55 protein-coding genes (2 of these 55 only partly in view) are annotated in these 57671 nt (G+C 49.2%); 15 read left to right on the plus strand and 40 right to left on the minus strand.

Features of this window, described 5'->3' with window-relative positions; translation table 11 throughout:
• The 17 genes from gndA to galU form a co-directional block, all read right to left on the minus strand.
• Positions 1–528, minus strand: the beginning of a protein-coding gene (gene gndA, locus J1779_RS12685) for an NADP-dependent phosphogluconate dehydrogenase (RefSeq protein WP_217203918.1). The gene continues 882 nt to the left of window position 1, outside the view; 528 of the gene's 1410 nt are visible here — the first part of the coding sequence; the start codon lies at positions 526–528; its stop codon lies beyond the left edge, outside the window.
• 146 nt (positions 529–674) lie between these two features.
• Positions 675–2045: a phosphomannomutase CpsG gene (gene cpsG, locus J1779_RS12690; RefSeq protein ID WP_217203919.1), complete on the minus strand. Its 1371-nt coding sequence runs from the start codon at positions 2043–2045 to the stop codon at positions 675–677.
• 4 nt (positions 2046–2049) lie between these two features.
• Positions 2050–2793 carry a glycosyltransferase family 2 protein gene (locus J1779_RS12695; RefSeq protein ID WP_217203920.1) on the minus strand — a complete coding sequence of 248 codons (744 nt, stop codon included), beginning with the start codon at positions 2791–2793 and terminating at the stop codon, positions 2050–2052.
• A 2-nt stretch (positions 2794–2795) separates the two neighbouring features.
• Entirely contained in the window at positions 2796–4211 is a 1416-nt protein-coding gene (locus J1779_RS12700) for a mannose-1-phosphate guanylyltransferase/mannose-6-phosphate isomerase (protein ID WP_217203921.1), read from the minus strand.
• A 7-nt stretch (positions 4212–4218) separates the two neighbouring features.
• Positions 4219–4677 carry a GDP-mannose mannosyl hydrolase gene (locus J1779_RS12705; RefSeq protein WP_217203922.1) on the minus strand — a complete coding sequence of 153 codons (459 nt, stop codon included), beginning with the start codon at positions 4675–4677 and terminating at the stop codon, positions 4219–4221.
• Positions 4678–4681: 4 nt separating this feature from the next.
• On the minus strand, positions 4682–5644 hold the full coding sequence (fcl, locus tag J1779_RS12710; protein WP_217203923.1) for a GDP-L-fucose synthase: 963 nt from the start codon (positions 5642–5644) through the stop codon (positions 4682–4684).
• 2 nt (positions 5645–5646) lie between these two features.
• Positions 5647–6753 carry a GDP-mannose 4,6-dehydratase gene (gene gmd, locus J1779_RS12715; RefSeq protein ID WP_122094942.1) on the minus strand — a complete coding sequence of 369 codons (1107 nt, stop codon included), beginning with the start codon at positions 6751–6753 and terminating at the stop codon, positions 5647–5649.
• Positions 6750–7796, minus strand: a complete 1047-nt coding sequence (locus J1779_RS12720; RefSeq protein ID WP_217203924.1) for a glycosyltransferase family 4 protein — start codon at positions 7794–7796, stop codon at positions 6750–6752. The genes gmd and J1779_RS12720 overlap by 4 nt, the downstream gene beginning before the upstream one ends.
• 30 nt (positions 7797–7826) lie before the next feature.
• Positions 7827–9008: an EpsG family protein gene (locus J1779_RS12725; protein WP_217203925.1), complete on the minus strand. Its 1182-nt coding sequence runs from the start codon at positions 9006–9008 to the stop codon at positions 7827–7829.
• On the minus strand, positions 9005–9916 hold the full coding sequence (locus J1779_RS12730; RefSeq protein WP_217203926.1) for a glycosyltransferase family 2 protein: 912 nt from the start codon (positions 9914–9916) through the stop codon (positions 9005–9007). Before J1779_RS12730 ends, J1779_RS12725 begins: the two co-directional genes overlap by 4 nt.
• Positions 9903–11153, minus strand: a complete 1251-nt coding sequence (locus tag J1779_RS12735; protein ID WP_217203927.1) for a flippase — start codon at positions 11151–11153, stop codon at positions 9903–9905. Before J1779_RS12735 ends, J1779_RS12730 begins: the two co-directional genes overlap by 14 nt.
• Positions 11154–11160: 7 nt before the next feature.
• Positions 11161–11721 (minus strand): dTDP-4-dehydrorhamnose 3,5-epimerase, encoded by a 561-nt coding sequence (gene rfbC / locus J1779_RS12740; RefSeq protein WP_122094933.1) that lies wholly within the window; start codon positions 11719–11721, stop codon positions 11161–11163.
• Positions 11722–11724: 3 nt separating this feature from the next.
• Positions 11725–12603, minus strand: coding sequence for a glucose-1-phosphate thymidylyltransferase RfbA (gene rfbA / locus J1779_RS12745; RefSeq protein WP_217203928.1), 879 nt, complete (start codon positions 12601–12603; stop codon positions 11725–11727).
• A gap of 48 nt (positions 12604–12651) precedes the next feature.
• Positions 12652–13551 (minus strand): dTDP-4-dehydrorhamnose reductase, encoded by a 900-nt coding sequence (gene rfbD / locus J1779_RS12750; protein WP_217203929.1) that lies wholly within the window; start codon positions 13549–13551, stop codon positions 12652–12654.
• Entirely contained in the window at positions 13551–14636 is a 1086-nt protein-coding gene (gene rfbB / locus J1779_RS12755) for a dTDP-glucose 4,6-dehydratase (RefSeq protein ID WP_217203930.1), read from the minus strand. Before rfbB ends, rfbD begins: the two co-directional genes overlap by 1 nt.
• A 54-nt stretch (positions 14637–14690) precedes the next feature.
• The gene (gene wecA / locus J1779_RS12760) at positions 14691–15731 is read right to left on the minus strand and encodes a UDP-N-acetylglucosamine--undecaprenyl-phosphate N-acetylglucosaminephosphotransferase (RefSeq protein ID WP_217203931.1); all 1041 of its coding nucleotides are present in this window, start codon (positions 15729–15731) and stop codon (positions 14691–14693) included.
• Between the two features lie 891 nt (positions 15732–16622).
• On the minus strand, positions 16623–17510 hold the full coding sequence (galU, locus tag J1779_RS12765; RefSeq protein WP_056769545.1) for a UTP--glucose-1-phosphate uridylyltransferase GalU: 888 nt from the start codon (positions 17508–17510) through the stop codon (positions 16623–16625).
• A 462-nt stretch (positions 17511–17972) separates the two neighbouring features.
• On the opposite strand from galU, the gene J1779_RS12770 reads away from it, so the two are divergent.
• On the plus strand, positions 17973–19562 hold the full coding sequence (locus J1779_RS12770; RefSeq protein ID WP_217203962.1) for a TerC family protein: 1590 nt from the start codon (positions 17973–17975) through the stop codon (positions 19560–19562).
• Between the two features lie 59 nt (positions 19563–19621).
• Here the strand turns inward: J1779_RS12770 and asmA are convergent, their stop codons facing one another.
• The 4 genes from asmA to apbC form a co-directional block, all read right to left on the minus strand.
• A complete protein-coding gene (gene asmA, locus J1779_RS12775; RefSeq protein WP_217203932.1) occupies positions 19622–21472 on the minus strand; it encodes an outer membrane assembly protein AsmA in 1851 nt (616 codons plus the stop codon).
• 43 nt (positions 21473–21515) lie between these two features.
• Positions 21516–22097 carry a dCTP deaminase gene (gene dcd / locus J1779_RS12780; protein WP_056769537.1) on the minus strand — a complete coding sequence of 194 codons (582 nt, stop codon included), beginning with the start codon at positions 22095–22097 and terminating at the stop codon, positions 21516–21518.
• Positions 22098–22135: 38 nt separating this feature from the next.
• Positions 22136–22777 carry a uridine kinase gene (udk, locus tag J1779_RS12785; protein WP_056769536.1) on the minus strand — a complete coding sequence of 214 codons (642 nt, stop codon included), beginning with the start codon at positions 22775–22777 and terminating at the stop codon, positions 22136–22138.
• 146 nt (positions 22778–22923) lie between these two features.
• On the minus strand, positions 22924–24036 hold the full coding sequence (apbC, locus tag J1779_RS12790; protein ID WP_056769534.1) for an iron-sulfur cluster carrier protein ApbC: 1113 nt from the start codon (positions 24034–24036) through the stop codon (positions 22924–22926).
• A gap of 161 nt (positions 24037–24197) precedes the next feature.
• Between apbC and metG the strand changes: the two genes are divergently transcribed.
• On the plus strand, positions 24198–26228 hold the full coding sequence (gene metG, locus J1779_RS12795; RefSeq protein WP_217203933.1) for a methionine--tRNA ligase: 2031 nt from the start codon (positions 24198–24200) through the stop codon (positions 26226–26228).
• Positions 26229–26271: 43 nt separating this feature from the next.
• Here metG and J1779_RS12800 read toward each other — a convergent pair whose 3' ends face one another.
• A complete protein-coding gene (locus J1779_RS12800) occupies positions 26272–26544 on the minus strand; it encodes a DUF1127 domain-containing protein (RefSeq protein ID WP_217203934.1) in 273 nt (90 codons plus the stop codon).
• Between the two features lie 168 nt (positions 26545–26712).
• Between J1779_RS12800 and J1779_RS12805 the strand changes: the two genes are divergently transcribed.
• The 3 genes from J1779_RS12805 to J1779_RS12815 all read left to right on the plus strand — a co-directional run bounded on the left by J1779_RS12805 (position 26713) and on the right by J1779_RS12815 (position 30213).
• Entirely contained in the window at positions 26713–28131 is a 1419-nt protein-coding gene (locus J1779_RS12805) for an aminotransferase-like domain-containing protein (RefSeq protein ID WP_056769528.1), read from the plus strand.
• A 245-nt stretch (positions 28132–28376) separates the two neighbouring features.
• Entirely contained in the window at positions 28377–29321 is a 945-nt protein-coding gene (locus tag J1779_RS12810) for a hypothetical protein (RefSeq protein ID WP_217203935.1), read from the plus strand.
• A 202-nt stretch (positions 29322–29523) separates the two neighbouring features.
• Entirely contained in the window at positions 29524–30213 is a 690-nt protein-coding gene (locus tag J1779_RS12815; RefSeq protein ID WP_056769523.1) for a fumarylacetoacetate hydrolase family protein, read from the plus strand.
• A 20-nt stretch (positions 30214–30233) separates the two neighbouring features.
• Here the strand turns inward: J1779_RS12815 and J1779_RS12820 are convergent, their stop codons facing one another.
• The 6 genes from J1779_RS12820 to bglF all read right to left on the minus strand — a co-directional run bounded on the left by J1779_RS12820 (position 30234) and on the right by bglF (position 37366).
• The gene (locus J1779_RS12820) at positions 30234–31040 is read right to left on the minus strand and encodes a hypothetical protein (RefSeq protein ID WP_122094910.1); all 807 of its coding nucleotides are present in this window, start codon (positions 31038–31040) and stop codon (positions 30234–30236) included.
• Positions 31040–31237, minus strand: a complete 198-nt coding sequence (locus J1779_RS12825) for a hypothetical protein (protein WP_056769520.1) — start codon at positions 31235–31237, stop codon at positions 31040–31042. Before J1779_RS12825 ends, J1779_RS12820 begins: the two co-directional genes overlap by 1 nt.
• Before the next feature lie 173 nt (positions 31238–31410).
• Positions 31411–32892, minus strand: a complete 1482-nt coding sequence (gene ansP / locus J1779_RS12830) for an L-asparagine permease (RefSeq protein WP_217203936.1) — start codon at positions 32890–32892, stop codon at positions 31411–31413.
• Positions 32893–33122: 230 nt separating this feature from the next.
• Positions 33123–33971, minus strand: a complete 849-nt coding sequence (gene licT / locus J1779_RS12835) for a BglG family transcription antiterminator LicT (RefSeq protein WP_122094908.1) — start codon at positions 33969–33971, stop codon at positions 33123–33125.
• 85 nt (positions 33972–34056) lie between these two features.
• Positions 34057–35454, minus strand: coding sequence for a glycoside hydrolase family 1 protein (locus J1779_RS12840; RefSeq protein ID WP_183847469.1), 1398 nt, complete (start codon positions 35452–35454; stop codon positions 34057–34059).
• A 37-nt stretch (positions 35455–35491) separates the two neighbouring features.
• A complete protein-coding gene (gene bglF, locus J1779_RS12845; RefSeq protein ID WP_217203937.1) occupies positions 35492–37366 on the minus strand; it encodes a PTS beta-glucoside transporter subunit IIABC in 1875 nt (624 codons plus the stop codon).
• A 732-nt stretch (positions 37367–38098) separates the two neighbouring features.
• On the opposite strand from bglF, the gene J1779_RS12855 reads away from it, so the two are divergent.
• Positions 38099–38365, plus strand: coding sequence for a helix-turn-helix domain-containing protein (locus tag J1779_RS12855; protein WP_056769510.1), 267 nt, complete (start codon positions 38099–38101; stop codon positions 38363–38365).
• A 131-nt stretch (positions 38366–38496) separates the two neighbouring features.
• Here the strand turns inward: J1779_RS12855 and ruvB are convergent, their stop codons facing one another.
• The 6 genes from ruvB to aspS all read right to left on the minus strand — a co-directional run bounded on the left by ruvB (position 38497) and on the right by aspS (position 43857).
• Positions 38497–39504, minus strand: a complete 1008-nt coding sequence (ruvB, locus tag J1779_RS12860; protein WP_056769508.1) for a Holliday junction branch migration DNA helicase RuvB — start codon at positions 39502–39504, stop codon at positions 38497–38499.
• A gap of 8 nt (positions 39505–39512) precedes the next feature.
• Positions 39513–40127, minus strand: coding sequence for a Holliday junction branch migration protein RuvA (gene ruvA / locus J1779_RS12865; protein WP_013575037.1), 615 nt, complete (start codon positions 40125–40127; stop codon positions 39513–39515).
• A gap of 87 nt (positions 40128–40214) precedes the next feature.
• Positions 40215–40736: a crossover junction endodeoxyribonuclease RuvC gene (ruvC, locus tag J1779_RS12870; RefSeq protein WP_056769506.1), complete on the minus strand. Its 522-nt coding sequence runs from the start codon at positions 40734–40736 to the stop codon at positions 40215–40217.
• 109 nt (positions 40737–40845) lie between these two features.
• Complete coding sequence (locus J1779_RS12875; protein WP_056769504.1) at positions 40846–41589, minus strand: YebC/PmpR family DNA-binding transcriptional regulator; 744 nt, start codon at positions 41587–41589, stop codon at positions 40846–40848.
• 25 nt (positions 41590–41614) lie between these two features.
• Complete coding sequence (gene nudB / locus J1779_RS12880) at positions 41615–42061, minus strand: dihydroneopterin triphosphate diphosphatase (RefSeq protein WP_056769502.1); 447 nt, start codon at positions 42059–42061, stop codon at positions 41615–41617.
• Positions 42061–43857, minus strand: coding sequence for an aspartate--tRNA ligase (gene aspS / locus J1779_RS12885; RefSeq protein WP_217203938.1), 1797 nt, complete (start codon positions 43855–43857; stop codon positions 42061–42063). Before aspS ends, nudB begins: the two co-directional genes overlap by 1 nt.
• 335 nt (positions 43858–44192) lie before the next feature.
• Here aspS and J1779_RS12890 point away from each other — a divergent pair, with 335 nt between their 5' ends.
• The 6 genes from J1779_RS12890 (at position 44193) to J1779_RS12915 (ending at position 48387) form a co-directional block, all read left to right on the plus strand.
• Positions 44193–44768, plus strand: coding sequence for a hydrolase (locus tag J1779_RS12890; protein WP_217203939.1), 576 nt, complete (start codon positions 44193–44195; stop codon positions 44766–44768).
• Positions 44769–44857: 89 nt separating this feature from the next.
• On the plus strand, positions 44858–45676 hold the full coding sequence (locus J1779_RS12895) for a DUF72 domain-containing protein (RefSeq protein WP_217203963.1): 819 nt from the start codon (positions 44858–44860) through the stop codon (positions 45674–45676).
• 110 nt (positions 45677–45786) lie between these two features.
• Entirely contained in the window at positions 45787–46182 is a 396-nt protein-coding gene (locus J1779_RS12900) for an MAPEG family protein (RefSeq protein ID WP_122094898.1), read from the plus strand.
• A gap of 124 nt (positions 46183–46306) precedes the next feature.
• Positions 46307–47050, plus strand: coding sequence for a carboxy-S-adenosyl-L-methionine synthase CmoA (gene cmoA, locus J1779_RS12905; RefSeq protein WP_056769494.1), 744 nt, complete (start codon positions 46307–46309; stop codon positions 47048–47050).
• Positions 47047–48018: a tRNA 5-methoxyuridine(34)/uridine 5-oxyacetic acid(34) synthase CmoB gene (cmoB, locus tag J1779_RS12910; protein WP_056769492.1), complete on the plus strand. Its 972-nt coding sequence runs from the start codon at positions 47047–47049 to the stop codon at positions 48016–48018. Before cmoA ends, cmoB begins: the two co-directional genes overlap by 4 nt.
• A 225-nt stretch (positions 48019–48243) precedes the next feature.
• Positions 48244–48387, plus strand: a complete 144-nt coding sequence (locus J1779_RS12915; RefSeq protein ID WP_390972432.1) for a hypothetical protein — start codon at positions 48244–48246, stop codon at positions 48385–48387.
• Between the two features lie 463 nt (positions 48388–48850).
• On the opposite strand, the gene cutC is transcribed toward J1779_RS12915, so the two are convergent.
• Positions 48851–49609 (minus strand): copper homeostasis protein CutC, encoded by a 759-nt coding sequence (gene cutC, locus J1779_RS12920; RefSeq protein WP_217203941.1) that lies wholly within the window; start codon positions 49607–49609, stop codon positions 48851–48853.
• 121 nt (positions 49610–49730) lie between these two features.
• Between cutC and J1779_RS12925 the strand changes: the two genes are divergently transcribed.
• Positions 49731–50879: a MalY/PatB family protein gene (locus J1779_RS12925; protein WP_217203942.1), complete on the plus strand. Its 1149-nt coding sequence runs from the start codon at positions 49731–49733 to the stop codon at positions 50877–50879.
• Here J1779_RS12925 and J1779_RS12930 read toward each other — a convergent pair.
• Positions 50876–51436 (minus strand): VOC family protein, encoded by a 561-nt coding sequence (locus tag J1779_RS12930; RefSeq protein WP_217203943.1) that lies wholly within the window; start codon positions 51434–51436, stop codon positions 50876–50878. The two genes, J1779_RS12925 and J1779_RS12930, sit on opposite strands and share 4 nt — an antisense overlap.
• Positions 51437–51654: 218 nt before the next feature.
• Here J1779_RS12930 and argS point away from each other — a divergent pair, with 218 nt between their 5' ends.
• Positions 51655–53388, plus strand: a complete 1734-nt coding sequence (gene argS / locus J1779_RS12935) for an arginine--tRNA ligase (protein ID WP_056769482.1) — start codon at positions 51655–51657, stop codon at positions 53386–53388.
• A gap of 66 nt (positions 53389–53454) precedes the next feature.
• Here the strand turns inward: argS and murJ are convergent, their stop codons facing one another.
• From murJ to rimJ, 4 genes are all read right to left on the minus strand, one after another.
• Positions 53455–54990: a murein biosynthesis integral membrane protein MurJ gene (murJ, locus tag J1779_RS12940; protein WP_056769481.1), complete on the minus strand. Its 1536-nt coding sequence runs from the start codon at positions 54988–54990 to the stop codon at positions 53455–53457.
• Positions 54991–55157: 167 nt separating this feature from the next.
• Positions 55158–56069, minus strand: coding sequence for a Gfo/Idh/MocA family protein (locus J1779_RS12945; RefSeq protein ID WP_217203944.1), 912 nt, complete (start codon positions 56067–56069; stop codon positions 55158–55160).
• A gap of 12 nt (positions 56070–56081) precedes the next feature.
• Entirely contained in the window at positions 56082–56735 is a 654-nt protein-coding gene (locus tag J1779_RS12950; RefSeq protein ID WP_217203945.1) for a YceH family protein, read from the minus strand.
• Positions 56736–56744: 9 nt separating this feature from the next.
• Positions 56745–57332, minus strand: coding sequence for a ribosomal protein S5-alanine N-acetyltransferase (gene rimJ, locus J1779_RS12955; RefSeq protein WP_056769474.1), 588 nt, complete (start codon positions 57330–57332; stop codon positions 56745–56747).
• 212 nt (positions 57333–57544) lie between these two features.
• Here rimJ and mdtH point away from each other — a divergent pair, with 212 nt between their 5' ends.
• Positions 57545–57671, plus strand: partial view of a multidrug efflux MFS transporter MdtH gene (gene mdtH / locus J1779_RS12960; RefSeq protein WP_217203946.1) — the start only. The gene runs 1079 nt beyond the window's last position; 127 of the gene's 1206 nt are visible here — the first part of the coding sequence; its start codon is at positions 57545–57547; its stop codon lies beyond the right edge, outside the window.

Consider the following 57671-nt stretch of genomic DNA (forward strand, 5'->3'; position numbering starts at 1 on the left):
ATCTGCGCCAATGTAAGCGACACAAGCATCACCATCATCAGCACGTGCAGCGATTTTCTCGAGGATGGGAGCAACCAGTGCATACGCTTCTTTCTGACCACCAGGCATGATAGATGGGCCTTTCAGTGCGCCCTCTTCTCCGCCGGAAACGCCAGTACCGATAAAGTTGAAGCCCTGCTCGGACAGTTCACGGTTACGACGAATGGTGTCTTTATAGTAAGTGTTGCCGCCATCGATGAGGATGTCGCCTTTATCCAAATGCGGAGTCAGGGATGCGATGGTTTTGTCAGTTGCTTCACCGGCTTTCACCATCAGCAAGATACGACGTGGTTTTTCCAGCGAGTCAACAAACTCTTCGACGGTGTAGTGCGGGACCAGATTTTTACCCGGGTTTTCAGCGATGACTTCATCAGTCTTGTCGCCGGAACGGTTAAAAATGGAAACGGAATAACCACGGCTTTCGATGTTAAGCGCGAGGTTACGGCCCATGACCGCCATACCGACAACGCCGATCTGTTGTTTGGACATTACAAACTCCTGTCTTTAGGATGGGTGCTACGACTACGATGCCGTACTGAATGCATTTCTGATGTTAACTCAGGAGATGTGAAGTGGATAGAGTTAGATGCCGCATTGCATTCAGTTGGTGGACTATCATTCAGAAAGGTGAAACCTTATGAAGAAAGAAGTTTCATAATTTCTGCAGTCTTTTGCTTCATCAGCAACTCATCACCGCGGGATTCAACATTTAACCGCACAACAGGCTCAGTATTAGAACTTCTAAGATTAAATCGCCAATTCTCAAAGCTCATACTTATTCCATCAGTATGATCAATCTCCTGAGCCAAAGGAGCAAAATGTTGATAAACATGGTCTATAGAAACTTTAGGATTAGCTAATTTACTGTTTATTTCCCCACTCGCTGGCCATGCAGCCACTCTATCTTCAACCAGTTGACTAAGTGTCTGACCCTTTAAACATAAAAGCTCAGCCACTAACAGCCAAGGGATCATTCCACTATCACAATATGCAAAATCGCGGAAGTAATGGTGAGCACTCATTTCACCACCATAAATAGCATCTTCTTCGCGCATACGTTCTTTGATGAAAGCATGCCCCGTCTTCGACATAATCGGCGTACCACCGCCTTTAGTCACAATATCGATAGTATTCCATGATAGTCGAGGATCGTGAATGATCTTCGAACCTGGATTTTTTTCTAGAAATGCGGCTGCGAGTAATCCGACAATATAATACCCTTCGATAAACTCTCCTTTTTCATCGAACAAGAAACACCTATCAAAATCTCCATCAAAAGCAATACCCATATCGGCACCATGCTTGACTACAGCATTACTGGTATCAGAACGGCACTCGGGCAATAATGGATTTGGGATACCATTAGGGAAAGTTCCATCAGGTTTATGATGAACTTTGACTAATGTCAGTGGAATATTTAGCTTTTTGAAACGCTTCTCGATTGCATCAATAATTGGCCCTGCAGCACCGTTGCCAGAGTTAATAACAAACTTTTTCGGAGTAATATTATCAACATTTACATAAGAAAACAGGTGATCGATATATTGGTCGACTACAGATATTTTTTCGTAACGTCCCCTATTGGAATCATCTACTGGAGAGAAATTGTTTTCCTCTGCTAAACGTTGAATATCTCGAAGTCCTGAGTCACCGCTGATTGGTCGTGAATCGCGGCGAACCAATTTCATGCCGTTATAATCCATTGGGTTATGACTGGCGGTAACTTCTATGCCGCCATCAACGTTGAGATGAGAAGTAGCAAAGTAAATCTCTTCTGTTCCGGATAAACCAATGTCCAGAACATCTACTCCTGCATCCTGTAAACCTCGCGCTAGTGCCAACTTCAAAGATTCACTGCTAAGGCGCACATCACCACCCAAAACAATTGTTTTAGGTTTTAAATATTCACCAAAAGCACGGCCAATTCTCCATGCTATATCTTCATTGAGCTCTTCACCCAAACGGCCACGGATATCGTAGGCCTTAAAACATGTTAGAGGGGGCATAATATCACTTTATAAATTGAGGTAATTTAGATAAGTTTTTAAACAAAAGTGCAATTGGCCAAAAAAGGCCATTCATTTTGATTACGTTTACGTCTTCTCTAGACTTTTGAATTATGTTTTTCAATGAACGATTGCTTATACCGCCAACGCGCATTTTAGTGAGCACCCTTGGCAAATATACAGCTTTTGCTTTGTGAACCCATAGATATCTAAGCAGGGAATCGTAATCAGCAGAAATTTTATAGTTTAAATTAAAAACACCCCATTCAATATAACGAGAGCGCTTCATATAGAAACTGGGGTGAGGTGGCATCCACCCATATTTCAGTTTACTGACGTTATAATCCCCACTTTTCCATTTTCTGACCACAAGATTTGTATTGTCCTGCGAAACATATTCTAAATCCGCATAGACAGCATCGAAGTTACCTTCTGAAAATTTTGAAACAATATCAGTTATAGCATCAGGATAAGCTAGAATATCATCAGAATGTAAGAATCCTATTACATCACCAGTAGCAGCAGATATTCCCTTATTCAGAGCATCATAAATACCTTTATCGGGTTCACATATAACAGTTGACACACGAGTTGAGTACTCATTTATGATCTCAAGTGTATTATCTTTCGAATTCCCATCAACAATAATATACTCGATGTTATTATAAGTCTGACTTTCAAGTGATAAAATTGTATCTTGTATTGTTTTCGAACTGTTAAAGGTCGCCGTAATAATAGTAACTTTCATGGTCAATATCCCACACCTCGATCATCGACACGAACAACATCATCTTCAGATAAGTAGATCCCTGTCCTGACTTCAATAATTTCAAGGGGAATCTTACCTGGATTTTCAATTGAATGGGCGATTCCGATCGGTATATATGTAGACTCGTTTTCAGTCACTAAATATGTTTCATTACCTCTTCGAACTTTGGCTGTTCCGCTAACAACTATCCAATGTTCGGCACGGTGGTGATGTATTTGTGTGGCGGTGCGTTGTTCTGGATTAACAGTAACTTTTTTTACGTGAAATCTGGCACCCTCGGAAACTGCATCATGCGATCCCCATGGTCGGTAAACCTCACGATGCTGGAGATACTCTGTGCGATTGAGTGCTTTTAATTTATTAACAATTTCCTTTACATCTTGTACGTGGCTTTTATTCGCAACCAGAAGAGCATCTTTAGTTTCTACTATGACTAAATTATCTACGCCGACAGTCGCCACTAATTTATTTTGCGAGTAAATATAGCTGTCATGCGTGTTAAACGTAATCACATCGCCACGTACTGCATTATTTGAATCATCTTTGGCATTCACGTCCCAAAGGGCAGACCAAGAACCCACATCGCTCCACTCTGCATCCATCGGCACTAGTACAGCGTCTTCTGTCTGCTCCATTACCGCGTAATCGACAGACTCCTCAGGACAGAGAAGGAATTCATCATCGTCTAGTCTGATAAAATCTAAATCAGTATGTTGCCCCGATAATGCCTTTAAGCAAGCGTTGTAAATTTCAGGGCGAAACTTTTTGATTTCAGATAAGTATTTTGATGTTTTAAAAAGGAACATGCCACTGTTCCAATAATATTTTCCTGTGGATAAATATTCACACGCTTTATCCATATCTGGTTTTTCAACAAAAGCATCAACCTCATAGGCAGAATTACCCACTGGTTCGCCTTGCTTAATATAACCGTATCCCGTTTCAGGATATGATGGCACAATCCCAAAAGTAACTAGCTTTCCATTTTCAGCATGTGGCAAAGCAACTTCAACTGCCCTTAAAAAAGCATCCTCATCTTTAATGACATGGTCTGCTGCTAAGATAAGCAGAAGAGGATCATTTTGATTCTGTTGTGCCTGTAGTGCGGCAAGTGTAATTGCGGGAGCGGTATTACGACCAACAGGCTCTAAAAATATGCCACCGTATGATATATTTTTTGAACGAAGCTGTTCAGCAACTATAAAGCGGTGCTCTTCATTACAGATGAAATAGGCGGGTAGATGTGACACATTTTCCAATCTCGAAATAGTATTTTGCAACATAGTGCTTTCCGAGGTTAAAGCAAGAAATTGTTTGGGATAAAGTGCACGTGACAAAGGCCACAAACGACTACCAGCACCACCAGCCATAATTATTGGCAGCAATTTAGATGACATATCATTATTACCTATTCTGAAAATAGTTTTTTGTATACAAATGAACATCATCAGATTTCATGAGTTCATTTATGTCAAACCATTTATAACTATTATGTTGTTCTAAAGGCAAGCGTTCTAAATTAACATCTTCATTTACATCATATGCGAGCACAACATAATGAGTGGAGATGTTGTCACTAGCATAGCTATCTTCATAATGATGCTGATATACACCTCGGAGAGCAGCACCATTAAATTCAAGAGGTGTTTTTAACTCATCGAATGTCAACCGAAGAAATGCATCTTCAATTTTTTCATTTTTACGGATACGACCACCAGGGACAAACCAAAAATTCTTTGCTGGTTTATTAAGCCGTTTCCCCAAAAGAAACTCGCCGGAGCTATTTTGTATAATGAAGTCAATGGAAACGAGAGGTGTATTTTGAATAACTCTCAGAAAATCATCATCACTTAACAGATTCATAATACTATTTTCTTATCAGTTGCTGATTTTCCAAAAACCAGGCGTAGGTTTTTTCCAACCCTGTTTTCAAAGCGGTTGTGTAGGTCCAACCCATGTCGGCCAAGCGCTCAACATTCATCAATTTACGTGGTGTACCATCAGGTTTGGAGCTATCAAAGGATACTTTTCCTTTGAAATTAACAACATCTGCAATGGTCAAGGCCAGCTCTTTAATAGAGCAATCTTTTCCGGTTCCTACGTTAATATGAGATAACATTTCATGAGTATTTTCATTATAGGTAGACTGGGACAAATTCATTACAAAAATGCTGGCGTCAGCCATATCATCTACATACAAAAATTCTCTCATTGGCTGTCCGCTCCCCCAGACAACAACTTCTTCATCATCGTTAAGCATTGCCTCATGAAAGCGACGTAACAAAGCAGGAACGACGTGCGAGTTTTCAGAGTGAAAATTATCATTCTCCCCATACAAATTTGTAGGCATTACACTGCGGTAGTCTCTGCCATATTGCCTGCTGTATGACTCACACATTTTTATTCCGGCTATCTTTGCTATTGCATAGGGCTCGTTCGTCGGTTCAAGGACACCAGTAAGTAAAGCGTTCTCTGCCATTGGTTGATCAGCATTTTTAGGATAAATGCAACTTGACCCCAAAAATAATAATTTCTGAACTCCTGACAAGTGAGCAGCATTTATAACGTTGCATTCGATCATCATATTTTCATATATGAATTCAGCGGGAAAAGCATTGTTAGCATGTATCCCACCCACTTTGGCGGCTGCCAAATAGACCTCATCTATATTCTCAGTTGAAAAGAATTCACTTACATCTTTTTGTGAAAGAAGATCAAGTTCCTGATGAGTACGGGTAATTAATTCGACATTTGAGATGGATGACAACTTTTTATAGATAGCCGACCCTACCATGCCACGATGACCTGCAATAAATATTCTTTTTTTCATCTTTAACTTTCCACAGAAATTGAAACGTCATAACCATTTGCTTTCAGTAACGCATGCTGTTTTGCCTTGCTGAGATCATGTCTTATCATTTCTGTACACATCTCCTCAACAGTAATAAGAGGTTCCCATCCTAAGACATTCTTAGCTTTACTCGGGTCACCTAATAAGGTTTCAACTTCTGCAGGACGGAAATATCGAGGATTAACAGAAACAATAGTATCCCCAATTTTAACACCCGGTGCATCTTCTCCAACAACCGAAACTACTGTCGCAATTTCATCAATCCCGGTGCCACTAAATTGCAACTCGATACCGAGCTGAGCAGCTGACATACGGACAAATTCTCGGACAGAGATTTGTTTGCCTGTTGCGATTACAAAATCATCGGCTTCATTTTGCTGCAGCATCATCCACTGCATACGGACATAGTCTTTTGCATGCCCCCAATCCCTCAAAGAATCCATGTTGCCTAATTGGAGAGTAGTTTCTAAACCTTGAGCAATATTAGAAAGCGTACGGGTGATTTTTCGGGTGACAAATGTTTCTCCACGACGCGGAGACTCATGATTAAAGAGGATGCCATTGCAGGCATACATCCCATAAGATTCACGATAGTTCACAGTGATCCAATAAGCATACATTTTAGCGACAGCATAGGGTGAGCGTGGATGGAAAGGGGTTGTCTCTTTTTGAGGAATTTCTTGCACCAAGCCATATAACTCAGAAGTGGAAGCCTGGTAGAAGCGAGTTTTATTTTCTAATTTGCAAATACGGATCGCCTCTAAAAGTCTCAAAGTGCCAATCGCGTCGACGTCTGCGGTATATTCTGGCGACTCAAATGAGACGGCAACGTGGGACATAGCCCCCAGATTGTAAACTTCATCAGGTTCAATTTCTTGCATTAAACGGATCAAGTTAGATGAGTCTGTGAGGTCGCCATAATGCAGATGAACATTTTTACTATTGCTCAGCGCGCTATCAATACGTTCTGTGTTAAAAGACGAAGTCCTGCGAATGATACCATGAACCTCATAGCCCTTTTCTAATAAGAGTTCAGCTAAATAAGAACCGTCTTGACCAGTAATACCCGTGATTAATGCTTTTTTCATTTTGGATCTCTTATTTCATTATAGAAATTTAAAGTTTGCTCTGCCATCTTCGACCATGAATATTTTTGAGAATGCTCAAATCCGGTAGCGATCAAATTACTGCGATAAACATCATCTTTTAGTACCACCAATGCATCACTAATCTTATCACTTGTAATATCGTCTATTAAAATTGCAGCGCCTGAAGCTATCTCACTCACTGAAGAACTATTACTACCGATGACCGGACAACCAGATTTCATAGCCTCAATAACTGGAATACCAAATCCTTCATACAATGACGGATAGATTAAACAATAGGCTTGTGAATATAAATCATTAAGAAGGACTTCTGTTACATAACCGGCATGTCGATATCTTCCAGGAACATTCCCTTCCAAAAAGTTAATCTCGTCATTAGTAAACTGCCCGCCACCAACAACAACAAGATTTAAGTCAGAATGAGTCGACAATGACTGGACACAGGCGCTAAAGTTTTTATATCCATTTCGTGCACCGACGAAAAGCACATATTTCTCTGAAGATTTTTTGTTTGCTGCAGGCTTAAAATCACCCACACCGTTATATATTACTTTAATTGGTATATTGGCTGCTTCTGGAATGAATTTTAATAAATCTTTTTTTGTACATTCTGAAATGCAAATAATACCATCGCTCCCTAAGATAGCTCTCTTCTTTTGCCAATGATGTACATAACTTTTAGCGCCACGAGAAAAAATCTCTTCAGTGAAGTCATGAACTGTTGTGATTACAGTTAACTCGCTCCTGATTTTTTTATTCGGCAAGCGATAATAGCTTGAGTGGAAAATAGAACTTCCTTTTTCGAAAAAACCCAGATCAACATCAAGAAACCGTTCAATGTTCATATTTAATCGAGTCTTAGTATTTACAGGCAACCCTTCAACATAAGGATTATTATTATCGTAAACAATCAAACTATAGGAAATATCATTTTTTTTAATTTCTTTTATCAACTCATCGAAATAAACAGAAATCCCACCCGACTGTTGCAGGGAGAAAATAATACCGTCAATTATAATCACAAGCTCTCCAAGTAATTAGCCAGATATTCTTTAAATTGAACAAAGAAAAGTTAGCCCCATTTTATGCAGTACTTGACATTTTTGCTCTGCACGGGCGTAAAGACCACGGTCATCTAAATAGTTAACTTGCTGAAATATTGTTGTTTGATTTAAAATCCCGTATCTTGAATGGTCGTAAAGCAAAGGGCGTGCAATTTGAGATATTAAGAATAAGTACAACCATATTCTAATAAGTGGTATTTTTGCCCTATAATTTATCTTTTCAATAAATATTGAATTAGAAATATTTGCACTCAAAAAAATAACTAAAAATGGTACACCATACCAACCAATACGAGTCATTACTGGCATCATCTTTCCAATAATGATGCTAAAGCTAAAATACAAAACCACGCCAGGTATTATTATATTTAGAGAGGATTTTTGGAAATCATTATGCTTGTTAATATTGAGATATGTTTTTATGACTATAAATAATAACAAAAAGTCAAAAATAGTACCAATACCCGCCGAAAATTGTGGCTGGTATGCTTCAGAACTCAGATAGTAACTAAGTTTTTGCTGCGCAATACTACCTGGCTGCAAAAGCATATACACCATATTTAAAGTTACAACAGGCATTACCAAAAATATAATTGATACAATTAACACACCGAATGAACTCAGCTTAGATAATCTTACTGAAATCATTGGGATTAGAAAAATCAAACCAATTAAAGCAGTCGTATGAAATGTTGTTGCCAATATGATTAATAATGCGTACTTGTACTTTTCTTTACTAAACAAGTAAGGAATGGCAATTAATAATAATGAAATAGCTATCGATTGTCGTATAGCCTCAATATAAATAACCCAACTAAAAAAACTCATTAACGCGAAAAATATAAATGCTGGATTTTCGAATTTCTTTGAGAATCGATTGATTGCATAAACATTAAAGGCAACAATTAGCGCGTTATACCCAAGAAAACCAAGCCCACCAAATGCTGAAACAAATATATTAAAACCGAACTCGAAAGTCGGTGTATTTACAGTACAAATACTATTTTCAATACAGTCATAATTCAGAAAATATCCTATCCAATCACCTCCAGCTGGGTAGGTACATGCAAATGTTATAAAGGTGATGATTAAAGATAATATTCTTCCTTGTCTCTGAAAACCATAAGCCGCTATGAATAACAACAAAGTAAAATAGATAAAATAGATCATCGTTTTACCATGAAAATAATGAAAATTAAGATTGAATAAGCTTTTTTACTTTGAAAAAAAATCGCTGGAAATATTTCTTTAAAAGCAAAATCAACGCTTTTTTTACCTTTGATGTCTACTCCCTGCAGAATATCATTCGATGGTATATTTTTTGCTTCGTCAAGTAGAGTGTTTATACTTCCACGATACTTTATCATCTTAGTAATATTCTTATTTAATGATAAAAGTTTTTTAATAAAGCCTTTATTTCCACCACCAACGACGTTGTTGCTATGTTGCCTATACCGAATAGTTCTAACGTCGAGGTATTCGAGACCGTTTTCAGTGGCGGCGTTTAGTGCCAACCAATTATCATGCATTGTTATTCCTGCAGGTATTGGCAGGCATTTATCTAACAATCTTCTATTAAGTATAGTAGTACAACCATAAACGCTACATTTCCACAATAGTTGCACAGGGTTTAAATTCTTCAGAGGATCGATAGAATTACTTTTATAAAAGCTCTCAGATATCGTGACTAACTTGTCGTCTACAATTTCTAAGTCACTAAAAACCATCAGTGGTTTATCAAACGTATCTCTTGCAGAGATATAAGAAAACAGTTTCTCAACTCGATCATGATTCCAATAGTCATCTTGGTCGGCTAAAAGGACATAGTTTGCACGAGTCGCACTGAGTGCACAGTTGAAATTGTTAACAACCCCTCCCTGCCTTTCAGTATTAATCAGCTTTATTCGCGGATCTATTTTTTCGTATTTGTTAATAATGTCGAGTGTTTTGTCAGTTGATGCATCATCACTTATGTAGAGAGTCCATGAAGAGTATGTTTGATTAATAATAGAAAGTATTTGCTCTTCAATATAAGACTCTCCATTATAGGTTGCCATAGCTATATCAACGTGAGACATATTTCTTCCTAGACAAAATATATAATGCAAAAAAATCCAAACTAACTCTTAAGGTCCAGGCAATTGCCGTCCCAATAAGCGAAAAATGGTTCGTAAGATAATACAGCGCTATTAAATATGGGACCAACTCACACATGTGAAGGGTAGCAGTAATTTTGGCGTACCCTGCTGCCTGAATTTTTGAAAATGGTATTTGCGCTAATGCGTTGAATATAAAGCCGATTAAAAGGATTCTTAATATAGTAGCAGGTTCACCCGCATAAGCACTCCCCATCCAAACAGTCATAATAGTATTTGCGAAGACAAAACCTACAATGACTATAGGTAAACACGCCCCGAGCATAAGATAAAAGCTCAGCTTCTCAAGTTTGTTTTTATCAGCCGCCAGACTATTACTGCTCAACTTAGGAAACAATGCTCTCGACAAGGCCGCAGGTATGTTTAAGAGTCTTGCCACAGCCTCAGATGGTGCCGTATAAAATGCAACTTTACTCGCACCTAAAACGTGAGAAATTACAAAGCGATCGAAATAGACCATAATAGGACTAATAATATTACTGATAGTAATCCAACCACCAAACATAATTAGACGTCGCAATGTTTTATAATTGAAACGTATACCTGCACTGACAATGAATTTTTGCGCGAAAAAAAAGCTAATTGTTAGTGAGGCAATTCTACCGATTACCAAACCTAAAATTGCTGAATATAATGTATGATTATAGTATGCAAATATTGCAGGGAGTATTGCAAGGGCTGAACTGGTTATAGTTCTCTGAATGTTTATATTAGCAAAGCGTTCCATCCCTTCCAGGGAGGCAAGCCAAATCTGATTTACCAAAAATACAGGCACTGCTATTGATAGTAATTTAAAAGATTTTTCAAAATTGCTAGTGAGATCATTCGAAACGTTTAGAAAACCGGCTATTTTACCTACGGATAAAAATATTAATATAGCAGCAAATAGCCCAAGAATTGCTACGGTAATAGTTGCTGTCGATATTATATTTTTTCTTTCTTGCAAATCCTCTCTAAATATTGAGATTTCTCTAATCACTGCTCTTGTGAGACCAGCATCGAATATGCTTGCATATCCCACTACAGCAAACGCAAGGGTAAATAAACCAAAACTCTCTGTTCCCAGCGTTCGAGCCAATATACCTAGACTAGGAATTGCTACTAATGTAGGGATAACAAAACCAGCTAGATTGTATATACTATGTTTTATTAGGCTCATATCTGCCTTAAGAATTTACATTTTTTGTATTTATATCTGCAAATTTATTACCTAAGAGATCTTTTGAAGATAGCTCAGGTTTTGAATTTTCAATTGGCCATTCAATTGCTAGGGTTGAGTCATCCCAAGCGATGCATGATTCATCTTTTGGAGAATAGTAATCCGTCGTTTTATATAAAAATTCTGTATTATCTTTAAGTGCATAAAAACCATGTGCAAAACCTTCAGGTATCCAAAGCTGACGTTTATTTTCAGCGGATAAGTAAACACCTACCCACTTCCCAAATGTCGGAGATGATTCCCTGATATCAACGGCAACGTCATATACCTCACCTTGCGCGCACCGAACAAGTTTACCTTGTGCATGCGGTGTACGCTGGTAATGCAATCCTCTAAGCACACCCTTTGAAGATTTGGAATGGTTATCTTGGACAAAATTCACTTTACCACCAACGGCTTCTTCAAATATCTTCTGGTTAAAACTTTCAAAGAAGAACCCACGGTCATCACCAAATACTTTTGGCTCGAAAATTAATACATCTGGAATTTCAGTTTTTATAACATTCATAAATCAATGACCTTTGACCATTTTCAGCAAATATTGACCATAGTTATTTTTTGATAGTGGTTCGGCTAATACCCTAACCTGTTCAGCTGTTATGAAACCTTTGCGGAAAGCGATTTCTTCGGGGCAAGCAACTTTCAGTCCTTGGCGCATTTCAATTGTTTGAATAAAGTTACTTGCCTCAATGAGGCTCTGATGTGTACCTGTATCCAACCATGCATAGCCCCTGCCCATCATTGCAACCTGAAGTCGGCCTTCTTCCATATAGATACGATTGATATCGGTAATTTCATACTCACCACGCTTAGACGGTTTTAATCCTTTTGCCATTTTAACAACGCTATTGTCATAAAAATATAAACCCGTAACTGCATAATTACTTTTAGGCTCTACAGGTTTCTCTTCTAAAGAGATGGCTACTCCTGCTTTATCAAACTCAACAACACCGTAGCGCTCAGGATCATGAACATGGTATGCAAATACCGTTGCACCAGACTTTTTAGCCACCGCTGTTTCTAATTGTTTTTGAAGATCATTCCCGTAGAAAATATTGTCACCAAGCACCAGCGCACAATCATCTTCACCAATAAACTCTTCACCAATTACAAAAGCCTGAGCCAGGCCATCCGGAGTTTCTTGAACTTTATATTGCAGGTTCAACCCCCACTGGCTACCGTCTCCCAGTAATTGTTCAAAACGAGGTGTATCCTGCGGGGTACTAATAATTAATATATCTCGAATACCCGCCAGCATGAGTGTGCTGATCGGGTAATAAATCATAGGCTTGTCATAAATAGGTAAGAGTTGTTTACTCACTGCCATTGTTACAGGATATAAACGTGTGCCAGATCCGCCTGCGAGAATAATTCCTTTACGAGTGGTCATATTAAGCTCTCAATTTTTTAATCTGCCGCTTGAGGCAGTACAATCATTTTATAGGCCTGAAGGTGTGAATAACTCTGCAAGCATGCGTTCAACGCCGATATCCCAGGATGGCAAGGTTAAATTAAAGGTGTGCTGGAATTTACGGTTATCGAGCCTGGAGTTATTTGGGCGCCGTGCGGGTGTTGGATACGCGCTTGTGGCAACAGGTAGCGTTTTCTTTAAGGCCAGTTTAAAGTCGTTATTCTGAGCTTCAGCAAAAACCAAATTAGCGTAGTCAAACCAGGTAGTTGAACCTGAAGCTACCAGATGGTAAAGACCCGCGACTTCAGGCTTGCTAAGCGCTGTTCTGATTGCATGAGCGGTACAATCGGCAAGCAGTTCTGCACCTGTAGGCGCGCCAAACTGATCATTGATGATTGACAGTTCTTCTCTGTCTTTAGCAAGTCGAAGCATAGTCTTAGCAAAGTTGTTGCCTTTACCGGCATACACCCAACTTGTACGAAAAATCAGATGTTTCGGGCAATACTTCTGAACGGCCACTTCTCCGGCAAGTTTCGTCTCACCGTAAGTATTTAACGGCCCGGTTGCATCATCCTCAGTCCATGGGGTTACGCCATCACCAGGGAAAACGTAATCTGTGGAATAATGGACTAACCAAGCACCGATGGCAGCAGCCTCTTTTGCAATAGCTTCAACACTTGTTGCATTTAATAGCTGTGCGAAATCCCGTTCTGATTCCGCTTTATCAACAGCTGTATGGGCAGCTGCGTTGACTATCACATCAGGTTTAATTCGGCGAACTGTTTCTGCAACGCCTTCAGGATTACTGAAATCTCCGCAATATTCTTGCGTATGTACGTCAAGCGCAATAACCTTTCCCAACGGTGCGAGTGCTCGCTGTAATTCCCAACCTACCTGACCCGTTTTACCGAACAGAAGAATATTCATTATTTGCGCTCTCCATAATTCTGCTCAACCCAGGTCTTGTAGGCTCCGCTTTTTACGTTGTTCACCCACAACTTATTATCTAAGTACCACTGAACAGTTTTGCGGATACCGCTTTCAAAGGTTTCGACCGGTTTCCAGCCAAGTGCATGATTAATTTTCTCTGCATCAATCGCATAACGACGGTCATGACCCGGGCGGTCAGTCACATACGTGATCTGTTCGCGATAGGATTTTTCTTTAGGAACGAGTTCATCCAGCAGATCACAAATAGTCAGAACCACATCGAAGTTTTTCTTCTCATTATGTCCTCCGATATTGTATGTCTCGCCAACTTCGCCGTTAGTGACCACGGTATAAAGCGCGCGAGCATGATCCTCTACATATAACCAGTCGCGAATCTGATCGCCCTTACCGTAAATCGGCAAACTCTTTCCTTCTAATGCATTTAAAATCACTAAAGGAATGAGTTTCTCCGGGAAATGATACGGCCCGTAGTTGTTAGAACAGTTGGTGACAATACAAGGGAGGCCATACGTGCGCTGCCAGGAGCGAACCAGATGATCGCTTGATGCCTTCGATGCTGAATAAGGGCTGCTTGGTGCGTAAGGCGTTTTTTCAGTAAACAGAGGAAGTTTTTCCTCAGCATTCCACTCATCCGGATGAGGCAAGTCTCCATAAACTTCATCGGTGGAGATATGATGAAAACGAAATGCCTCTTTTTTATTGCCCGTCAGTTGTGACCAATAAGCACGCGTCGCTTCAAGTAAGGTATAAGTCCCTACAATATTGGTTTCAATAAATTCAGCCGGCCCCGTAATTGAACGGTCAACATGACTTTCGGCAGCCAGATGCATGACGGCATCAGGTTGGTGCACCGCAAAAATCTGATCAATTGCCTCTTTATTGCAGATATCAGCCTGGACGAAAGCATAACGGTCATTTTGAGCGATCATGGAAACAGACTCAAGATTACCTGCGTAGGTCAGCTTATCGACATTAATCACGCTATCTTGAGTATTATTTATAATATGGCGAACTACCGCAGATCCTATGAACCCAGCACCACCTGTCACTAATATCTTCATTTAACTTTCTCTTTTTATCCATCTTAAATCTGAATTTTAAGTTTTAAAATATCGCTATGATCTATTATTTTCTTTAAGCGACCCTATCTTAGCCAGCTTATTTATAAACAACACAAAAGCGCCAAAACAAGCAATAAACAAAATGAGAACACCAAGCTGGTTATAATTCATCATATCAGCGTAGATGCCTACTGCAGAGAATGATATTGCTATGGCCAATACAACACCTAACGCAGTTGAATGCGTAAAACCATATTTCAATAATATGTGGTGTAAATGCTCACGATCGGGTTTGAAGGGACTGTCACCTCGTCTGACCCTTGAAATCATAACGCGAATCATGTCCATCAAAGGAACAGCGATAATCCATAATGCTGTAACCGGATGCAATATGGCAGTTGTACCCTGCGTCGCAAGAATAATTAACCAGATTACGGTAAATCCAATTAATGTACTCCCGGCGTCTCCCATGAACACTTTAAATTTACGTCCCCACGGGATACCAAGATTGAGAAGAATATAGGGTAAACAGGCGATGGTTAAACAAATACACCACTGTGCAAGTTCATATTTTCCATGTAAAGTGAAGGCGATACCTAAAGAGGCAAAGCTTACGCATGATAATGCCCCCAAAAGTCCATCAATACCGTCCACCATATTGAATGCATTAATTGCACACATAACAGCAAAAATAGTAATCAGATATCCTAGTACGCCCAATCCAACAGCATATCCCAGGAATATATCGCCTAAAGAAGAAAGATGTAACCCACTGAACATCATAACAATAGCGACAAAAGCCTGGAGCAAAATTCGCGGCGTAACTGGCAAATCAAACCTGTCGTCCAATACACCAACAAATAACAGAAGACTCACACAGATAATGTAGTATTCAAAATTTGGAAACCAATTTGGTTGTAAAAAAAACAACACCCAAATAGATATATATATTGAAACTCCGCCCACAAGAGGAATATGCCCGTTATGATGTTTCCTTGCATTAGGTTTATCTACTAATCCTACGCGCCGGGCAACCCTACGGGCAACAAATAATGAAGCTAACGCACTAAAAAATATTATAATATATTCTTGCATGACCGCACCATGTTCAATAGATTAATGTTTTATACACCCTAAATATTATTAATATATGATAAATACTTATGAAACTTCATGAACGTAGTTTTTTAGCCATTTAATAAATTTTGCTTCCGGTAAACTTACGACCTGAACAACCCTGTCGGTCTTGGTAATGGAGACAAAAACGAAGTAAATTTGTACTGCGGGCAAACAGTGTACAGTAAAAATCCACGCTACCGCCCCTGGCTCTGAAGCTACCAATGTGCTTATTTTGATAACAAACTAAATATCAAACACTTATAAGAGTACCATCTTCCACTCTTACTAACCAGGGAACCTCCCCTGACTGACTTAATCGGTAATTTTTATCCTAAACGTATGCGATAGCAAGACCTAATCATCTTAAAAGACATCGCGATAATCTTCAGAACACATTGATTTTGTTTAAAAACGTAACCGGTTAGCGCTGTAGACAAATCGGTTAATAACAGTCACTCTACTTTTCCATCGCTAATTCAGTAATATATAAACTTCAGAGTTGCCATAATATGATTTTCAGCCACGGTTTAATGTTGATTTATGTTTGTGCACATAGCCTAGCTCAATACTCTGATTAACGCAGCCTAAACACACCTATTTTGTGAATAAATGCCTGTTTAAACAACAACATTGTACAGATAACGTACTGTAGGTAATCGATGCATAAATGCTTCGGTCATGATTACTTTATAATAGGATTTCGATTAATAAATAAGTGACTGCTTGCCTATTTTTCAGGCATAAAGAAGTAAATCACTCTTTCATAGAAGTCTTTTTAGCTGTGCGGTCATGTTCACAAGCAGGATCTCTTCGCTCATAAAAAAGCACCATAAAAATGGTGCTTTCAGAACCACAAAAGTCAGTAGATTACTCGCCAGCAAACTCTTTAAGCCAGGCTTTGAAAGCGTCACCTTGTGAGTTATGGCGCACGCCGTACTCCACAAAGGCTTTCATGTAACCCAGCTTATCGCCACAGTCATGTGAACGACCGGTCATAGTGAAAGCTTCAACGGTCTTTTTTTTCATCAACAGTGCAATAGCATCTGTCAGCTGAATTTCGTTACCTGCGCCGTAAGGTGTGATCGCCAGCAGCGGCCAGATATCTTCGGAGAAAACATAACGTCCTACTACTGCCAGGTTGGATGGCGCATCTTTACGCTCTGGCTTTTCAACGATTGCCGTCATTGGTGTGCTTTTACCTGGCTCACCCTCAACGCCGTTACAATCGACAACGCCATATTTAGAAACGTCTTCTTCCGGCACTTCTTCAACCATAACCTGACTGTTACCGGTTTCTTTAAAACGGGTCAGCATAGCGGCAAGGTTATCTTTGCGCAGATCGCTGGTGGAATCATCCATCAGAACGTCTGGCAGGATAACTGCGAAAGGTGAATTACCAATCAATGGCTTGGCGCACAGAACAGCATGACCCAGACCTTTGGATTGCCCCTGACGCACGTTCATGATGGTCACACCTTTAGGACAGATGGACTGCACCTCTTCCAGCAACTGACGCTTGACGCGTGTTTCCAGCATGCTTTCCAGTTCAAATGAGGTATCGAAGTGGTTTTCGATCGCATTTTTGGAGGAATGCGTAACCAAAATAATTTCTTTGATGCCCGCTGCAGCACATTCATTAACGATGTACTGGATTAAAGGCTTATCGACGATAGGCAGCATTTCTTTTGGAATGGCTTTCGTCGCTGGCAACATGCGTGTGCCCAGACCGGCAACAGGGATAACAGCTTTTAACATTGTAAAGGATACTCCTTGAAACCTATTGTGTGTAAATTCAGTCAGTTAGCACCAAAGTAAGTCAGGTAGTTCACCAGGCTGAAAATGTAAATGCAAACTTATTACCCAGCACGATATTTTCTTCCGTGAGTATAGACCCTGTGATGTCATTTAGGAGACCGTACTGCTCACCCGGAACATCAAATACATATTCTGTATATGTGATTACGATACCAGTAAGCAGCACCAAACGGTAAGCCTAAGACACAAAATTAGGAATGTTGAACCTGTTCGGCGGTTTTATCATCACAATTTGCTGCATTCCAAATCATTTGGTTTAACCACTCTAACTTAGCGGTCCCTGATGTGCCAATCCTCCCATCAGGCAGGGTACCCCACTGTTTTAGATTTGAATTTTCCTCCTCTGGCGCCCATTATTCAACGTGCGGCAACCGCCGTGTGACTAAAGGTGAAAAAAGTAATATGGAATGGATCGCCGATCCGTCGATTTGGGCCGGGCTGGCTACCCTGGTAGTACTCGAAATTGTTCTGGGCATAGACAATCTCATTTTTATCGCCATTCTTGCGGAAAAACTTCCTCGTCAGCAACGCGACAAGGCGCGTGTCACCGGGCTTTTACTGGCATTAGTGATGCGGTTACTGTTGCTGGCCTCGATCTCCTGGCTGTCTACACTCACCCGCCCTCTTCTGACGGTGCTGGGCCATGCATTCAGTGCCAGAGACATGATCATGCTGACCGGCGGTGTGTTCCTGCTGTTCAAAGCCACGATGGAGTTAAATGAGCGGCTTGAAGGGAAAGACGAAGAGCAAACTCAGCAACATAGTGGGGCAAAATTCTGGCCCGTTGTCGCGCAAATTGTTGTGCTCGATGCCGTCTTCTCGCTGGACTCGGTCATCACGGCCGTCGGGATGGTCGATCACCTCGCCGTGATGATGGTTGCGGTATGTATCGCCATGGGTCTGATGTTGCTGGCAAGCCGTCCGCTGACGCGCTTTGTTAATGCGCATCCGACTATTGTGATTTTGTGCCTTAGCTTCCTGCTGATGATCGGGTTCAGTCTGGTTGCGGAAGGCTTCGGCTATGCGATCCCTAAGGGCTATCTTTACGCTGCAATTGGTTTTTCGGTGATCATTGAAGGCCTGAACCAACTGGCACAGTTTAACCGTCGACGTTTTTTGTCCTCTCGCCGTTCATTGCGTGAACGCACTGCCGAGACGGTTCTGCGTGTTCTGCGCGGTAAGCATGAAGAAGCGGAACTGGATGCACATTCCTCGGGCATGATTGCCGACAGCGCAAATGAAGAGGATGCGATTTTCAATCAGCAGGAACGTCACATGATTGAACGCGTTCTGGGGCTCGGACAGCGCACCGTCAGCAGCGTGATGACCTCACGCCATGATGTTGATAACCTGGAGCTTAACGACCCGGTTGACGTGTTAACGCAGCAAATTGCCAACAATCAGCACACGCGTATTCTGGTGACAGAAGACAGCTCAACAGATGAACCGCTGGGCGTGGTTCACGTGGTTGATCTGCTGAAACAGCAATTGTTACAAAATGAACTCGACCTTAAAGCGCTGATTCGTCAACCGCTGATCTTCCCCGAACAACTTTCTTTGCTGATGGCCCTCGAACAGTTCCGTCAGGCCAAAACGCACTTTGCTTTCGTGGTCGATGAATTCGGTTCCGTTGAAGGCATTGTGACGCTGACGGATGTGATGGAAACTATCGCCGGGAACCTGCCGGAGTCGGATGAAACCCCTGACGCACGTCATGACATTCAGCAACTGGAAGACGGCACCTGGATCGCCAACGGCTATATGCCGCTTGAAGATTTGGTGATGTATATCGCCCTGCCGGTTGACGAGAAACGTGAATACCATACGCTGGCGGGGCTGCTGATGGAGCATACGCAAAGCATCCCGCAGGTGGGCGCACAGATCACAATCTATGATTATTTGTTCGAACCACTGGAAGTCAGCAGTCACCGGATCCTGAAAGTGAAAATCACATCACTGAAGCCGCAAAACGACAACGACTACGAAGTTTAATCATTGTTGAAAAAAAAACGGGTGCCCTGTTAAGGCACCCGTTTTTTATTCGTAAGACATTACTTATTCAGAAGCTTTTGCACTTCGTCATTTCCCTTGCTGTCTTTACGTTTATCAATCCAGTTCTGAATCGCGCTGCGCGCGCTCTGTTCCAGCGTCTGTCTCAGCACCTGGTCAACCTGCAACTGATAACCCATCTGAGCCCACGGCCCGTAAACCCGCAGGGGGATATCGGTGGTTTTCAGTGTATTAATCAGATTGCTGTCACCCTTCCAGCCACCGGTCACACGGATGAGCAAGTTCATGTCAACCTGCTGATCTGCCATGTTAATGGTGCCGTTACCTTTCGCTGTCACCATCGGCGACTGACCTTCAAGATTTTTCAGGGTTAAGGTACCCGTGGCAAGTTGTCCCTGAGCTCTCAGCGTATCGATCTGACTGTAATGATCATAGCGCTCAAGCCCCTGAACCTTATCGCTGCTGCGGGCGACGGCCTGCTGGATAAGCTGCTGAATATTAATGCCGTTCAGATGCGCATTATCCATTGAGAGTTGCCCTTCACCCTGCCAGCGTCGCGCGAAATCTGCGGCGGAAAGCCCTTTGCCATTTACGTCACCTTTGAGCGAGAAGCTCCCGGTCAGCGCTTTTGGCAGGCCATAGGCAGCCAGAACATCACCCAACTCAATCTTGTTCACGTCCGGCACCAGATGAACCTGAATCTGCTTCCCGGTGACATCCATATCGCCAGGCAAAGAGAAGGTACCTGTGCCCATGTTGCCGCTAAAGGTGGATAAACCGACCTGACCCTGCTGATTAACCGCATTCAGTACCAGATTTTGAATTTTCAAACCACGATAGGTCAACTCTGCCACCTTCAGCGCCAGACTGGCATCAAAGTTTTGCAGATTACTCAAACCATTGGGTTGATTGTCCACATCACGGGCAATGACCGGTGCTGAGGTAACAGCAGGCGTGCTTTCACCGGATGTCTCATCCGTTTTAGGCTGCCAGCCGCTAAGGGCATCGAGATCGAGCTTATTGGCGGTTAAATTCAGCTGATAATCTGGACTATCGCCCAGCGTGGCAGATGCGGTTCCGGCGATCTGATTATCGTTCGCCGTTAAGTTCAGCTGGTTCAGTTTGACGGTATCCATATCGCGCTGATAACTGGCCTGCATAGCACCGCTACCCTGAACGCCCTTCACCGGAATATCGGCACCGCTGAGCTGATAGGTAAATTTGCTGATATTCGCCGCGAAGGCCTGAGGATAATGCTGCATATCCAGTTCGGCGGTCATGGTGAATGCCAGATCGCGCTGATTGCGGCTGATGCGGCTGGAAACCTGAAGAGTGGCCTGGCGGTTATCGTTCTTGTCCATTTCCATGTTGATGTCACGGACATTAATTTGATCATCGTTGCCACGCTGCCAGATAAGCAAACTGTCGACGATGCTCAATTTATCGATATCAAATTTCCAGCCAGCCTCAAGATCGGGTGCTGCCGGCGCCACTGGCGTCGGGGTGGAAGGAGCCACCGGCGCGCCGGGCTGATTTTCTTCACTGTCAGGCGTTAACCGCACAACCGCATTTTTCAGCAGCACCTGTTTTACCGCAAGCTGATGAGAAAGCAGCGGCCAAAGTTTGACGTCCAGCCGCATGTTTTCCGCGCTGACCACCGGCGCTTTCGCACCCGGCGCAGTCAGGGAGGTTTGCCCTGCGATAATGCTCATCTGAGGCCAGACATGCCAGCGCAACGGACCGTTAATCGCGAGCTGATAACCGCTTTTCATCTCAACCCGCTCCACCATGTATTGGCGGAAGTCGTTTGGATTGATCAGAAATACCAGCGAAGTCATGCCGGCAATGATAACCACCAGTAAAATAACCAGTGTCGTCAGTAGTCTTCTCATGCCTTCCTCACGTTTTTATCCGACCTGCGGATAAAAAGCTGAATCAGTCTTCATCAATACGGCTGGCAACCGCGCTTTGCTGGTCGCGATATTTCGCATCCTGACGGCTGTTATAAGGGCGTGCCGCCGGTCCGGAAAGCGGCTCGAAGCTCAATGCACCAATCAACATGCCCGGGCGCAGCGCCAATGGCAATTTACCTGAATTATAGAACTCCAGCACGATGCGTCCCTGCCAGCCCGGATCGATACGGTGTGCCGTCACGTGAACCATCAACCCCAGACGTGCGAGGGAGGAACGCCCGTCCAGCCAGCCGACCAGATCGTCGGGAATAGAAACGGTTTCAAACGTCACGGCCAGCGCAAGTTCGCCCGGATGAAGGAAGAACGCCTCGCCTTCAGGCAGGACGATCTCATCACTCATCACTTTATCGAGAGAGGCACTGACTTCGTCCTTCGGGCCACTCAGATCGATAAAACCTGCGTTGTGCCCGAGGAAAACGCGAAATCCATTACCCAGACGTACATCTACTGTAGCACCGTTAATACGTTCAACAGGCGGACGCGGGGAAATTCCCAATTTGCCACTGTCTAGCCAGGCTTCTATATCTCGATCGCAAAGTCTCATCGTTTCTCCGGTATGGTTTTCTACGGCTGCATCCGCGATTAGTTAAAGAATTGGCTGATTTTCGCCTTGAGGATATCAATCGCAATCCGGTTCTTGCCGCCGCGCGGCACAATGATGTCTGCGTATTGTTTGGAGGGTTCGATAAATTGCAGGAACATTGGGCGGACGGTTTTCTGATACTGCGCCATCACTGAATCCATTGAACGGCCACGTTCGTTGACGTCACGCTTCATGCGGCGCATTAGGCAGATATCCAGCGGCGTATCCACGAAGATGGAGAAGTTCATTTCCTGGCGAAGACGCACATCCGTCAGCAGCAGGATCCCTTCCAGAATGATGACTTTCTTAGGTTTCAGCGTCACCGTTTCGGCAAGCCGTGTGTGCTCAATAAAGCTGTAGCTCGGCAATTCGATTGCCTGGCCTGATTTCAGCGCCTGTAAGTGCTGAAACAGCAAATTGTGGTCCATCGCACTTGGATGGTCGTAGTTGGTTTTGACCCGCTCTTCCATGGTCATGTGGCTTTGGTCTTTATAGTAGCAATCTTCAGGGATCACCCCGATGTGCTCATCGCCTACCTGATCACGAAGTTCACGGTATAACGTACTGGCGATAAGGCTTTTTCCCGAAGCAGATGCGCCAGCGATACCTACGATGACACACTGATGGAATTTGTCAGACATAAAATTAAAGACCTGATTTGGAAGTTGGAAGGCAAGCACAGACGTGTGCTTTGAACGCGCCAATTATAAGTTCAAGACAGCGCCTGATGCCAGCGTTAAGGCTGTGTAATCGCTGACATCAGGCAATAAATCGCAGAGTTGAGAGATTAAACTGCGCGGAAAGCGATTTCTGTAGGAATTGCATCGCCTTTCCAGAACAGCTGTGATGCGACTTTTGACGCCAGTTCACGGTAAATCGTTGTAAATTCACTCTCCGGGTTAGACACCACCGTCGGTTCACCGCGATCTAAATCCTCACGAAGCGAGATGTGTAACGGCAATTGTGCCAGCAATTCACAACGGTATTTTTCTGCCAGCCGTTGTGCCCCGCCGGTGCCAAAAATCGGTTCGTGGTGACCGCAATTGCTGCAAACGTGCATGCTCATATTTTCGATAATGCCTAACACCGGCACATGCACTTTCTCGAACATCACGATACCTTTCATCGCGTCGAGCAGCGCGATGTCCTGCGGCGTGGTGACAACCAACGCGCCGGTAACAGGAATATTTTGCGACAGCGTCAGCTGTATATCACCGGTACCCGGTGGCAGGTCGATGACCAGATAGTCCAGATCCGGCCACAGCGTATCCTGCAACATCTGCATCAATGCTTTGCTGGCCATCGGGCCACGCCAGACCATGGCGTTCTCATCGGTAACCAGATAACCAATTGAATTCGTTGCCAGCCCGTGCGCCATAATGGGCGACATATGCACACCATCCGGCGACGTCGGGCGCTCATCTTCTGTGCCCAGCATGTTTGGCACTGAGGGACCATAGATATCGGCATCCAGAATCCCGACCTTTCCACCCTCGGCCGCCAGCGCCAGCGCCAGATTGACTGCGGTGGTGGACTTCCCTACGCCGCCTTTCCCCGAACTGACCGCCAGAATATTACGCACACCTTTAATACCCGGCTGCTCGTTGGCCCGTTTCATGGTGGCGATGTCGTGGCGCAGGTTCCACTGAATGGCGGATGCACCCGTCACGCGCAGCAGTTCGCCGCTGGTTTCATCTTTCAATACTTCGAAACCGCTTTTCCAGGCGAAGGGAAGTGTCAGATCGATATGCAAAACCTCATCCATTAACACGCAGTGATGCAGTGCTTTAATGGCGTTGAGATCTTTTTGCAGAGTGGAATGGCGGAAGGTGGCCAGTACGCCGGTCACTAGTGCGCGCAGCCCCGCGGGGGTGGTCTGCTGTGGGGATTGAGATGTCATCCCGGCTCCTTGAAAGGGGTTGTCAGACTATTTATTAAACGACTTATTCTCTAAATAGCATAACAGAAGAGATGTAGAGATCCCCCGTTTGTTTACGCGGGGCGGCGCTTTCGGTTAACATCAATACCCCTGATTTCAACAACAGAAAGCAAGCTCTTACTATGGCTCAAGTCGCGAAAAAAATTTTGGTAACCTGTGCACTTCCGTACGCCAACGGATCCATCCATCTTGGTCACATGCTCGAACACATCCAGGCTGACGTCTGGGTTCGTTTCCAGCGAATGCGCGGCCATGAGGTGCACTTCATCTGTGCGGACGATGCGCACGGCACGCCGATCATGCTGAAAGCACAGCAACTCGGTATCAAGCCGGAAGAGATGATTGCCGAAATGAGCCAGGAGCATCAGAAAGATTTCGCCGGCTTTGGCATCAGCTACGACAACTATCACTCCACGCACAGCGATGAAAACCGTGAGCTGTCCGAGCTGATTTATGGCCGTCTGAAAGAAAACGGCTTCATCAAGAATCGCACCATTTCTCAATTGTACGATCCGGAGAAAGGCATGTTCCTGCCTGACCGTTTTGTCAAAGGCACCTGCCCGAAATGTAAATCGCCCGACCAGTACGGCGATAACTGTGAAGTCTGCGGTGCGACCTACAGCCCGACCGAACTGATCGAACCGAAGTCCGTGGTGTCTGGCGCTACGCCGGTCATGCGTGACTCCGAGCACTACTTCTTCGATCTGCCAGAATTCAGCGCGATGTTACAGGCGTGGACCCGTTCAGGTGCATTGCAGGAGCAGGTCGCGAACAAAATGCAGGAATGGTTTGAGTCCGGTCTGCAACAATGGGATATCTCCCGTGATGCGCCATATTTCGGTTTCGAAATTCCGGATGCGCCGGGCAAATTCTTCTACGTCTGGCTGGATGCGCCTATCGGTTACATGGGTTCATTTAAGAATCTTTGCGACCGTCGCGGCGATCTGAACTTTGACGAATTCTGGATGAAAGATTCAACGACCGAGCTGTATCACTTCATCGGTAAAGATATCGTTTATTTCCACAGCCTGTTCTGGCCAGCCATGCTGGAAGGCAGCAACTTCCGCAAGCCTACCAATCTGTTTGTTCACGGTTACGTGACGGTGAACGGCGCGAAGATGTCCAAATCCCGCGGCACGTTCATCAAGGCCAGCACCTATCTGAACCATCTGGATGCCGATTGCCTGCGTTATTACTACACCGCCAAACTGTCTTCCCGTATTGATGATATCGATCTGAATCTGGAAGATTTCGTGCAGCGCGTGAACGCCGACATCGTCAATAAAGTGGTCAATCTGGCTTCCCGTAACGCTGGCTTCATCGCCAAACGTTTCGACGGAAAACTGTCGGATACACTGGCTGACGAAGCTCTGTTTAAAACCTTCGCCGATGCCGCTGAGAGCATTGCGCAGGCGTATGACAGCCGCGAATCTGGCCGTGCTATCCGTGAAATCATGGCGCTGGCCGATCTGGCAAACCGTTACGTGGATGAGCAGGCACCGTGGGTTGTGGCGAAACAGGAAGGCCGCGACGCCGACCTGCAGGCTATTTGCTCAATGGGTATCAACCTGTTCCGCGTACTGATGACGTATCTGAAACCTGTTCTGCCATCGCTGGCCGAGCGCAGTGAAGCCTTCCTTAACACCACGCTGAGCTGGGATTCCATTGCGCAGCCTTTACTGTCGCATCAGGTCAATCCGTTCAAAGCGCTGTTTAACCGTATCGAGCTGGATAAAGTGGCCGCGATGGTTGATGCGTCAAAAGAAGACATTGCGGCAGCGAAAGTGCCGGCAACAGGTCCGCTGGCGGATGACCCGATTCAGGACACCATCACATTTGATGATTTCGCTAAAGTGGACATGCGGATTGCGCTGATCAAAACCGCAGATTTCGTGGAAGGTTCGGACAAACTGCTGCGCCTGCAACTGGATCTGGGTGGCGAGACGCGTCAGATTTTCTCCGGCATTCGCTCTGCCTATCCTGATCCAAAAGCGCTGGAAGGCCGTCTGACCATCATGGTCGCTAACCTCGCACCGCGTAAAATGCGCTTCGGTGTTTCTGAAGGAATGGTGATGGCGGCTGGCCCTGGCGGGAAAGAGATCTTCCTGCTCAGCCCGGATTCCGGTGCACAGCCTGGTATGCAGGTGAAATAAGAACGTATGACGACTCCTCCCCCGTCAGGGGGAGGACGTTAAATCACTTCGGCCAGTTAGGCCAAACACTGCGTGGATATTCTCTGTCGATATCCGATTTCGCCAGCCCGATATCTTTCAGCTGATCCGCACTCAGTCCGTGTAAAATTTTGCGGCTGACCCGGCGCTCATTCCAGCCATATACCACGGCAAACAACTGTTTTAACCATCCGCCTTTTTTAACCGGCATCTGTACTGCACGCTCAGCCACCCCGACATCCGCACAAACCCTTGCCTCACACCCTGCAAACTGACGTTCTTCAATGATATTTTTCATATTCTTCTCCCGTTAACGACCTGACAACAGGATCGGATAAACGGCAAAAACATTACAGATTCAGTTTTTTAGTATTTCAACCATACAGATCTGGATCCAATCACAGATACGGGGTTAGATTGTATGCATCTGTACTGTTTTGTTTGCGCCGAGGTTGAGGAAAAGATAATGAACCGTTATGAAAATCTGGCGAACGTATTAAGTGACCGCATCGAACAGGGGTTGTATCCCGCCGGGATCCGTCTGCCCTCCGTGCGTGTATTGAGCAGTGAGCATGGCGTCAGCGTGAGTACGGTTCAGCAGGCTTACCGCGTGCTGGAAGAGAAACAGCTGGTGGAAGCGCGCCCTAAATCCGGCTACTTTGTGAAAGGCGCGAGGATACAGGCCGCCCTGCCCTCGGGATGCCGCCCGGCACAACGACCCGTTGAGATCTCACAGTGGGATCAGGTGCTGGATCTCATCACTTCCCCGCATCGTCCCGGCGTGGTGCAACTCGGCCGCGGCTCTCCCGATGTTACCGCGCCGACGCTCAAACCGCTCAGTCGCCTGATGGGGCGCGCCGGTCAGCATCAGAATCTCAACGCGTTTCATTACGACAGCATCTACGGCTCGGAAGATTTGCGCGAGCAGATCGCCCGGCTGATGATCGACAGCGGCAGTCATATGGATGCCAGCAATATCCTGATCACCACCGGCTGTCATGAGGCGCTGTCGATCGCCATCCGCTCCGTGTGCGAACATGGCGATATCGTCGCGGTCGATTCCCCGAGTTTTCACGGTGCAATGCAAACCCTGAAAGGCTTCGGCATGAAAGCACTGGAAATTCCTACCGACCCGGTCACCGGAATCAGCCTGGAAGCGCTGGAAATGGCGCTTGAACAGTGGCCCATCAAAGCGATACAGCTGACGCCTAACTGCAATAACCCGCTCGGCTACAACATGCCGGATGAGCGCAAAAAAGGCTTACTGCGTCTGGCGCAGCGTTACGATCTCGCGATTATCGAGGACGACGTCTATGGCGAACTGGCGTATCAGTATCCCCGCCCCGCCACCATCACCTCTTTCGATGAAGATGGCCGTGTTCTGCTGTGCAGTTCGTTTTCGAAAACGCTGGCGCCCGGTTTGCGTGTCGGCTGGATTGCACCGGGCCGCTATCATGACCGCGCCATCCACATGAAATACATCACCACCGGTGCCTCCGCGACGCTGCCACAAATTGCCATCGCCGACTTCATCAAACAGGGACACTATCTGCAACATATGCGCCGTATGCGCAATCAGTACCAGCGAAACCTGTGCGTAATGACCGACTGGGTCATGAAATATTTTCCCTGCGGAACGCGGGTCAGCCGTCCTCAGGGGGGATTTTTGCTGTGGATAGAACTGGATGAGCGTATTGATACGCTGCGGCTAAACCGAATGCTGGAAGAATATAACGTGCAGATCGCCATCGGTTCGATATTCTCCGCATCGGGAAAATACCGCAATTGCCTGCGGATGAATTACGCCCAGCCCCTGACGGCAAAAACCGAACGTGCGGTACAGCGGGTAGGGATGTTGGTTTCGCAGATGCTCGAAGAAAGCTGAACGTCATGACTCCGCCAAGCCTGATCATCAGAGACTGTCAGCCCTGAAACCCTGAGCCCCCCAATAAAAAGACGTTTGTGATTTTCTCACCCTCGAAATCCGTGGCCTGTTTCTCGGGCTCGGATTTTTCTCACCTCAGGTTGATATAGCGCATAAAGCGTTTCCTCCGAAGCTTATATCTTGCCCAACGCCCGGCACGGGTTGCACAGCGAATAAAACAATAAAAACTTCCAAAGGAATTGGATATGAAACACCTCATGACTGCGCTGATTCTGTGCGCACCTCTCGCCACCACGGCATATGCTTCATCAGTAACACCACAAACACTTCATGATTCCGTCAAGAAAATCGGCGCTGCACAGGCCATCAGCCATCTGAATGAACAAGAATTTCAAACACTGACGTCCGGTATTACAAAGGCCGATCCTGAATGGCTAAAATTGGTACCGGAAATCGCACCGGGGCTTGAGGGAGGCAACGCCAGCGCCCTCGTCGAAGCGCTGGCAAGGGCGTTATCAAAGGATCCCAAAAACGTCATCAGCGCCCTGTCCGATCCTGCATCCGCCAGTTTGCCGGGTAAAGAAAAGGTCTGTACGCTGCCTTTCCCCGGTGAAGCTGATGCTTCTCTCGCGCGCTATTATCGTCTGACTGAACCGGCACTGAAAAAAATGGGTGAAAAGGGAAAGTCCTGCCTCGACGAGTTACATAAAGCCTTTGGGAAAATAAGAACCACCGCCCAGGATCAGCAGAATTTTTCACTAAACCGGCAGAAAATTACGCCAGCCCTGCTGTGGGTTGCCATGGAGAAAAACGGTGCTGAAAAGGTCGCCAGTTCACTCTCCGTTGCCAGCCGAAAGACCCTGCAGGATGGGATTTCTCAGGGGGATCGCGAATGGCTGATGATTGCCGATGCCCTGGTCAATGTGACAGATCCGCAAACCCACGCGATGCTGATGCCCGCACTGGCGACAGCGCTCAGCCAGAATCCGGGCGATGTCCTCAAAGTGGCCGAAGGAAATATTGAAACCGATATCCTCTGCGCCATGCCCTTCCCCGATGCCAGCACAAATGCGCTCTCCGCGTACTATCAAAAAACGCAAACTGCACTGCTCAGGCTGCATCGCCGGGGAGAAAACTGCCTGAAGGTACTCCAGAGAGAAAATGAATTGATGGTGAATAAATCCCGTTAAACCGCAAATCACGCGTCAGGGATCTTCCCCGTCCTGTACCGGCTTTCAGAAATACACAGCAGTTGATGGTTTTTAATGACGATGAGCCGGGGGCGCGTTACATATCCTGACCGTCAGACATTGACCAGTAACAACAATTTGCTGGTCAACCGGGGTGTGCTTTGCAAATATAACAATACGTTAACTTTGTGAAGTGAATACGATGACCGAATTTGTAATTGCCGTACCTCAAACGCCTTCTCTGGCCGTTGAAGGCCAGAGTGCACGTTTCCCGCTACGCCGCGTCTACTGCGTTGGACGTAACTATTCTGAGCACGCCCGCGAAATGGGTCACGATCCCGATCGCGAGCCGCCTTTCTTCTTCTCCAAACCTGCCGATGCGGTTGTGCCTGCCAGCGGCAGCGTTCCCTATCCAGGCCTGACGGAAGATTTGCATTACGAAGTCGAGTTGGTGGTCGCCATCGCCAAAGGCGGTAAAGATATCGCCGTCGCCGATGCTCTTTCGCACGTCTGGGGTTATACCGTGGGCGTCGATCTGACCCGCCGTGATCTTCAGGCACAGGCGAAGAAAATGGGCAGGCCGTGGGATTTCGCAAAAGGATTTGATGCCTCAGCCCCCGCCAGCCCGCTGCTGCCGGTCAGCCAGACCGGTCATCCTGCGTCGGGTAAAATCTGGCTGGACGTCAACGGAGAGAAGCGCCAGCGCGGTGACCTGAGCGATCAAATCTGGCAAGTGGCGGATGTCATAAGTTATTTGTCGCAGGCCGTTGAATTGCAGCCGGGCGATCTGATTTACACCGGAACGCCAGCAGGCGTCGGTGCCGTGCAGCGCGGTGATGTGATCACCGGCGGCATTGAAGGCCTGAGCGATTTCAGCTTCACGATGGCCTGAAGATAACCGGACGCCTGATCTCAGGCGTCCTTTTCCCCGATTTTCTTCTGCATATCTTCTTCGATCAGCGGGATCAGCTTCTCAAACGCACAGGCACTCGCCGGGTCGAACAACGACAATGTCTCAATCTGGCTAAGCAGGATCACTTTGCGAAAATTCAGGGCATCCACCGGCTTCGATACCGGCGTGATGCCATGTTCGCTGTAATAGCGGGCGTAATTGTGTTCCACACGAAGTTCGAGCGTGTCCTTGTCGCAATAGCCACTGACCATCGGGATCACCACGACATTATCGGAGGAGGACGTTTCGCATCGTGCAGTATGCACCATGCCGATATAAACCCGGCGCGATTGCAAAGTGATGAACACCATGTCGCCCTGCTCCATGCACTGGTACAAAATGCCTTCCACACCGTTGGCGCGCGTCAGTTGCTTGTAGAGCTCCTTGCGTCCGGCGGTGTTGAGCCGTAACCCCTGCGACCAGGTCGTGCGCATCAAACACAGCATCACCGACACCGCGAGCATAATGACCACCGGCGCCTGGATCCCGAGGAAACTCCAGTTGATAAAATCACGGTGGTAGTGCACATCCTGATGTAGATGCGACAGCTCAGGCAGCCAGTTCACAACGGTGGAAATGCCCCACAGCGCCAGATACACCAGTGCAATCACCAGTACGCCCTGTAAGACAAATATGCAGCCGTACAGCGCCACCAGGAAATAGACATCCCAGCCGAACGTGCGTTTGAGTTTGAAACGAGATGAGATGTCGCGGGTGGTGTACCAGTACCCGCAGACCATTAACACCATAAATACCGCCGTTGCCATTACAACACGCTCATGCGTTTGACGTGACGGGCGAAGTCTTCCTGCATCTCCTGATTGGCAGGATTAACCGAAGCGGTGCCATTTTCGTCGATCAAAATGCGCTCCCCTTCTTCAAGCGTATTTTCAATATCGGCAGCGCTGAACAACCCTAAAAACTTTTCAGGGCTGGAAAAAATTTGTAGCAGGATCTTAAACATGCGTCTCTCTTGTCTTTGCAAAGACCTAAGACTAGTCAACTGATGGGGAAAAGGGACAAAGGCCGGGCAGTTTAGGAATAATTACTTGTGCTGGCTTAAAAAGCCGCAATGATTAAAAGGGCCGCCTTTGCGGGCAGCCCTTGGTCGTTTATCACAGCAGTACCCGGAAGGAATTACTTCACTTCTGCGCCGTCATGATATGCTTCTTCGTGCGCGTCCTGTGCTTGTTTAACTTCTGCAGCGCGTTTGCGCAGGCCTATCCAGCCCAGCACCAGCAGAATGATCAGCACCGGAATGGTCGCAATGGTGTAGGTACCGTTCGGGTAGTCAAACGCCATCAGCACCAGCACGCTCGCCAGGAAGGCCAGCGTCAGCCAGGAAGTCACCGGCGCCCACGGCATTTTAAAGGACACGTCTTTCGCACGGCCTTCTTTAATGGCGGTACGCAGCTTCATCTGGCAGACAATGATAAATGCCCATGAACTGAGGATGCCCAGAGAGGCGACGTTCAGGACAATCTCAAACACCTGCGAAGGCACGTAGTAGTTCAGCACGACGCCGATAATATAAATCCCAACGGTAACCAGAATGCCCGCATACGGCACCTGCTGCGCACTCATTTTCGACATGAATTTCGGCGCAGAACCGCCCATCGACAGAGAACGCAGGATACGACCAGTGGAATACAGCCCGGAGTTCAGGCTCGACAGCGCCGCCGTCAGCACCACGATGTTCATGATGGTACCGATGTAAGGTACGCCCAGTTTGCTGAAGAAAGTCACGAACGGACTTTGCCCCGCCTGATAGGCATTCCACGGCAGCAGCAGCACAAGCAGCACCACCGAACCCACGTAGAATAAGGCGATACGCCAGATCACGCTGTTGATGGCTTTTGGCAGCACTTTCTCAGGATCTTTGGTTTCGCCCGCCGCCGTCCCGACCAGTTCGATCGCAGCGAAGGCGAAGACCACGCCCTGTACAAGCACCAGCGCCGGCAAGAGGCCGTGCGGGAATATTCCGCCGTTATCTGTGATCAGATGCAGGCCGGTCGAATTGCCATCAAGTTCCTTACCGGTACCGAGGAATACAACGCCGACCACCAGGAAGATGGCGATGGCCGCGACTTTGATCAGCGCGAACCAGAACTCCATTTCGGCGAACCACTTCACACCAATCATATTCATGGTGGCGACAATCGCCAGTGCGCCCAGCGCGAACATCCATTGCGGAACATCACCGAAGGTTCCCCAATAGTGCATATACAGAGCCACTGCGGTGATATCGACAATCCCGGTCATCGCCCAGTTAAGGAAATACATCCAGCCAGCAACGTAAGACGCTTTTTCGCCAAGAAACTCACGTGCATAAGAAACGAAACTGCCGCTGGTCGGACGGTGTAACACCAGTTCGCCAAGCGCACGCAGGATAAAGAAAGAGAAAATACCGCACACGGCGTAAACAATCGCCAATGCCGGACCGGCCATCTGCAAACGTGCGCCTGCACCGAGGAACAAACCGGTACCGATAGAGCCGCCAATAGCAATCATCTGAACCTGACGATTGCCCATGCTTTTGTGATACCCGTCGTCGTGCGAATCCAACCAGCGTCTTTTAGCAGCGCGTTTGGCCTCTGCCGACTTTTTATGAGACTTCATTCGATCTTGTTCTCCAAAAATGACCTTCGCCTGGACGTCTTATAGGGCAAGCAACCGATTGCAAGCCTGGACGTTTACGTGGTTTATCCACTGTATTTTTTTAGCCGGAACTGTTTTCAAGCAATAACGGCGAAGGATGCTACCTGTTCTCACTTACCGAGGCAAAAAAAACGTCACTAAAAATTGTTATCACTCATATTTCGCAGGACGAATTTTGTGGATACGTGCGGTCAGGATGTCTCTTTTGGCAGGCTCTCTTTTCTGACCCGCTCAATGTTAATTGACAGGTACATGACCTCTTCCGTGGTCAGCTCACGCTGATATTGCGCGCTCAGGTAATCACCAATCTTTTCGGCGCAGGTCCAGGCCTGCGGGTAATTTTCTTTCACCGCCACGTGCAGCGTCATGTCGTCGTCAGCCACTACCGTACGGCTCAGCATACGCTGTGCGAAAAATTTGAGATGGGTGACAAACCGCTGATAACTTAGCGATTCTTCGTCATACTCGAGCCGCAACTGGTATTTCACCAGGTTAAGAATTTCCTGCATGACGCGGGTGATCTGCGCCACTTCCGGCATTTCGCCGTTAAGCTGAGCATTCACCAAATGGAGGGCAATAAATCCCGCCTCGTCGGGCGGCAGGCGAACGCCAAGGCGGCGGTCAATGATCTCCAGCGCGTCGAGCCCCAGTGCGTATTCTTTCGGGTACAGACGGCGGGTTTCCCACAGCAGCGCATTACTGATCGGCACACCCTTTTTCTGCCGTTCGATGGCAAAATTGCAGTGATCGGTCAGCGCGATATACAGATTTTCCTGTAATTTGCCCAGACGGGTGCGCGCCAGCGTGATGATGTGATCACAGGTGGTCATCACTTCCATCGGTATATGGGATAAAAGCTCGGTCAGGCGGGCAACAAGTTCATCATTTTGCAGCGCAAAGATTTTCTCGATTTTACTGTCGTCGAGTTCATCTCCCGTTTTTTTCATAAACGCCAGCCCGCAGCCCATAACCACCTGTTCGCGTTGCTGTTCGTTAACGACAACCACCACATTATTATTGAGTATTTTGGCGATTTTCATTCTAACTCCCTGAAAAGAAAAACCTGACCATCCGTACGGATGATCAGGTTTTGTCTGCCGCTGTCTACGGATCTGCCTGATAATATCAGGATTTCAACGATGCACCGTGAGATTTAATCACCTCGGTATACCAGAAGAAGCTTTTCTTACGGCGACGTTCCAGCGAGCCATTGCCCTGATCGTCGCGGTCAACGTAGATATACCCGTAGCGTTTGGAGAATTCAGCTTTCGACGCGCTCACCAGATCGATAGGCCCCCAGCTGGTGTAGCCCATCACTTCCACGCCGTCCTCAATCGCTTCACGCACCTGAACTAAATGGTCGTTGATGTACTGAATGCGGTAATCATCGTTGATACTGCCGTCGGCTTCGAGCTTATCGCGCGCACCCAGGCCGTTTTCAACAATAAATAACGGTTTCTGATAGCGGTCATACAACTCATTCATCAGGAAGCGCAAACCTTCCGGGTCAATCTGCCAGCCCCATTCTGAACTTTCCAGATGCGGATTTGGCACCATGTTCAATATATTGGCGCGCGCTTTGATATTCAGCTCTGCATCGGTGGTCACACAACCGGTCATGTAGTAACTGAAAGAAATAAAGTCGACGGTTTCTTTCAGCGCCTGTTTGTCTTCCGCGGTGATGATGATTTCCATGCCGCGATCTTTAAAGAAACGCGGCATATAGGCCGGGTACGCACCGCGCACCTGAACATCACCGAAGAATAACCAGTCACGGTTCTGTTGCAGCGTTTCCATCATGTCTGCCGGTTTGCAGGTCAGCGGGTAGAGCATGCCGCCCAGCAACATATTACCGATTTTGGCATCAGGAATAATCTCGTGGCAGGCTTTTACCGCTTTGGCGCTGGCAACCAGCTGGTGGTGGATCGCCTGATAAATTTCCTGTTTGCTGCTGTCTTCCGGCAAGCCCACGCCGGTAAAGGGTGCGTGCAGCGACATATTGATTTCGTTGAACGTCAGCCAGTATTTGACCTTATCTTTGTAACGGCTGAATACGGTGCGGGCGTAGTTTTCAAAGAAGCCGATGGTGTCGCGGCTTCCCCAGCCACCGTGTTTTTTTACCAACCCGTAAGGCATTTCGTAGTGAGAAAGCGTCACCAGCGGCGTAATGCCGTATTTTGCCATTTCATCAAACAGGCGGTCGTAAAAGGCCAGTCCGGCCTCGTTTGGCTGCGTTTCATCACCCTGCGGAAAAATACGCGTCCAGGCAATTGACGTCCGCAAAACGGTAAAACCCATTTCGGCAAACAGCTTCATATCTTCCGGATAGCGGTGATAGAAATCGATCGCCACGTCTTTGACGCCGAAATCCCCCTCCACACGCTCCTGCACCGGACCGAAAACGCCCTGCGGCTGCAAGTCTGAGGTAGACAATCCTTTACCGTCGGTCAGGTATGCACCTTCTACCTGATTGGCTGCCACTGCGCCGCCCCATAAAAAACCGTTTGGGAATTGCTTATTCATATGAACCTCCTGGCTCTGGTCGTTATCGAAAAAAAACTTATCGTAAAAGCGTAAGCAGTGGCGTTTGTTCACTGACGTCCTGGCCAATACTGGCCGGGATCACGTCAAGGTAATCGTCACTGTTGGTCATCAGCACCGGCGTTGTCAGATCGTATCCGGCGTCCGTGATGCCCTGAATATCGAATTCGAGCAGCAAATCGCCCTGCTTCACCACCGCATCGACGGCTACATGTGGGGTAAAGAACTTTCCGTCGAGCTTCACGGTATCGATGCCGACGTGGATCAAAATTTCCGCGCCGTCTTCGCCCTCAATTCCGATGGCATGATGCGTTTTAAACAGAGAAACCACCGTGCCGTTTACCGGTGAAACCACCCGCCCCGTAGTCGGTATAATGGCGACACCTTTACCCAGCAGACCGCTGGCAAATGTGGGATCTTTTACCTCTTCCAGCGCCACGCAGGTGCCGGTCATCGGGCTTGCGATCAGCGTTTTACCCCGCGGTGCCTGTGCCAATTCTGCCGCCACTTTCGGATCGGGTCCGGCTGCCACCTCTTCTTCTTTCATGCCGAAGAGATAAGTTGCCAGGGCAGCAAACACCAGGGCAATCAGCGTACCAACAATGGCCGCGGTGACTGTCTGGTCAAAACCTGTCGGAGGGATCACCTGAGTGAATGTGAAAATGCTGGCAAAACCGAAGGAGTAAGCCGTGGTCTGGAAATAGCCAAGGATCGCCGACCCTAATGCACCGCCGACGCAGCCAAAGATAAACGGCCTGCGGCGCGGCAGGTTGATGCCATACACCGCAGGTTCAGTGATGCCGAAAATCCCGGCGCTGATGGCCGACCCCGCCAGCGCTTTGGTTCGGGCATCTTTGACGCGCAGCATGACGCCGATCACCGCACCGACCTGCCCCATAACCGCAGGGAGTAACAGCGGCAGCATGGTGTCGTGACCGAGAATACTGAAGTTATTGATCATCAGCGGCACCAGCCCCCAGTGCAGGCCGAATATCACACAAACCTGCCACAGCGCGCCCATAAAGGCACCGGCGATCATCGGGCTGACGTGATAAATAAACTGATAACCGTTTGCCAGTTGCTGGCTCGCCCACGTCGCCACCGGGCCGATCACCAGGAATGTCAGCGGAACGATCACCATCAGGCAAATCAGCGGGGTAATAAAATTGCGCAGCGCGCCGGGCAGGATTTTCATCGCCCGTTTTTCCAGCCAGCTGGATGCCCAGGCCGCGAGGATCACCGGGATAACCGATGACGCATAGTTAATGAAAATCAGCGGAATACCAAAGAAATGCTCGGCCGGAGCACCGGCCTGCTGAGCGTCAAAAGCGGCAATCATCAGCGGATGCACCATGGCTGCGCCAATCATCATCGTCACAAACGGATTACCACCGAATTTTTTACCCGCTGTAAACCCAATCACCAGCGGGAAGAAATAAAACATCGCATCGCTGGCGGCAAACCAGACTTTATACGTACCGCTTTCCGGCACCAGCCAGCCGCAGGCAAGCGCCAGTGCCAGAAACCCTTTGAGGATCCCTGAGGCAGCCATGATGCCGATGAACGGCGTAAAGATACCGGAGATCACATCAATTGCCCGCGCAAACAGGCTGCCCTTATCGCCGGACTCTTCGTCACCCCCTTCGGAAAGCGGGCTGGTTTTCACCAGCGCTTCGTAGACTGCGCCTACGTGATTGCCAATCACCACCTGAAACTGGCCGCCACTTTCCACGACCATGATCACACCGGGATTTTTTTTCAGCCCTTCTGCATCGGCCCTGGTGGTGTCTTTTAATTTAAAGCGTAAACGGGTTGCACAATGCACCACGCTGTTCACGTTCTCTTTTCCGCCCACTCCGCGGAGAATTTCATCGGCTAACGTTTTGTATTCCATGGTGTTATCTCATCAGAGTAATGGCGTGGTGCACGATATTGCCGGTATATTCCACAGGGGCGGCCGGCCCCTGAATTCAGGCCAAAAAAAAACCTAAACGTCCGGTTTCTCCGCACAATGCGAAGAAACAAGAAGTTTAGGTTTTGCCTGTCAGACAGTAACAATCCTGCTCTCTGAGGGGATTCTCTGGTGAATCCCCTCCGGATACAAGCCGTAATCCCGGACAAATCGTGAAAATGTGACCGGCCTCAGATTATGTGCAGAAGTCTTGCCTCACAAGCCCCCGGCCGGAGTTCGTTGCGGGCATAAAGCGCTAAATAAGCGGCGTAAGGCTACAAAATTAGTAAGCTGTGTATTGCAACCTTGGTAACCGTTTACACGTTGCGCTATAATTCCTTGTCGCGGCAAAATCCGCGTCCGGGATTCTCAACCTGAATGTTCACTGGCGACATGGAATGCACACACATTCTATGTCTGAGTCTGCGCACACCTATTGCCTGTACAAACAACAAGCAATATCTCAATGGTGGCTCAGGCGGGGCTGACTTAGGTCAGGCCGGTATCCAGTAGAACCGGTGTTGAGAACCCCGTCAGGGCTACCACCAGCGAGATTCTCAACTCCAGTGGCGGCCAAACATTAATCTACTGGACAATGTGAAATGAAAGACAAGCCAAGGCAGGCACTCCCCCTCTCCCGGTCATTATGTGCCCCAGATACGCAGAGGCCGCATTATGACTAACTCCAGAGAAGACTGGCATCCCGCCGATATTATCGCGGCAATTCGCAAAAAAGGTTCAACGTTGACGGCACTCTCCCGGGAGTCCGGACTGGGTTCTTCCACGCTCTCAAATACCCTTTCACGACGCTGGCCGAAAGGCGAAATGATCATCGCGCAAATGATTGGCGTACCGGCCTGGGAAATCTGGCCTAGTCGTTACTACAATGCCAAGGGTGAGTTAGTTGTGCCGAAGTTGCGTACCCCTAAAGCGGAAGTTTAGCCCGTTACGCGGTGAGAGCCCCGCTTTCACCGCCTTTTGAACCCTGCCGTTTACCTGCCTTTTCCTGAATTGCAGAAAACAAAACGGACGCTGATGCGTCCGTTGCAGGATATTTTTGTCTGATTTCGGGCTTATTCTTCGTCGCGAGAGAGTCCGAAATGCTTATAGGCATGATTGGTTGCCATTCGCCCGCGCGGCGTACGCTGAATAAAGCCCTGCTGGATCAGGAATGGTTCAATCACATCTTCGATGGTTTCACGTTCCTCACCAATTGCCGCCGCTAAGTTATCCAGGCCGACAGGTCCGCCGGAAAATTTATCTATAATCGCCAGCAGCAGCTTCCGGTCCATATAATCGAAACCTTCAGCATCCACGTCCAGCATATCCAAAGCGCCATTGGCGACATCACCGTTGATCGTCCCGTCACCTTTCACTTCTGCAAAGTCGCGCACGCGGCGCAGCAGACGGTTAGCGATACGTGGCGTGCCGCGTGAACGGCGGGCAATCTGATGAGCCCCCTCTTCGGACAACTCCAGCCCCAGGCATAGTGCACTTCGCCCGACGATGTGTTGTAAATCCGCCACCTGATAAAACTCCAGGCGCTGCACAATACCGAAGCGGTCGCGCAAAGGAGAGGTCAGGGAACCGGCGCGGGTCGTGGCGCCAATCAGAGTGAACGGCGGCAAATCGAGTTTGATCGAGCGCGCGGCAGGGCCTTCGCCGATCATGATGTCCAGCTGGTAGTCTTCCATCGCCGGATAGAGAATTTCTTCAACAACCGGCGACAGGCGGTGGATTTCATCGATGAACAGCACATCGTGCGGCTCGAGGTTGGTGAGCATCGCGGCCAGATCGCCGGCCTTTTCCAGCACCGGCCCGGAGGTCGTGCGCAGGTTAACGCCCATTTCGTTTGCCACGATATTGGCGAGAGTGGTTTTCCCCAGCCCGGGCGGTCCGAAAATCAGCAGGTGATCGAGCGCGTCTTTGCGTTGCTTAGCCGCCTGAATAAAGATTTCCATTTGCGAGCGCACGTGAGGCTGGCCAACATATTCCGACAGCAGCTTGGGGCGGATCGCACGATCAATGACTTCTTCTTCGGTGAACACTTCGGACGAAATCAGGCGGTCAGCTTCGATCATCTCTTACCTCACAGCGCAGCGCGCAGCGCTTCTCTAATCAACGTTTCTGATTCAGCGCCGGGTTTGGCGACTTTGCTGATCATACGGCTGGCTTCTGGTGGTTTGTACCCGAGGGATATCAGGGCTGCAACGGCTTCGCCTTCAGCGTCAGATTCTTTCGCTTTCGACGCAGATGCAGGTAGCGTGATATCAGTATGATTGTTAAACAAATCACCGTTTAATCCTTTAAACCGGTCTTTCATTTCGACGACCAGACGTTCTGCGGTTTTCTTACCGACGCCAGGTAACTTGATTAAGGCGGTGATTTCTTCCTTTTCTACCGCACTGACGAACTGTTGTGCCGACATGCCTGACAGGATAGCCAGCGCCAGTTTTGGCCCGACGCCGTTAACTTTAATCAGCTCACGGAACAGCGCGCGCTCTTGTTTATCGTTAAATCCGTAGAGCAACTGAGCATCTTCGCGGACGATAAATTGCGTGAAGATGATAGCTTCCTGACCCAGTTCCGGCAATTCGTAAAAACAGGTCATCGGCATATGCACTTCATAGCCCACGCCGTTGGTTTCCAGCAGCACCAAAGGGGGCTGTTTTTCCAGAATAATGCCTCGTAGTCTGCCTATCACGTTCATTTTCCTTATCAGGTCAAAAGCTGCGATGTTTATATCATAAAAAAGGCTGGATGGATATCCAGCCTATGGGACTTGCGGCGTCTATCGCATACGTCCGCGTGCCATCTGTAATTTGTCCGTGCTGAGCCGGATGGCGTTCTGGCTCATGTGACAGTGAGTGATGGCAATCGCCAGCGCATCGGCCGCATCGGCCTGCGGATTAGCAGGCAGCTTCAGCAAGGAACGCACCATGTGCTGAACCTGCGATTTCTCAGCGGCACCGGTACCCACGACGGTCTGTTTCACCTGCCGCGCGGCGTATTCAAACACCGGCAAATCCTGATTCACGGCGGCCACAATGGCGGCTCCGCGCGCCTGACCGAGCTTTAAAGCAGAGTCGGCATTCTTCGCCATAAATACGGATTCGATAGCAAAAAAATCAGGCTGAAATTGCGTGATAATTTCCGACACACCGGCATAAATAAGTTTCAGTCGTCCCGGCATATCGTCCACCACGGTACGGATACAACCGCTGCCGAGATAACTCAGCTGACGCCCTGTCTGGCGAATAATGCCATAGCCGGTGATACGCGAACCGGGGTCGATCCCCAGAATAATAGCCATAGCCAGTCAACGCCTTGTGTTGTCGTTTTTTTGCAAAGTTGGGGGAGAGTATAAACTGCCGGGGGACAACAGGATAGCCAGCCGGTGGTAGCCACCGGCGGCACTGAGATTACAGAGTTTCTGCGATCTCGTCAGAGATTTCACCGTTGTGGTAAACCTCCTGAACATCATCACAATCTTCCAGCATGTCGATCAGGCGCAACAATTTAGGTGCAGTGTCTGCATCCATGTCTGCTTTAGTCGATGGGATCATGGTGACTTCGGCGGAATCCGCTTTGAAACCGGCGGCTTCCAGCGCATCTTTCACGTCGCCCAGACTTTCCCAGGCAGTGAACACGTCGATAGCACCGTCATCGTATGACACGATATCTTCTGCGCCCGCTTCCAGCGCGGCTTCCATCACGACATCTTCATCCAGACCCGGTGCGAAAGTGATCACACCTTTTTTGGAGAACAGGTAAGCCACGGAGCCGTCTGTCCCCAGATTGCCACCGGTTTTGTTGAAAGCATGACGCACTTCCGCCACGGTACGGTTGCGGTTATCACTCAGACATTCAACCATCACCGCCGAACCACCAGGACCGTAACCTTCATAAATGATGGTTTCCATGTTGGTGTCGTCATCACCGCCCACGCCACGCGCCACGGCACGGTTGAGGGTGTCACGGGTCATGTTATTGGACAGGGCTTTGTCGATAGCCGCACGCAGACGCGGGTTAGCCGCAGGATCGCCGCCGCCGAGTTTTGCTGCCGTTACCAGCTCACGAATGATTTTGGTGAAAATCTTGCCACGTTTAGAATCTTGCGCCGCTTTGCGGTGCTTGGTGTTGGCCCACTTACTGTGACCTGCCATAAAAATCTCCAAAAAGTCTCAAGTCTTAACAGACCGAATAGTTTACAAATTCTTCAATCGCCTGCTGGTTGCTCGGGGAGACCGTCAGCGCTGCGGCTGCCGGCTTATCGAGCCACCGGTACGCGTGATGTTCCGTAAGAGGCACCTCACGCTCGTCGGGTAACGCCAGACAGAACCAATGTTCTTTGTTGCGGGTTACGCCCGGAGCATAGCGATGGCGCAAATGCGCAAATATTTCAAAGTCCTCACAGCGATGGCAGTCCTGAAGAGTCAGGTTTTCACCTGCGATGTCGATTCCGACCTCTTCCATGACTTCGCGCTGCGTGGTTTGATTCGGGGATTCCCCGTCCTCCAGGCTGCCGGTTACCGACTGCCAGAAATTCGGGTCATCCTTTCGTTGAAGCATCAGCACCCTGCCGGTGTTTCTGGCGTAGATGACGCACAGTATCGACTCAGGACGCTTATAGCTCATTAGTTATTCTCTGTATTTGTGTCTGGCGTCACTTCTTTTTTCGCCACGACTGCAATGCCCAGTTCCAGCAGGGAAGCCGGATTGGCAAAGCTTGGGGCTTCGGTCATCAGACAGGCCGCTGCCGTGGTTTTCGGGAAGGCGATCACGTCACGGATGTTGTCCGTACCGGTCAGCAGCATCACCAGACGATCCAGACCAAATGCCAGACCCGCGTGCGGAGGCGTGCCGTATTTCAGGGCGTCGAGCAGGAAGCCGAATTTCTCACGCTGTTCGTGTTCGTTAATACCCAGAATGCTGAACACGGTCTGCTGCATTTCGCTGCGGTGAATACGCACGGAACCGCCGCCAACTTCATAACCGTTGATGACCATATCGTAAGCATTCGCAATCGCGGAAACCGGATCCGCCGCCAGCTCTTCTGCGGTCATGTCTTTCGGCGCAGTGAACGGGTGGTGCATAGCGCTCAGGCCGCCTTCGTCGGTGTCTTCGAACATCGGGAAGTCGATCACCCACAGCGGCGCCCACACATCGTCCTGAGTAATTTTCAGGTCGCGGCCCACTTTCAGGCGCAGTGCACCGATAGCGTCAGTCACGATTTTCGCGCTGGCTGCGCCGAAGAAGATCATGTCGCCGTCTTGAGCGCCGGTGCGTTCAGTCAGGGCAGACAGCAGTTCTTCGTTCAGGAATTTCGCGACCGGGCTCTGGATACCTTCCAGACCTTTCGCCACTTCATTCACTTTGATGTAAGCCAGACCTTTCGCGCCGTAGATTTCGATGAATTTTGCGTATTCGTCGATTTGCTTACGGCTCAGGGACGCACCGCCCGGCACACGCAATGCAGCCACGCGGCCTTTCGGATCGTTGGCCGGATCGGCAAACACTTTGAACTCGATATTTTTCATCAGGTCCGCAACGTCAACCATTTCCATCGGGTTACGCAGGTCAGGTTTGTCGGAACCGAAACGACGCATCGCTTCTGCATAGGTCATGATCGGGAAGTTGCCCAGATCCACGCCTTTAATTTCCTGCCACAGCTCGCGCGCCAGTTTCTCCATCACTTCACGCACCTGTTCTGCGCTCATGAAAGAGGTTTCGACGTCAATCTGGGTAAATTCTGGCTGACGGTCAGCGCGTAAATCTTCATCACGGAAGCATTTTACGATCTGATAATAACGGTCAAAGCCGGACATCATCAGCAGCTGTTTGAACAGCTGAGGAGACTGTGGCAAGGCATAGAATTTGCCTTTGTGCACGCGGCTTGGCACCAGATAGTCACGCGCACCTTCCGGCGTGGCTTTGGTCAGCATCGGGGTTTCGATGTCGAGGAAATCATGGCTGTCCATGAAACGGCGCACGAAGCTGGTGATTTTTGCACGCGCTTTCAGGCGGTTCGCCATCTCAGGGCGGCGCAGATCCAGATAACGGTATTTCAGGCGCGCTTCTTCGGAGTTGACGTGATTGGAGTCAAGCGGCAGGGATTCGGAACGGTTGATGATGTTCAGGCCGCTGGCAAACACTTCCACTTCACCGGTCGCCATGTCTTTGTTGAACTGGCTTTCAGGACGCGCGCGCACGGTGCCGGTAAGCTGAATGCAGAACTCGTTACGCAGTTCAGACGCCAGTTTGTAGGCTTCTGCCTGATCGGGGTCGAAGAAAACCTGAACGATGCCTTCGCGGTCACGCATATCGATGAAAATCAGACCACCCAAATCGCGTCGACGGTTAACCCAGCCACACAATGTCACTTCCTGGCCCACATTGGACGCATTCAGTTTTCCACAATATACAGTACGCATAACGGTATCCTTTTGATCCCACTACCCGGCCTTATGGCGCACAGGTACAGAAACGGTTATTCACTCTGGTCGCCCGCCCGCAAAACGCTGCGGCGCGCGGAATAGGTTTTATACGGGTCGAAAAAAGGCCGCTATTATAAAGGAATTTCCTTCGCAGGATAAGTGCGAACACGTCAACGCGGGCGCGGAAATTCACTCATGTTGCAAGCTACACATAATTTAACAAAATTATCCCCAATGCGATCCCCGCGTTAGCATAGACTCGCGCAATCCCCTTTGTACACGCAGTTCATAATTCCTTTCGCTATTAATGAGATAACCGGGAGCTAAACGCCATGAAACTTGACCCTAACACTACCGCGCTGGTACTGATCGATTTACAGAAAGGAATTTTACCTTTCGCGGGTGGCCCGCATACGGCGCAGCAGGTGCTGGATAATGCCACTGAACTGGCAAACCGCTTCCGTAAACTGGGTGCCCCGGTAGTCATGGTGCGCGTGGGCTGGTCGGATTCTTTCGACGAGGCGCTGAAACAGCCGGTGGACATTCCCGCAGCAGCCCCCGAAGGCGGCCTGCCTGCCAGCTGGTGGGAATTCCCGGAGCAACTGGGCGTGGCTGATAGCGATCTGCTGGTGATCAAACGTCAGTGGGGCGCGTTCTACGGCACCGATCTGGATCTGCAACTGCGCCGTCGCGGCATTAAAAGCATCGTGCTGGCGGGTATTTCCACCAATATCGGTGTGGAATCCACCGCGCGTAACGCCTGGGAACACGGCTATGAACTGGTCATCGCAGAAGATGCGTGCAGCGCGCATAACAACGATCATCATCAGTCCAGCGTACAGTTTATTTTCCCGCGCATCAGCCGCGTACGTTCAACCGCTGAAGTGCTTGCCGCTCTGCCGGAGTAACGTTACCCTGCCCTGACGCATTAATTTTGCTATCCTGACGCCGCCCGCAGAGGCGGCGTTTTGTTATGGAAAAATCGGGAGAATTCGGCATGTATATTGGTTTACCGCAATGGCATCACAGCGCCTGGGCAAAGATTGGTTTGCGCGATCTGGCTGATTACGCGCGGTATTTCAACTGTGTCGAAGGCAACACCACCTTTTATGCCCTGCCAAAGCAGGAAGTGGTGATGCGCTGGCGCGACATGACACCGGGATCCTTCCGTTTCTGTTTCAAATTCCCTTCTGCCATCAGCCATAAAGCTGCACTGGCAAACTGCCAGGAAGATGTCGATACGTTTTACCGCACGCTCGGGCCGCTCGGCGAACGCATCGGCCAGTTATGGCTTCAGCTGCCCGCAACCTTTGCGCCGCAACATCTTGACCGTTTATGGCAATTTCTCGATGCGCTGCCCGCCGGATTTGATTACGGCGTCGAGGTCCGGCATCCGGATTTTTTTGCGAAAGGCGATGACGAGCGGAGGCTGAATCAGGGGTTACGCCAGCGGGGCGTCAACCGCGCTATTCTGGACAGCCGTCCGGTACACAGTTCCGCCTCGGTGACAGAAGCGGTACTCGAGGCCAAACGTAAAAAGCCTGTGTTGCCACTGCACGCCGTAGCCACTGCATCGCGCCCGCTGGTGCGTTTTATTGGCGGTGACGTGCTGGAAGATAACCGGCCTTTGTTTGCGCAGTGGATAACCAAACTTCAGGCGTGGGACGCACAAGGGCTTTCGCCCTATTTATTCATCCACACGCCGGATTGCACCGACGCTCCCCAGCAGGCAAGAAGCCTGTGGCAGCAACTGCGCCAGCAAATGCCTTCGGTGTCGCCGGAACCCGACTGGCCTTTGCAGGACACGTTGTTCTAAGAAAATTCTCTTTTTCATGACGACAGTATTTAGTCAGACCGCTATCATAGCCGCGCAGCGGAGAAGAAAATGGCTCCGCCGGATTACCTGGAATAACCAAGGAAGTCATCATGATTAGCGCGTTATATGTCGTGCTTGCCGCCATACTTTTGATCAAACTCTCTTTCGATGTTGTCCGTTTGCGTACCCAATACCGCATTGCCACCGGCGACGGCGGCTCTTACGAATTGCAAACGGCCATTCGCGTGCACGGTAACGCCGTCGAATATCTGCCGATTGGTTGTTTGTTATTGCTGTTTATGGAAATGAACGGTGCTGCCGTCTGGATGATCCACGCCTGCGGCCTTTTACTGATAGTCGGACGTTTATGTCATTATTACGGGCTAAAGAATCGCGAATTTGCCTGGCGTCGCAACGGCATGGCCGCCACCTATATCTCGCTGGTAGTGATGGTCATGGTGAATATTTTTTACCTGCCGTGGTCGCAGTTCCTCAACTTCAACTGATTTTGGATCTTTTTCCCGTCAGTTTGCAGTGAACACCGGTGCGCAGGTATCTGCCTGCGCCAGTATCTGCTAAAATCTGCCCTCAACTTTTTACCCACACTCTTTTCTGGCCTGACTCACCACTATGGCAAACCACGATACGCTTTTTTCTGCACCAATAGATAAGCTCGGCGACTGGACGTTTGATGAACGTGTGGCCGAAGTTTTCCCCGATATGATCCAACGTTCAGTACCGGGATATTCCAACATCATTTCGATGATTGGTATGCTCGCCGAACGCTTCGTTCAGCCTGATACGAATGTCTACGATCTCGGTTGTTCGCTGGGTGCCGCCACGCTGTCGATGCGTCGCAACATTAAGGTGCCGGGCTGCGAAATTATTGCTGTCGATAACTCCCCTGCCATGGTAGAGCGCTGCCGCCGACATATTGATGCTTTCCGCGCCGAGACGCCGGTAACCGTCATTGAATCGGATATTTTGAATATCGAGCTGAAAAATGCCTCGATGGTGGTGCTTAACTTCACACTGCAATTCCTCGAACCTGACGATCGTCAACGCCTGCTCAATCAGGTGTTTGAGGGAATGCGTCCGGGAGCGGCGCTGGTGCTGTCCGAAAAATTCAGCTTTGAAGATAAAGATGTGGGCGAGTTACTGTTCAATATGCATCACGATTTCAAACGTGCGAACGGCTACAGTGAACTTGAAATCAGCCAGAAACGCAGCATGCTCGAGAACGTGATGCTGACCGACTCTGTCGAAACACATAAAACCCGCCTGCGTCAGGCCGGTTTCCAGCACACGGAAGTCTGGTTCCAGTGCTTTAACTTCGGCTCACTGATTGCGCTGAAAGCCGGAGAAGCACAATGATCGATTTTGGTGATTTTTACCGCGTTATCGCCAAAGGGCCGTTAAGTCCGTGGCTCAATACCCTGCCCTCCCAGCTGACCGCCTGGCAAAAAGAGTCGCTGCACGGCAAGTTCAAACTGTGGTTCAACTCCGTCGATCGCCTGCCGCTGATCAAGCCAGAACGTCTGGATTTGCTGCACAGCGTCAGCGCTAACATGGAAGTGCCTTTACCGGCCGGTCAGCGCGAAGGCATTGAAAACCTGCTGCGCAATATGATGCCATGGCGCAAAGGCCCGTTCTCATTGTATGACGTTGAAATCAATACCGAATGGCGTTCTGACTGGAAATGGGATCGCGTTCTGCCGCATATTTCCCCCCTGACCGGACGAACCATTCTGGATGTCGGCTGCGGCAGCGGTTATCACATGTGGCGCATGATTGGCGCAGGCGCACATCTGGCGGTCGGTATTGACCCGATGCAGTTGTTCCTGTGCCAGTTCGAAGCGGTGCGTAAATTGCTCGGTGGCGACCAGCGTGCACACTTATTGCCGCTGGGCATTGAACAACTGCCTGAACTCAACGCTTTTGACACCGTTTTTTCAATGGGTGTGCTGTATCACCGTCGCTCGCCGTTGGATCACCTTTACCAGTTAAAAAACCAGCTGGTCAGCGGCGGCGAACTGGTGCTGGAAACCCTGGTGGTCGAAGGCGACAGCCAGCAGGTGCTGGTGCCAGGCGACCGTTATGCGCAAATGGGCAATATCTACTTCATTCCTTCCGCGGATGCGTTAAAGGACTGGCTGGTGAAATGCGGTTTTGTTGATGTGCGCATTGCCGACGTCAGCGTCACCACCGTCGAAGAACAGCGCCGAACCGACTGGATGACCAGTGAGTCACTGGCCGAGTTTCTTGACCCGAACGATCCGACCAAAACCATTGAAGGCTATCCGGCACCGCGCCGCGCCCTGCTTATCGCCCGCAAACCATAACGCCTGCCCTTCCCTCCCGTCGCCCGGCGGGAGTTTTAATGTCGACACTTTCCTACACGTTCTGTAACACCATCAGCAACAACTTAAGTAAAAAAGGGCTAACCTTTTAGGGTTGGCTATCCGTTTGTTCTGACAGAGATCGTCGTTTACGTGTTGGGAGGAAATATGAAGTTCCCTAATGGCAGTATCGTTAAACACAGATCCGGAGACATCAAAGGTTCCGTCATGAATACTTTTGAATCGGCAAAGGGAGTGGTGTCGTACTACGTCACGTGGGGGGATGGAACCAGCAGCCTGCACCAGGAAAATGAGCTGCAGTGGGCCAATATTGACGTCGCAATCCGGATTAAAAATTTCTACGAAAAGTAACCTGCCTGCAAATAATCCCCCGTCACTGGCGATAAACCCGCCGGGTTTATCGCTTTTATCTTAGGTTAACGCGTGCTGTGTTACAGGCCTTTGTAAAGCTTCTGCTTTTTGCGCTTTATTAATGGATTGATGGATGCCGTTTCGTGTATAAAATCGTCCAAACTCCTTCATCTGATCGCGATGCCCCCCGCTTCGCGGAGAACGTCATGCGCAGAAAAATCCGCTTCCTGTTAGACAGAGCCTTTATCGTTTTTGGCATTTTCATTATGTGTCTGGTCGTCAAAGCTGGCATGTTTGGCGTGGCGCTGCTGACCTGGGGCTGAAAGCACGGCAGCAGGACTGCCTCGTTGCCATAATCCGCGCACAAAAAAAGCCCCGCCAAAACGACGGGGCCTGGTACTTGCGCAGGGCGACGCAATAAGGGTCGTAAGACCCAATTAAATCTGTTTAAACCTTGCGTCGATCACGCGGACCGGGATATTTCATCGTCGAACTGCAATGTGCTTTTCATTGCGGCAACAATATCGCCATCCACGCAATAACGACTGAATTCATCAAAATCTGTGTCAGAACTCATGGTGACACCGGCTTTACGGTAGCGCATGGCTGATTTCACCTGACGCCCCGCCGAACTGTGCAATTCTGTCAGCCCGATATCCACGAACTTTTGCAAATTGGTCAGACGCACACCTGCGCCTGCCATAATGATAGGACCACGCGTTAGCTGATTCAGTTCCCGAAGTATCGGCAATCCGACTTCGGCATTCTGTTGCTGGCCAGAAGTCAGAATGCGCGCCACCCCTAACTGAGTCAACTGCTCGAGCGCGACCTTCGGATTGAGGCACATATCGAAGGCTCGGTGGAACGTGACCGCCATATCTGAGCACAGCGCCATCACTTCCCACATGCGCGGCATATCGATATGCCCTTCCGCATCCAGCATCCCGACCACAATGCCGGGGAAACCCATATCACGCATACAGGCAACGTCACTTTTCAGCACGTCGAATTCACTCTGGCTATAGCAAAAGTCACCACCCCGTGGCCGAACAATCGGATGCACCGGGATAGTCACTTTTTCCCTCGCCAGTTTGAGGGTACCGTAGCTCGGGGTGATTCCCCCGTCAGCCTGGCTCGCGCACAACTCGACGCGATCTGCACCGGCCTGCTCTGCCGTTAACGCACAATCTACGCTGTAACAACACACTTCTAACTTAGTCATGTGACCTCTCCTGAAAACGGCATTATGCTACAACACTTGTTTGTAACCGACCATGTCGCGTAGGCTCTTACAGATGAGCATCCCCGCCCAATTGCTTACTGCTTATTTAGGAAAACTAACTATGACACTCAATTTTGATTTATGGGTAGACCGCAGTCACAGCGATAGCCTTAAGTGGCATAAATACAATAATCAGGATGTCATTCCGCTTTGGGTAGCAGATTCCGATTTTACCGCTCCGCCTCAGGTGATCACCGAATTACAACAACGCGTCGCCGAGGGCGTTTTTGGGTACGGTTTTACGCCACCTGAACTGACTGAACTCGTGGTTCATCGCATGCGCGAGCGCCACAACTGGCACATTAAACCTGAGTGGATTGTCTGGCTGCCGGGCCTTGTTTGTGGTCTGAACGTCGCGGTACGCGCTAACGTCACTCAGCATCAAACCAGCCTGTTACCCATGCCGATATATCCGCCATTTATACAGGCCGCACAGTCAGAAGGCCGCGGTTACAAAGCCGTACCGGTCATCCAGCAACATCAACGCTGGGTGGCGGACTTCGCCGCAGTTGAAAGCCAGCTTGATGGCAGCGAAAAACTGTTGATGCTGTGCAATCCCTACAATCCGGGCGGCACGGTGTATCGCCGTGAAGAATTGCTGGAGCAGCAGGCGTTCGCAAAACGGCACGATCTCGTGGTGTGCTCCGACGAAATACACTGCGACCTGATCCTCGAATCCGGTCTTCAGCACATTCCGTTTGCCTCGCTAAATGACGATGCCGCGCAACGTTCAATTACGCTGCTTGCGCCGTCAAAAACCTTTAATCTTGCCGGGCTGGGCGCCTCAATGGCGATCATCCCGAATACTGAATTACGCCGTAAATTCCTTGAAACCAGCAAAGGCATCGTTCCTCACGTCAACATTCTGGCCTTCATCGCGGCAACCGCTGCCTATCGTGACGGAGATGCGTGGCTTGAGGCGCAACTCGATTATTTACGCGCTAATCGTACGCTTGCGACAACCCGCATCAACGCCATGCCTGGCTTAACCATGCTGGCACCGGAAGGCACCTACCTCGGCTGGATAGACGCAAGCGCCTTGCCGGTGGCCGACCCTTACCGCTTCTTTGTTGACGCAGGCGTGGGCTTTACGTCAGGGGCAGAATTTGGTGCCCCTTCTTTCGTTCGCATCAACTTTGCCTGCCAGCGCGCTTTACTTGAGAAGGCACTGGACCGGATGGATGCCGCCCTGCAAGAGCTGACGCGTTAATCCACTTCCCTTTCGCTGGCGACAATCTCGCGCAGGCTGTGCGGGTGAAATTTGATCGTCACAGACCCGTCGGTGATCGCCAGCGTCGGGTTGGCCAGCCGCTCATGTTCACCTTTTGGGGCGCTTTGTTTGAGCTTGATGCCCGGCATTATCAGGGCATCGTCGGCAATCAGCGCCAGCGCACGCGTATACAACCCTTCTTCGTCGCCCGGCAATACAATCTCAATGTGTTCCCAGCCTTCATGCGGATACCGCTTCTCGCCAGGGTAAGGTAATTCAACCAGATCGATGTGCAGCGGCCCGACTGTGAGGGGCTCATCCAGCGTAAACAGGCAGATAGGACGCCCGTTAATCTCTGTCTCGTTAAGCAGTGTGCCGCAGCGGGCCAGCCCGGCACGCCAGCGGTCGGCCGTCGTGTTTTGATGACAGCGCACGGAAATGTGATCGGCGTGAAAATCTGCCAGATTGATCTGCAACTTCGCCGCAAATGCTGTTAACACGCTGACAAAACGCGGTAAATCATCGGCTAAATCCTGTAATTCAGGCACATGTTTCATGGCAGGCATCCTAACTCTTTTCAGTTTGCGAATCTTCAGGGTCGGGTAATTTACACAGGCTTTCATCCGGTTGCCAGAGACACGCCGCAGAATCACGCTTTACTGCGCCACAGACGTGCGCCAATACTGACTCCACAGGCCTGATATGATATAAACACGCATCATTTTCGGTTCATCCGAAACAGAACGGGCAGTTAATCAAAACATAAGGTAATCCGGTGAATATACAGTCACTTCTTTCAGAAAAAGTCAGCCAGGCGCTGATCGCAGCAGGTGCATCTGCCGACAGCGAAGCGCAAGTCCGTCAGTCCGCCAAAGCCCAGTTTGGTGACTATCAGGCTAACGGTGTTATGTCAGTGGCAAAAAAACTCGGCATGCCACCGCGACAACTGGCAGAGAAAGTGGTTGAACTGTTGGATCTGAGCGGCATCGCCAATAAAGTTGAAATCGCCGGGCCGGGTTTCATCAACATTTTCCTCGATCCAGCCTTTGTCGGTGCGCACGTCGACAGCGCGCTGACTGACGCCAAACTGGGCGTCGCGCCGGTGGAACCGCAGACTATCGTCATCGACTACTCCGCCCCTAACGTGGCGAAAGAGATGCACGTTGGCCACATCCGCTCCACCATCATTGGTGATGCGGCGGTGCGTACCAACGAATTCCTCGGCCACAAAGTGATCCGCGCTAACCACGTTGGCGACTGGGGCACCCAGTTCGGCATGCTGATTGCTTACCTTGAGAAAGTGCAAAACGAAAATGCCGGTGACATGAACCTGGCTGACCTCGAAGAATTCTACCGCGCGGCAAAGAAAAACTACGACGAAGACGAAGCCTTTGCCGAGCGTGCGCGCGGCTACGTAGTGAAACTGCAGGGCGGCGACGACTACTGCCTGCAGATGTGGCGCAAGCTGGTCGATGTGACCATGAAGCAAAACCAGCTGACCTACAATCGTCTTAACGTCACTCTGACTCAGGACGATGTCATGGGTGAAAGCCTGTATAACAGCATGCTGCCAGGCATTGTTTCTGATCTGCAGGCCAAAGGTCTGGCCGTGGACAGTGAAGGCGCTGTGGTTGTCTATCTTGATGAGTATAAGAATAAAGAAGGCGATCCAATGGGGGTCATCATCCGTAAAAAAGATGGCGGCTACCTTTACACCACCACGGATATCGCCTGTGCCAAGTACCGCTACGAAACGTTGGGCGCCGATCGCGTTCTGTATTACATCGACTCCCGTCAGCATCAGCACCTTATGCAGGCATGGACTATCGCGCGCAAAGCCGGTTACGTCCCGGATTCCGTCGCACTCGAACACCATATGTTCGGCATGATGCTGGGTAAAGACGGCAAACCGTTCAAAACCCGTTCAGGCGGCACGGTGAAACTGTCCGATCTGCTGGATGAAGCGATCGATCGCGCACGTAAGCTTATTACCGAGAAAAACCCGGAACTGAAAGACGCAGAAGAGCTGGATAAGCTGGTTAACGCTGTCGGTATCGGCGCGATCAAATACGCAGATTTATCGAAAAGTCGTACCACTGACTACATCTTCGACTGGGATAACATGCTGGCGTTCGAGGGTAACACCGCGCCTTATATGCAATATGCATATACCCGCGTAGCGTCCATCTTTAAACGTGCTGACATCGACGTGAACAGCCTGACACAGCCGGTTGTGCTGCGCGAAGAACGCGAAGCGGCGCTGGCCACCCGCCTGTTGCAGTTCGAAGAAGTGCTGACCGTTGTTGCCCGCGAAGGTACGCCGCATACCATGTGCGCCTACCTGTACGATGTGGCCGGCCTGTTCTCCAGCTTCTACGAACATTGCCCGATCCTTAACGCAGAAGATGAAACCAGCCGCAACAGCCGCCTGAAGCTGGCACTGCTGACACAGCGCACGCTGAAAACCGGTCTGGATACACTGGGTATCGAAACCGTAGAACGTATGTAATTCGCGGTTTTGTGAGATTAAAAAAGGGCGCTCAGGCGCCCTTTTCTGTTTCTGTCATCCGTGGAATCAATCCAGACGTCGCGCAAATTCCTTCACCCGGAAACCCAGCAGGCCGAGTACGGCGAAATACGCCACCACACCCGCAGCAACCACTGCCGCAAGTCGCACCAGGCGATAAGCCATTCCGCCCACGTCCCAGGCTGGCATCAGCCACATCATGCCGATAAGTGCAGCGGACATCGCAAGCACCGCCACAAACAGCTTAATCAGGAAGACTTTCCAGCCCGGTTGCGGTTGGAAAATATCCTGCTTACGCAATTGCCAGTAAAGCAGTGAGGCATTCAGGCAGGCGGCCAGACCAATCGACAGCGAAAGCCCTGCGTGTTTCAGCGGGCCGATAAACGCCAGGTTCATCACCTGCGTCATCAGCAAGGTAAACATGGCGATTTTCACCGGCGTTTTGATGTCCTGACGGGAATAGAAACCCGGTGCCAGCACTTTTACCACGATTAAACCCATCAGCCCGACGGAGTAGGCGACCAGCGCACGTTGAGTCATCGATGCATCAAACGCGCTGAATTTACCGTACTGGAACAGCGCAACGGTCAGCGGTTTCGCCAGAATGCCCAGCGCCACAGAGCTCGGTAACGCCAGCAGGAAACACAGACGCAGGCCCCAGTCCATCAGGCGGTTATATTCGGCATGATTACCGCTGGAGAAACTGCGTGCCAGCGAAGGCAGCAGGATAGTGCCCAGCGCCACGCCCAGTACACCGGACGGGAACTCCATCAGGCGATCGGCGTAGTACATCCACGAAACTGAACCTGAAACCAGAAATGAGGCAAAAATGGTGTTTATGATCAGTGAAATCTGGCTCACGGAAACGCCCAGAATCGCCGGTCCCATCTGGCGCATTACGCGCCAGACGCCTGCATCTTTCAGGTTCAGGCGCGGAAGTACCAGCATGCCAATTTTCTTGAGGTGCGGCAGCTGGTAACCCAGTTGCAGCACACCACCGGCGACGACCGCCCAGGCCAGCGCCAGCACGGGAGGATGAAAGTACGGGGCGGCAAACAAAGCAAAACCGATCATGCTGACGTTGAGGAACGTCGGCGCAAACGCCGGAATCGAAAAGCGGTTCCAGGTATTTAGGATCGCCCCCGCCAGTGAGGCCAGAGAAATCAACAGGATATAAGGGAACGTAATGCGTAACAGCGAGCTGGTCAGCGCAAATTTATCCGGCGAATCAACAAAACCGGGCGCGGTGATGTAAATCACCCACGGTGCGGCAAACATCCCCAGTATCGTTACCACCGCCAGTACCAGCGTCAGCAAACCGGAGACATAGGCGATAAACGTCCTGGTCGCCTCTTCGCCCTGCTGGGTTTTATACTCAGCCAGGATCGGGACAAAAGCCTGAGAGAATGCGCCTTCGGCAAAGATTCGGCGCAGCAGATTGGGGAGTTTAAACGCCACAAAGAAGGCGTCGGTGACCATGCCGGCACCAAAAACGCGTGCCACGATGGCGTCGCGCGCAAAGCCCAATACACGTGAAAACATCGTCATGGAACTGACGGCTGCCAGAGATTTAAGTAGGTTCATGTCATTTTTCTTAATTGCCGGTGGGACTTGTAAATCAACGCGTTAATCATCAAAAACCACCCGCCTGTCTCGAAGATGCGCATAGTCTACGCATCCGCCCTGCAATAGCCACCGGCAGTTGTTATATATTGTAACCATCTGAGCCGGTGCCGTTTTATCGCGACGCGTCAGTTTTCCAGCAATTTCTCAATGAAGGTCTGGGCATAAATCGCCTGTTCGCCGCTGGTTTCCGGTGCGGTCTGATTGGTCACGCAATCCACAAAGTGTTCAATCGCCCCGACGAATCCGCGCTGCGTCAGCGTGCTTTGCCAGCCCGGCACCGGTGGCTGCGTCAGAACATCTTGCTGTTCTTCGCGCCAGAGCCGCATATCGTCAAGCTGATAGAAAGCCCCGTCGGTCACGGCCTGCACGCTTTCACGCGAAGTACCCGCGCGGCGGTGCATTGAGGTCGTCACCAGCGTTTCACCGCACAGGAAATGGTGTTCGCCGTAAAGCATCTGGTTGGATTCATTCACCTGAATCAGCCCGCTTTCCAGACTGGCATTGCCGCCCGCCAGCCACAGCGCGGTATCAACCACATGCAGATAATCATCCAGTAAAGTGAAACGCAGATCGTTTGGCCCGACGCTGTCGGTACGATGTTTATCCATGCGCACGGAAGCCGGTTCGCCCATCTGTTGTTTCAGCTGGCGATACAACGGCGCATAGCGGCGGTTAAAGCCCACCATTAATGTTTTACCCGCTTTATGCGCCCGCTCAACCAACTGCTCAGCCTGCGACAGTTCCGCTGCCAGCGGTTTATCGACGTATACATGCACGCCCTGCGCCAGCAATTGCCCGACGACATCGAAATGGCTGGCCGTGCTGCTGTGAACAAACACCGCGTCACACTGGCTGGCCAGTTCATCGATGCGGGAGAAACAGGCCATGCGGTAACTGTCGCAAATGGCCTGAGCTTTTTGCTGATTAGGAGAAAAGCCCCCCACCAGCGTCCACTTTTCTGCATGGCTCAGTACGGGCAGATACGCTTTTTGCGCGATGCCGCCCAGACCGATAACTCCAATACGCAATTTACTCACAACCCGCTCCTGTTAATCGGCCAGATGTTGCAACACATTGTCCAGACGCTGCTTCAGTTCTGCCACTTCCGCTTCAAGGGTTTCCACACGCGCAGCCAGATCAGCGCTTTCCGGTGCGGCGCTGAACAGAGGTTCTTCAGCAGCGGTGGCGACATTGGTGACTTCGCCGCTGAACAAATGCATATAACGGCTTTCACGTTTACCCGGTTCACGCGCCAGACGCACGCAGAACGGGCCATCTTCGCGGTGGGTCAGTTCTGTCAGCGTTTGTTCAACTTCGGCAACGTCAGAAAAATCATGCAGACGATTGGTGCGCGTACGCAGTTCACCCGGCGTTTGTGCGCCGCGCAGCAACAGCGTAGTGACCACGGCCACTTCCTGCGGGGAAAACTTCAGATTGCCAAATTCGGAGTTACAGAAACGATGCTCGTATTTCATGGTGCGCGAACCGCTCAGGGTGCGGATAATGTGCTTTCTCAGCAGCAAATCCAGCGTTTGCTGAACGTCGCTTTCGCTAAGCTCCATCACCGGTTCACGGTTGGTCTTCTGGTTGCAGGCCGTGGTTAATCCGTTGAGGGTCATCGGATATTGTTCTGGCGTCGTCAGCTGTTTTTCCAGCAAACAGCCCACCACGCGGGCCTCCCGGGCACTGAGTTCATGTTTCATCTTGCTTCCTTATCGGGACGGGGGTGTCCATTCTCGCCAGGTCAGGGCAGTCAGTACGTGATCCTGCCATTTACCGTCGATCAGCAAATAGTCGCTGGCATAGCCTTCGCGCTCGAAACCAAGACGCTCGAGCAACTGACCGCTGCGTTTATTGTGCGGCATATAGTTCGCCATAATACGGTGCATTTTTTGCTGACGTTGCATATAACGGATCAGCGACTGCAATGCCTCCTGCATCAGTCCCTGCCCCTGCCATTCCTGCCCCAGCGAATAACCAAGAAAACAGGCGTGAAATGAGCCGCGTAATACGTTGCTGAAATTCGCCACGCCCATCACGCGATTTTCGTCAGGATCGAGCAAAATAAAATAGTACGCACTGCCCTGTTTCTGCATTTCGGTAATCAGGCTCAGACGAGCCTGCCACCCGGAGGGATAACAATGACTTTCGTCTCTGACCGGTTCCCAGGGTTTGAGAAACGCCCGGTTCTCCGCATAGTATTCCGCAAGCCGGTGCGCATCACGATCGTGCACCAGGCGCAGAACCATCCGGTCAGTGGTAAGCCGCACCTTAGGCGCGGCAGATTTATAGCCAAACATCCCTTCCCTCCACATCCCGCATGGGTCGATAAATAGAATTTATAGGAAACCATAAAACATGCCTAATTCTGCCAGTCAGAACGCGGCTTGACGATAAAAAAATATTATCTATAGCGCCCTATCTAAATGCCTGTTTCCGGTTCAGACTGGAACGGTCTTTTCTCCTTTCTGTATCTGCCGGACAGGATACAAATAATCGCTCATGGTGAAGCATGTCTCTGGTATCACAAGCTCGGAGCTTGGGTAAGTATTTTCTGTTATTAGACAACGCGCTGGTTATTTTAGGCTTTTTCGTGGTGTTTCCGTTGATCTCGATCCGATTTGTCGATCAACTGGGAT

Source organism: Rahnella rivi (genome assembly GCF_019049655.1).
Classification (GTDB): domain Bacteria; phylum Pseudomonadota; class Gammaproteobacteria; order Enterobacterales; family Enterobacteriaceae; genus Rahnella; species Rahnella rivi.

What these genes read in the sequence shown, in the direction of transcription:
- cpsG (WP_217203919.1), bottom strand. Translation starts at nt 2,045, where the DNA reads ATGCCCCCTCTAACATGTTTTAAGGCCTACGATATCCGTGGCCGTTTG.
- J1779_RS12695 (WP_217203920.1), bottom strand. Translation starts at nt 2,793, where the DNA reads ATGAAAGTTACTATTATTACGGCGACCTTTAACAGTTCGAAAACAATA.
- J1779_RS12700 (WP_217203921.1), bottom strand. Translation starts at nt 4,211, where the DNA reads ATGTCATCTAAATTGCTGCCAATAATTATGGCTGGTGGTGCTGGTAGT.
- J1779_RS12705 (WP_217203922.1), bottom strand. Translation starts at nt 4,677, where the DNA reads ATGAATCTGTTAAGTGATGATGATTTTCTGAGAGTTATTCAAAATACA.
- fcl (WP_217203923.1), bottom strand. Translation starts at nt 5,644, where the DNA reads ATGAAAAAAAGAATATTTATTGCAGGTCATCGTGGCATGGTAGGGTCG.
- gmd (WP_122094942.1), bottom strand. Translation starts at nt 6,753, where the DNA reads ATGAAAAAAGCATTAATCACGGGTATTACTGGTCAAGACGGTTCTTAT.
- J1779_RS12725 (WP_217203925.1), bottom strand. Translation starts at nt 9,008, where the DNA reads ATGATCTATTTTATCTATTTTACTTTGTTGTTATTCATAGCGGCTTAT.
- J1779_RS12730 (WP_217203926.1), bottom strand. Translation starts at nt 9,916, where the DNA reads ATGTCTCACGTTGATATAGCTATGGCAACCTATAATGGAGAGTCTTAT.
- J1779_RS12735 (WP_217203927.1), bottom strand. Translation starts at nt 11,153, where the DNA reads ATGAGCCTAATAAAACATAGTATATACAATCTAGCTGGTTTTGTTATC.
- rfbC (WP_122094933.1), bottom strand. Translation starts at nt 11,721, where the DNA reads ATGAATGTTATAAAAACTGAAATTCCAGATGTATTAATTTTCGAGCCA.
- rfbA (WP_217203928.1), bottom strand. Translation starts at nt 12,603, where the DNA reads ATGACCACTCGTAAAGGAATTATTCTCGCAGGCGGATCTGGCACACGT.
- rfbD (WP_217203929.1), bottom strand. Translation starts at nt 13,551, where the DNA reads ATGAATATTCTTCTGTTCGGTAAAACGGGTCAGGTAGGTTGGGAATTA.
- rfbB (WP_217203930.1), bottom strand. Translation starts at nt 14,636, where the DNA reads ATGAAGATATTAGTGACAGGTGGTGCTGGGTTCATAGGATCTGCGGTA.
- wecA (WP_217203931.1), bottom strand. Translation starts at nt 15,731, where the DNA reads ATGCAAGAATATATTATAATATTTTTTAGTGCGTTAGCTTCATTATTT.
- galU (WP_056769545.1), bottom strand. Translation starts at nt 17,510, where the DNA reads ATGTTAAAAGCTGTTATCCCTGTTGCCGGTCTGGGCACACGCATGTTG.
- J1779_RS12770 (WP_217203962.1), top strand. Translation starts at nt 17,973, where the DNA reads ATGGAATGGATCGCCGATCCGTCGATTTGGGCCGGGCTGGCTACCCTG.
- asmA (WP_217203932.1), bottom strand. Translation starts at nt 21,472, where the DNA reads ATGAGAAGACTACTGACGACACTGGTTATTTTACTGGTGGTTATCATT.
- dcd (WP_056769537.1), bottom strand. Translation starts at nt 22,097, where the DNA reads ATGAGACTTTGCGATCGAGATATAGAAGCCTGGCTAGACAGTGGCAAA.
- udk (WP_056769536.1), bottom strand. Translation starts at nt 22,777, where the DNA reads ATGTCTGACAAATTCCATCAGTGTGTCATCGTAGGTATCGCTGGCGCA.
- apbC (WP_056769534.1), bottom strand. Translation starts at nt 24,036, where the DNA reads ATGACATCTCAATCCCCACAGCAGACCACCCCCGCGGGGCTGCGCGCA.
- metG (WP_217203933.1), top strand. Translation starts at nt 24,198, where the DNA reads ATGGCTCAAGTCGCGAAAAAAATTTTGGTAACCTGTGCACTTCCGTAC.
- J1779_RS12800 (WP_217203934.1), bottom strand. Translation starts at nt 26,544, where the DNA reads ATGAAAAATATCATTGAAGAACGTCAGTTTGCAGGGTGTGAGGCAAGG.
- J1779_RS12805 (WP_056769528.1), top strand. Translation starts at nt 26,713, where the DNA reads ATGAACCGTTATGAAAATCTGGCGAACGTATTAAGTGACCGCATCGAA.
- J1779_RS12810 (WP_217203935.1), top strand. Translation starts at nt 28,377, where the DNA reads ATGAAACACCTCATGACTGCGCTGATTCTGTGCGCACCTCTCGCCACC.
- J1779_RS12815 (WP_056769523.1), top strand. Translation starts at nt 29,524, where the DNA reads ATGACCGAATTTGTAATTGCCGTACCTCAAACGCCTTCTCTGGCCGTT.
- J1779_RS12820 (WP_122094910.1), bottom strand. Translation starts at nt 31,040, where the DNA reads ATGGCAACGGCGGTATTTATGGTGTTAATGGTCTGCGGGTACTGGTAC.
- J1779_RS12825 (WP_056769520.1), bottom strand. Translation starts at nt 31,237, where the DNA reads ATGTTTAAGATCCTGCTACAAATTTTTTCCAGCCCTGAAAAGTTTTTA.
- ansP (WP_217203936.1), bottom strand. Translation starts at nt 32,892, where the DNA reads ATGAAGTCTCATAAAAAGTCGGCAGAGGCCAAACGCGCTGCTAAAAGA.
- licT (WP_122094908.1), bottom strand. Translation starts at nt 33,971, where the DNA reads ATGAAAATCGCCAAAATACTCAATAATAATGTGGTGGTTGTCGTTAAC.
- J1779_RS12840 (WP_183847469.1), bottom strand. Translation starts at nt 35,454, where the DNA reads ATGAATAAGCAATTCCCAAACGGTTTTTTATGGGGCGGCGCAGTGGCA.
- bglF (WP_217203937.1), bottom strand. Translation starts at nt 37,366, where the DNA reads ATGGAATACAAAACGTTAGCCGATGAAATTCTCCGCGGAGTGGGCGGA.
- J1779_RS12855 (WP_056769510.1), top strand. Translation starts at nt 38,099, where the DNA reads ATGACTAACTCCAGAGAAGACTGGCATCCCGCCGATATTATCGCGGCA.
- ruvB (WP_056769508.1), bottom strand. Translation starts at nt 39,504, where the DNA reads ATGATCGAAGCTGACCGCCTGATTTCGTCCGAAGTGTTCACCGAAGAA.
- ruvC (WP_056769506.1), bottom strand. Translation starts at nt 40,736, where the DNA reads ATGGCTATTATTCTGGGGATCGACCCCGGTTCGCGTATCACCGGCTAT.
- J1779_RS12875 (WP_056769504.1), bottom strand. Translation starts at nt 41,589, where the DNA reads ATGGCAGGTCACAGTAAGTGGGCCAACACCAAGCACCGCAAAGCGGCG.
- nudB (WP_056769502.1), bottom strand. Translation starts at nt 42,061, where the DNA reads ATGAGCTATAAGCGTCCTGAGTCGATACTGTGCGTCATCTACGCCAGA.
- aspS (WP_217203938.1), bottom strand. Translation starts at nt 43,857, where the DNA reads ATGCGTACTGTATATTGTGGAAAACTGAATGCGTCCAATGTGGGCCAG.
- J1779_RS12890 (WP_217203939.1), top strand. Translation starts at nt 44,193, where the DNA reads ATGAAACTTGACCCTAACACTACCGCGCTGGTACTGATCGATTTACAG.
- J1779_RS12895 (WP_217203963.1), top strand. Translation starts at nt 44,858, where the DNA reads ATGTATATTGGTTTACCGCAATGGCATCACAGCGCCTGGGCAAAGATT.
- J1779_RS12900 (WP_122094898.1), top strand. Translation starts at nt 45,787, where the DNA reads ATGATTAGCGCGTTATATGTCGTGCTTGCCGCCATACTTTTGATCAAA.
- cmoA (WP_056769494.1), top strand. Translation starts at nt 46,307, where the DNA reads ATGGCAAACCACGATACGCTTTTTTCTGCACCAATAGATAAGCTCGGC.
- cmoB (WP_056769492.1), top strand. Translation starts at nt 47,047, where the DNA reads ATGATCGATTTTGGTGATTTTTACCGCGTTATCGCCAAAGGGCCGTTA.
- J1779_RS12915 (WP_390972432.1), top strand. Translation starts at nt 48,244, where the DNA reads ATGAATACTTTTGAATCGGCAAAGGGAGTGGTGTCGTACTACGTCACG.
- cutC (WP_217203941.1), bottom strand. Translation starts at nt 49,609, where the DNA reads ATGACTAAGTTAGAAGTGTGTTGTTACAGCGTAGATTGTGCGTTAACG.
- J1779_RS12925 (WP_217203942.1), top strand. Translation starts at nt 49,731, where the DNA reads ATGACACTCAATTTTGATTTATGGGTAGACCGCAGTCACAGCGATAGC.
- J1779_RS12930 (WP_217203943.1), bottom strand. Translation starts at nt 51,436, where the DNA reads ATGAAACATGTGCCTGAATTACAGGATTTAGCCGATGATTTACCGCGT.
- murJ (WP_056769481.1), bottom strand. Translation starts at nt 54,990, where the DNA reads ATGAACCTACTTAAATCTCTGGCAGCCGTCAGTTCCATGACGATGTTT.
- J1779_RS12950 (WP_217203945.1), bottom strand. Translation starts at nt 56,735, where the DNA reads ATGAAACATGAACTCAGTGCCCGGGAGGCCCGCGTGGTGGGCTGTTTG.
- rimJ (WP_056769474.1), bottom strand. Translation starts at nt 57,332, where the DNA reads ATGTTTGGCTATAAATCTGCCGCGCCTAAGGTGCGGCTTACCACTGAC.